55 protein-coding genes are annotated in these 54512 nt (G+C 62.7%); 27 read left to right on the top strand and 28 right to left on the bottom strand.

The annotated features are described in order from the left end of the window. Window positions 1-688: 688 nt before the first annotated feature. Window positions 689-1195: an N-acetyltransferase family protein gene (locus ACCD05_RS26270; RefSeq protein ID WP_413396412.1), complete on the bottom strand. Its 507-nt coding sequence runs from the start codon at window positions 1193-1195 to the stop codon at window positions 689-691. Between the two features lie 26 nt (window positions 1196-1221). Here ACCD05_RS26270 and ACCD05_RS26265 point away from each other — a divergent pair, with 26 nt between their 5' ends. Further along, window positions 1222-1788: a helix-turn-helix domain-containing protein gene (locus tag ACCD05_RS26265; protein WP_413396410.1), complete on the top strand. Its 567-nt coding sequence runs from the start codon at window positions 1222-1224 to the stop codon at window positions 1786-1788. Window positions 1789-1791: 3 nt separating this feature from the next. Here ACCD05_RS26265 and trhA read toward each other — a convergent pair whose 3' ends face one another. Together trhA and ACCD05_RS26255 are read right to left on the bottom strand one after the other, a co-directional pair. Further along, the gene (gene trhA / locus ACCD05_RS26260) at window positions 1792-2454 is read right to left on the bottom strand and encodes a PAQR family membrane homeostasis protein TrhA (RefSeq protein WP_113200403.1); all 663 of its coding nucleotides are present in this window, start codon (window positions 2452-2454) and stop codon (window positions 1792-1794) included. 156 nt (window positions 2455-2610) lie between these two features. Next, window positions 2611-3030, bottom strand: coding sequence for a universal stress protein (locus ACCD05_RS26255; protein ID WP_413396408.1), 420 nt, complete (start codon window positions 3028-3030; stop codon window positions 2611-2613). 267 nt (window positions 3031-3297) lie between these two features. On the opposite strand from ACCD05_RS26255, the gene ACCD05_RS26250 reads away from it, so the two are divergent. Then, the gene (locus ACCD05_RS26250) at window positions 3298-4275 is read left to right on the top strand and encodes a VOC family protein (protein ID WP_413396406.1); all 978 of its coding nucleotides are present in this window, start codon (window positions 3298-3300) and stop codon (window positions 4273-4275) included. Window positions 4276-4454: 179 nt separating this feature from the next. On the opposite strand, the gene ACCD05_RS26245 is transcribed toward ACCD05_RS26250, so the two are convergent. After that, a complete protein-coding gene (locus tag ACCD05_RS26245) occupies window positions 4455-5381 on the bottom strand; it encodes a LysR family transcriptional regulator (RefSeq protein ID WP_413396404.1) in 927 nt (308 codons plus the stop codon). Between the two features lie 159 nt (window positions 5382-5540). Here ACCD05_RS26245 and ACCD05_RS26240 point away from each other — a divergent pair, with 159 nt between their 5' ends. The 3 genes from ACCD05_RS26240 to ACCD05_RS26230 all read left to right on the top strand — a co-directional run bounded on the left by ACCD05_RS26240 (window position 5541) and on the right by ACCD05_RS26230 (window position 9783). Next, window positions 5541-7118, top strand: coding sequence for an MFS transporter (locus ACCD05_RS26240; RefSeq protein WP_413396402.1), 1578 nt, complete (start codon window positions 5541-5543; stop codon window positions 7116-7118). A gap of 201 nt (window positions 7119-7319) precedes the next feature. Next, window positions 7320-8486 (top strand): AI-2E family transporter, encoded by a 1167-nt coding sequence (locus ACCD05_RS26235; RefSeq protein ID WP_413396400.1) that lies wholly within the window; start codon window positions 7320-7322, stop codon window positions 8484-8486. 7 nt (window positions 8487-8493) lie between these two features. Beyond that, window positions 8494-9783: an NAD(P)/FAD-dependent oxidoreductase gene (locus ACCD05_RS26230; RefSeq protein ID WP_413396398.1), complete on the top strand. Its 1290-nt coding sequence runs from the start codon at window positions 8494-8496 to the stop codon at window positions 9781-9783. Between the two features lie 306 nt (window positions 9784-10089). Here ACCD05_RS26230 and ACCD05_RS26225 read toward each other — a convergent pair whose 3' ends face one another. Beyond that, window positions 10090-10989: a polysaccharide deacetylase family protein gene (locus tag ACCD05_RS26225; protein ID WP_413396396.1), complete on the bottom strand. Its 900-nt coding sequence runs from the start codon at window positions 10987-10989 to the stop codon at window positions 10090-10092. A gap of 147 nt (window positions 10990-11136) precedes the next feature. Beyond that, entirely contained in the window at window positions 11137-11496 is a 360-nt protein-coding gene (locus tag ACCD05_RS26220) for a winged helix-turn-helix transcriptional regulator (RefSeq protein ID WP_037112476.1), read from the bottom strand. A 164-nt stretch (window positions 11497-11660) separates the two neighbouring features. On the opposite strand from ACCD05_RS26220, the gene ACCD05_RS26215 reads away from it, so the two are divergent. Beyond that, a complete protein-coding gene (locus ACCD05_RS26215; RefSeq protein ID WP_209232989.1) occupies window positions 11661-12779 on the top strand; it encodes an NADH:flavin oxidoreductase in 1119 nt (372 codons plus the stop codon). Window positions 12780-12865: 86 nt separating this feature from the next. On the opposite strand, the gene ACCD05_RS26210 is transcribed toward ACCD05_RS26215, so the two are convergent. Continuing rightward, window positions 12866-13270 (bottom strand): DUF930 domain-containing protein, encoded by a 405-nt coding sequence (locus ACCD05_RS26210; protein WP_018902520.1) that lies wholly within the window; start codon window positions 13268-13270, stop codon window positions 12866-12868. A 282-nt stretch (window positions 13271-13552) separates the two neighbouring features. Here ACCD05_RS26210 and ACCD05_RS26205 point away from each other — a divergent pair, with 282 nt between their 5' ends. The 3 genes from ACCD05_RS26205 (at window position 13553) to ACCD05_RS26195 (ending at window position 17428) form a co-directional block, all read left to right on the top strand. Continuing rightward, entirely contained in the window at window positions 13553-15661 is a 2109-nt protein-coding gene (locus tag ACCD05_RS26205) for a S9 family peptidase (RefSeq protein ID WP_413396394.1), read from the top strand. 210 nt (window positions 15662-15871) lie between these two features. After that, window positions 15872-16393, top strand: a complete 522-nt coding sequence (locus tag ACCD05_RS26200) for a DUF1697 domain-containing protein (protein WP_413396392.1) — start codon at window positions 15872-15874, stop codon at window positions 16391-16393. A 90-nt stretch (window positions 16394-16483) separates the two neighbouring features. Then, window positions 16484-17428, top strand: a complete 945-nt coding sequence (locus tag ACCD05_RS26195) for a homocysteine S-methyltransferase family protein (RefSeq protein WP_413396390.1) — start codon at window positions 16484-16486, stop codon at window positions 17426-17428. Window positions 17429-17430: 2 nt separating this feature from the next. Here ACCD05_RS26195 and ACCD05_RS26190 read toward each other — a convergent pair whose 3' ends face one another. The 4 genes from ACCD05_RS26190 to ACCD05_RS26175 form a co-directional block, all read right to left on the bottom strand. Next, window positions 17431-18885, bottom strand: coding sequence for a DHA2 family efflux MFS transporter permease subunit (locus ACCD05_RS26190; protein WP_413396414.1), 1455 nt, complete (start codon window positions 18883-18885; stop codon window positions 17431-17433). 163 nt (window positions 18886-19048) lie between these two features. Then, window positions 19049-19363, bottom strand: coding sequence for a type II toxin-antitoxin system RelE/ParE family toxin (locus ACCD05_RS26185; protein WP_413396388.1), 315 nt, complete (start codon window positions 19361-19363; stop codon window positions 19049-19051). 3 nt (window positions 19364-19366) lie between these two features. Continuing rightward, window positions 19367-19624 (bottom strand): type II toxin-antitoxin system ParD family antitoxin, encoded by a 258-nt coding sequence (locus ACCD05_RS26180; RefSeq protein WP_112820190.1) that lies wholly within the window; start codon window positions 19622-19624, stop codon window positions 19367-19369. Window positions 19625-19744: 120 nt separating this feature from the next. Continuing rightward, complete coding sequence (locus tag ACCD05_RS26175; RefSeq protein WP_413396386.1) at window positions 19745-20818, bottom strand: phosphatase PAP2 family protein; 1074 nt, start codon at window positions 20816-20818, stop codon at window positions 19745-19747. Window positions 20819-20953: 135 nt separating this feature from the next. Here ACCD05_RS26175 and ACCD05_RS26170 point away from each other — a divergent pair, with 135 nt between their 5' ends. The 4 genes from ACCD05_RS26170 (at window position 20954) to ACCD05_RS26155 (ending at window position 26276) form a co-directional block, all read left to right on the top strand. Further along, window positions 20954-21442, top strand: a complete 489-nt coding sequence (locus tag ACCD05_RS26170; protein ID WP_413396384.1) for a hypothetical protein — start codon at window positions 20954-20956, stop codon at window positions 21440-21442. Window positions 21443-21507: 65 nt separating this feature from the next. Beyond that, a complete protein-coding gene (locus ACCD05_RS26165; RefSeq protein WP_413396382.1) occupies window positions 21508-23022 on the top strand; it encodes a protein adenylyltransferase SelO in 1515 nt (504 codons plus the stop codon). A 312-nt stretch (window positions 23023-23334) separates the two neighbouring features. Further along, window positions 23335-25671, top strand: coding sequence for a glucose/quinate/shikimate family membrane-bound PQQ-dependent dehydrogenase (locus ACCD05_RS26160; RefSeq protein WP_413396380.1), 2337 nt, complete (start codon window positions 23335-23337; stop codon window positions 25669-25671). Between the two features lie 146 nt (window positions 25672-25817). After that, complete coding sequence (locus tag ACCD05_RS26155; RefSeq protein ID WP_413396378.1) at window positions 25818-26276, top strand: hypothetical protein; 459 nt, start codon at window positions 25818-25820, stop codon at window positions 26274-26276. Window positions 26277-26641: 365 nt separating this feature from the next. Here ACCD05_RS26155 and bla read toward each other — a convergent pair whose 3' ends face one another. The 3 genes from bla to dmeR form a co-directional block, all read right to left on the bottom strand. After that, a complete protein-coding gene (gene bla, locus ACCD05_RS26150) occupies window positions 26642-27529 on the bottom strand; it encodes a class A beta-lactamase (RefSeq protein ID WP_413396376.1) in 888 nt (295 codons plus the stop codon). A gap of 156 nt (window positions 27530-27685) precedes the next feature. Then, window positions 27686-28732, bottom strand: a complete 1047-nt coding sequence (gene dmeF / locus ACCD05_RS26145) for a CDF family Co(II)/Ni(II) efflux transporter DmeF (RefSeq protein WP_413396374.1) — start codon at window positions 28730-28732, stop codon at window positions 27686-27688. Window positions 28733-28783: 51 nt separating this feature from the next. Further along, complete coding sequence (gene dmeR / locus ACCD05_RS26140) at window positions 28784-29056, bottom strand: Ni(II)/Co(II)-sensing transcriptional repressor DmeR (RefSeq protein ID WP_112535409.1); 273 nt, start codon at window positions 29054-29056, stop codon at window positions 28784-28786. A gap of 267 nt (window positions 29057-29323) precedes the next feature. Between dmeR and ACCD05_RS26135 the strand changes: the two genes are divergently transcribed. Beyond that, window positions 29324-29818, top strand: coding sequence for an N-acetyltransferase family protein (locus ACCD05_RS26135; RefSeq protein ID WP_413396372.1), 495 nt, complete (start codon window positions 29324-29326; stop codon window positions 29816-29818). Between the two features lie 53 nt (window positions 29819-29871). On the opposite strand, the gene ACCD05_RS26130 is transcribed toward ACCD05_RS26135, so the two are convergent. The 4 genes from ACCD05_RS26130 to ACCD05_RS26115 form a co-directional block, all read right to left on the bottom strand. After that, window positions 29872-30864 carry a phytanoyl-CoA dioxygenase family protein gene (locus ACCD05_RS26130; protein ID WP_413396370.1) on the bottom strand — a complete coding sequence of 331 codons (993 nt, stop codon included), beginning with the start codon at window positions 30862-30864 and terminating at the stop codon, window positions 29872-29874. 124 nt (window positions 30865-30988) lie between these two features. After that, the gene (locus tag ACCD05_RS26125) at window positions 30989-31903 is read right to left on the bottom strand and encodes a c-type cytochrome (RefSeq protein WP_413396368.1); all 915 of its coding nucleotides are present in this window, start codon (window positions 31901-31903) and stop codon (window positions 30989-30991) included. Between the two features lie 128 nt (window positions 31904-32031). After that, entirely contained in the window at window positions 32032-32484 is a 453-nt protein-coding gene (locus tag ACCD05_RS26120) for a c-type cytochrome (RefSeq protein ID WP_413396366.1), read from the bottom strand. 141 nt (window positions 32485-32625) lie between these two features. After that, on the bottom strand, window positions 32626-33264 hold the full coding sequence (locus ACCD05_RS26115) for a LysE family translocator (RefSeq protein ID WP_413396364.1): 639 nt from the start codon (window positions 33262-33264) through the stop codon (window positions 32626-32628). Between the two features lie 128 nt (window positions 33265-33392). Here ACCD05_RS26115 and ACCD05_RS26110 point away from each other — a divergent pair, with 128 nt between their 5' ends. Further along, entirely contained in the window at window positions 33393-34097 is a 705-nt protein-coding gene (locus ACCD05_RS26110; RefSeq protein ID WP_413396362.1) for a helix-turn-helix transcriptional regulator, read from the top strand. A gap of 43 nt (window positions 34098-34140) precedes the next feature. On the opposite strand, the gene ACCD05_RS26105 is transcribed toward ACCD05_RS26110, so the two are convergent. Continuing rightward, entirely contained in the window at window positions 34141-34920 is a 780-nt protein-coding gene (locus tag ACCD05_RS26105) for an SDR family NAD(P)-dependent oxidoreductase (protein WP_413396360.1), read from the bottom strand. A gap of 160 nt (window positions 34921-35080) precedes the next feature. Between ACCD05_RS26105 and ACCD05_RS26100 the strand changes: the two genes are divergently transcribed. The 3 genes from ACCD05_RS26100 (at window position 35081) to ACCD05_RS26090 (ending at window position 37338) form a co-directional block, all read left to right on the top strand. Beyond that, window positions 35081-35995 (top strand): AraC family transcriptional regulator N-terminal domain-containing protein, encoded by a 915-nt coding sequence (locus tag ACCD05_RS26100; RefSeq protein ID WP_413396358.1) that lies wholly within the window; start codon window positions 35081-35083, stop codon window positions 35993-35995. 78 nt (window positions 35996-36073) lie between these two features. Beyond that, complete coding sequence (locus tag ACCD05_RS26095; RefSeq protein ID WP_413396356.1) at window positions 36074-36544, top strand: hypothetical protein; 471 nt, start codon at window positions 36074-36076, stop codon at window positions 36542-36544. Next, window positions 36541-37338, top strand: a complete 798-nt coding sequence (locus ACCD05_RS26090; RefSeq protein ID WP_413396354.1) for a DUF1828 domain-containing protein — start codon at window positions 36541-36543, stop codon at window positions 37336-37338. The genes ACCD05_RS26095 and ACCD05_RS26090 overlap by 4 nt, the downstream gene beginning before the upstream one ends. On the opposite strand, the gene ACCD05_RS26085 is transcribed toward ACCD05_RS26090, so the two are convergent. Then, window positions 37335-38183 carry a metallophosphoesterase gene (locus tag ACCD05_RS26085; protein ID WP_413396352.1) on the bottom strand — a complete coding sequence of 283 codons (849 nt, stop codon included), beginning with the start codon at window positions 38181-38183 and terminating at the stop codon, window positions 37335-37337. The genes ACCD05_RS26090 and ACCD05_RS26085 overlap by 4 nt on opposite strands. Window positions 38184-38281: 98 nt before the next feature. Then, window positions 38282-38884 carry a superoxide dismutase gene (locus tag ACCD05_RS26080; protein ID WP_018902494.1) on the bottom strand — a complete coding sequence of 201 codons (603 nt, stop codon included), beginning with the start codon at window positions 38882-38884 and terminating at the stop codon, window positions 38282-38284. 254 nt (window positions 38885-39138) lie between these two features. On the opposite strand from ACCD05_RS26080, the gene ACCD05_RS26075 reads away from it, so the two are divergent. The 4 genes from ACCD05_RS26075 to ACCD05_RS26060 all read left to right on the top strand — a co-directional run bounded on the left by ACCD05_RS26075 (window position 39139) and on the right by ACCD05_RS26060 (window position 41371). Beyond that, window positions 39139-39471: a hypothetical protein gene (locus ACCD05_RS26075; protein WP_413396350.1), complete on the top strand. Its 333-nt coding sequence runs from the start codon at window positions 39139-39141 to the stop codon at window positions 39469-39471. A gap of 136 nt (window positions 39472-39607) precedes the next feature. Next, the gene (locus ACCD05_RS26070; protein ID WP_413396348.1) at window positions 39608-40057 is read left to right on the top strand and encodes a hypothetical protein; all 450 of its coding nucleotides are present in this window, start codon (window positions 39608-39610) and stop codon (window positions 40055-40057) included. Between the two features lie 137 nt (window positions 40058-40194). After that, on the top strand, window positions 40195-40785 hold the full coding sequence (locus ACCD05_RS26065) for a TetR/AcrR family transcriptional regulator (RefSeq protein ID WP_413396346.1): 591 nt from the start codon (window positions 40195-40197) through the stop codon (window positions 40783-40785). Between the two features lie 82 nt (window positions 40786-40867). Beyond that, entirely contained in the window at window positions 40868-41371 is a 504-nt protein-coding gene (locus ACCD05_RS26060; protein WP_413396344.1) for a hypothetical protein, read from the top strand. Window positions 41372-41375: 4 nt separating this feature from the next. On the opposite strand, the gene ACCD05_RS26055 is transcribed toward ACCD05_RS26060, so the two are convergent. Further along, window positions 41376-41723 carry a nuclear transport factor 2 family protein gene (locus ACCD05_RS26055; RefSeq protein ID WP_413396342.1) on the bottom strand — a complete coding sequence of 116 codons (348 nt, stop codon included), beginning with the start codon at window positions 41721-41723 and terminating at the stop codon, window positions 41376-41378. A 280-nt stretch (window positions 41724-42003) separates the two neighbouring features. Between ACCD05_RS26055 and ACCD05_RS26050 the strand changes: the two genes are divergently transcribed. Then, window positions 42004-43239 (top strand): multidrug efflux MFS transporter, encoded by a 1236-nt coding sequence (locus tag ACCD05_RS26050; protein ID WP_413396340.1) that lies wholly within the window; start codon window positions 42004-42006, stop codon window positions 43237-43239. A 131-nt stretch (window positions 43240-43370) separates the two neighbouring features. Here the strand turns inward: ACCD05_RS26050 and tam are convergent, their stop codons facing one another. The 5 genes from tam to ACCD05_RS26025 all read right to left on the bottom strand — a co-directional run bounded on the left by tam (window position 43371) and on the right by ACCD05_RS26025 (window position 48894). Then, window positions 43371-44141: a trans-aconitate 2-methyltransferase gene (gene tam, locus ACCD05_RS26045; protein ID WP_413396338.1), complete on the bottom strand. Its 771-nt coding sequence runs from the start codon at window positions 44139-44141 to the stop codon at window positions 43371-43373. A gap of 17 nt (window positions 44142-44158) precedes the next feature. Next, a complete protein-coding gene (locus ACCD05_RS26040) occupies window positions 44159-45718 on the bottom strand; it encodes a TerC family protein (protein WP_413396336.1) in 1560 nt (519 codons plus the stop codon). A gap of 393 nt (window positions 45719-46111) precedes the next feature. Beyond that, on the bottom strand, window positions 46112-46546 hold the full coding sequence (locus ACCD05_RS26035; protein WP_413396334.1) for a cupin domain-containing protein: 435 nt from the start codon (window positions 46544-46546) through the stop codon (window positions 46112-46114). Window positions 46547-46701: 155 nt separating this feature from the next. Beyond that, window positions 46702-47751, bottom strand: a complete 1050-nt coding sequence (locus ACCD05_RS26030; protein WP_413396332.1) for a patatin-like phospholipase family protein — start codon at window positions 47749-47751, stop codon at window positions 46702-46704. Window positions 47752-47853: 102 nt separating this feature from the next. Then, on the bottom strand, window positions 47854-48894 hold the full coding sequence (locus tag ACCD05_RS26025; RefSeq protein ID WP_413396330.1) for a zinc-dependent alcohol dehydrogenase family protein: 1041 nt from the start codon (window positions 48892-48894) through the stop codon (window positions 47854-47856). A 268-nt stretch (window positions 48895-49162) separates the two neighbouring features. Between ACCD05_RS26025 and ACCD05_RS26020 the strand changes: the two genes are divergently transcribed. From ACCD05_RS26020 to zwf, 3 genes are all read left to right on the top strand, one after another. Further along, on the top strand, window positions 49163-50050 hold the full coding sequence (locus tag ACCD05_RS26020) for a branched-chain amino acid aminotransferase (protein WP_112979789.1): 888 nt from the start codon (window positions 49163-49165) through the stop codon (window positions 50048-50050). 250 nt (window positions 50051-50300) lie between these two features. Then, a complete protein-coding gene (locus ACCD05_RS26015) occupies window positions 50301-51227 on the top strand; it encodes a bestrophin family protein (RefSeq protein ID WP_413396329.1) in 927 nt (308 codons plus the stop codon). Window positions 51228-51641: 414 nt separating this feature from the next. Next, a complete protein-coding gene (gene zwf / locus ACCD05_RS26010; protein WP_413396327.1) occupies window positions 51642-53165 on the top strand; it encodes a glucose-6-phosphate dehydrogenase in 1524 nt (507 codons plus the stop codon). A gap of 399 nt (window positions 53166-53564) precedes the next feature. Here zwf and ACCD05_RS26005 read toward each other — a convergent pair whose 3' ends face one another. Further along, on the bottom strand, window positions 53565-53732 hold the full coding sequence (locus ACCD05_RS26005) for a hypothetical protein (protein ID WP_413396325.1): 168 nt from the start codon (window positions 53730-53732) through the stop codon (window positions 53565-53567). A 182-nt stretch (window positions 53733-53914) separates the two neighbouring features. Between ACCD05_RS26005 and ACCD05_RS26000 the strand changes: the two genes are divergently transcribed. Then, window positions 53915-54343: a hypothetical protein gene (locus tag ACCD05_RS26000; protein WP_413396323.1), complete on the top strand. Its 429-nt coding sequence runs from the start codon at window positions 53915-53917 to the stop codon at window positions 54341-54343. Window positions 54344-54512 lie beyond the last annotated feature (169 nt).

Below are 54512 nucleotides of genomic sequence, written 5' to 3'. Positions count from 1 at the left end.
GTCGGCACGCGCACTGGGTGGTCCATTCACGTCCAACCCGTTGCACCGTGGTTAGATCCTCGGGACGAGCCCGAGGACGACGTCGCGAGGGAGGAAGTGTTGGTATTTCAATGGGTTGCCGGGTCGAGGCTCCGCCGTTTTGATCATTTACTGACGCCGGCCACATACTCAGCCGTCATGCTCGGCCTTGTGCCGAGCATCTAAGCACGTCTCCCGGAATGCAACGGTGATGGTGCTTTCGACGGGCGCCTATGCGATGCGGGCACGCGCGCCGGGTGATCCACTCACGTCCAGCCCGTTGCGGCGTGCTTAGATCCTCGGGACGAGCCCGAGGATGACGTCGCGAGGGAGGAAGTATTGGTGTTTCAATGGGTTGCCGGGTCGAGGCTCCGCCGTTTCGATCATTTACTGACGCCGGCCACACACTCCACCGTCATCCTCGGGCTCGTCCCGAGGATCTAAGCACGTCTCCCGGAATGCAACGGTGATGGTGCTTTCGACGGGCGCCCATGCGATGTCGGCACGCGCACTGGGTGGTCCATTCACGTCCAACCCGTTGCACCGTGGTTAGATCCTCGGGACGAGCCCGAGGATGACGTCGCGAGGGAGGAAACGCTTGCGTTTCAATGGGTTGCTGAATTCACTCTCACCCTTTAAATGGCTTTTCGTCGCCCTTCGCACGCCACCGTCAGCCGGGCACCCGCAATTCCATGAACGTCAGGTCCAGCCAGCGGCCGAACTTGATGCCGACTTCGTGGAAGGTGCCGCCGTTGCGGAAGCCGAGTTTTTCGTGCAGCGCGATGGAGGCCTGGTTGCCGGCTTCGATGCCGGCGATCATGACGTGGATGCCGTTTTCGCCGGCGCGTTTGATCAGCGCCGTCATCAGTTGCTTGCCGATGCCCGCACCCTGGTGGTCCTTTTCGACATAGACGGAATGCTCGACCGTGTGGCGGAAGCCCTCGAAGGCGCGCCAGTCGCCATAGGAGGCGTAGCCGGCGATCCTCCCTTCCCGCTCGGCGACCAGAACGGGGAAGCCGCGGGCGCGGCGCATGGCGAACCATTCGCGGCGGTTGTCGAGATCGACGACCGTTTCGTTCCAGATGGCCGTCGTGTGCTCCACCGCGTGGTTGTAGATATCGCGGATCGCGGCCAGATCGGCCTCGGTGGCGTCGCGGATGAGGGTGGCTTGCGTCATGATGGTCTATCCACTATAAATTCACTATGTCCACTATATCAGACAATTTCGATCGCTGTCTAGGCGATCGCGTCCGCGCCGAGCGGGAATTGCGGGGATGGTCGCTGAGCGACCTTTCGGACCACTCCGGCGTATCGCGGGCGATGATCCACAAGGTGGAGCGCGGTGAGAGCAGCCCGACGGCCTCGCTTTTGGGCAAGCTCTGCGGTGCCTTCGGGCTGACGGTGTCATCGCTGATTGCCCGCGCCGAGGCGGGAAGCCAGCGGCTGAGCCGGCGCGAAGACCAGCCGCTTTGGACCGATCCTGAGACCGGATATACGCGGCGGCATGTTTCGCCGGATGGCAGCCCGTTCGATATCGTCGAGGTCGAGCTGCCATCAGGCGCCCGCGTCGCCTACCCGGCCGCCTCCTTCGTGTTTCTGCGGCAATGCATCTGGGTGACCGAGGGGGCGCTCACCTTCGTCGAGGGCGAGATGGTGCATGCGCTTGAGACAGGCGACTGCCTGCTGCTCGGGCCGGCGGTGGATTGCGAATTCCGCAACGATAGCGACGAGACATGCCGCTATGTGGTGACGCTGACCAAGACTGGATGAGGCTCACGCCGGGCTCATGCTGAAGCAGGTGAGCACCGCGGTGTAGTGGACGGCCGCAGCCGCGACGACGAAGCCGTGCCAGATGGCGTTCTGGAAGCGCAGCTTTTCCCATACGTGGAAGATCACGCCGAGCGAATAGATAATGCCGCCGATGACGATGAGGAGCATCGAGGCATAGGGGATGCGCTCGGCGACCGGGCCCGCGACCATGACGCCGCTCCAGCCCATGGCGAGATAGAGCAGGATCGCCAGACGGTCATAGCGGCCGGGGAAGACGCACTTCAGGAACACGCCCATGAAGGCCACCGCCCATATGCCAATGAGCATGCCGAGTAGAAGCGGATTGTCGGCGCCGCGCTCGAGGAAGGGGGTGTAGGTGGCGGCGATCAGGATGAAGATCGAGGAATGGTCGAGCCGGCGCAGGAACCACTTGGTGCGCGAGACCGGCCAGGCGTTGTAGGAGAACGAGATGCCGAGCGTCAGCACCAGGCCGAGGCTGTAAATCCATGCGGCGGCGAGTTCGCCATGCGAGGACCAGACGGTGGCGTAGAAGATCAGCACGGTGGCGCCGATGAGCGCGAGCGCCAGCCCGATGCCGTGGACGATGCCATCGGCGATCAGCTCATATTTGTCATAAGCCCAGCGGATGCCGTTGAACTCGCCCATGCAGACTATGCCCCATTCGTTAGACCGGGATCGTCGCATCGAAATGGTTTGCGCGCAACACAAGCGCTGTCTCGGGAGAATAAATCTTCGTGAAGCGGATGAGACGGGAGGCCGTGGCAGCCTCCCGCATCTCCGCCTCCCTTTTATAGCTTGCGCTCACGCCTTGCGACGGTCGACCAGCACCGAGCATTTGGCGTGGCGCACGACGCGGTCGGCGGTGGCGCCGATGAAGTAGTTGCTGAAATCGGGCATGTGCGAGGAGAGGATGATGAGGTCGGCCTGGTTGGCCTCGGCCGAGGCGATGATGCCGCTTGCCGGCCGGCCATGGCTGATTTCGACCTTGGCGGGAATGCCGGTGCTGACGATCAGCCCCTGGAGCTTCTCCTCAGCATCCTTGGCGGCGTTTTCGATCAGGTCGACGGGGATATCGACGCCGAGATAGGTCGGGATGTCCTCGACGACGTTGAGCAGAATGATCTCACCACCGCTATCGAGCAGCGAGGCGGCCTTGCGGAAGGTCATGTCCCCGTTTGCGAGCGCGCCGATTTCGACCGCGACGATGATCTTCCTGTACATGATGCAACTCCTCTATGACTGCATTTAATGGTGACAATATCCTCCTGAAATACATATGGCGCTTTGATCGAGATCAAGCTGACGCATTGATCGGATCAAGCTGGCCGCTCGATCGGGATCAAGCTGACAGCTCGATCTGGATCAAGCCGAAACGCGGAAGTCGTCAATGGATATCGAACGCTTCATCGTCAAAAACGGGGCTTCTGTGAACAATCGCGATGCGCCATATAGGATGCAAGTACAGCGGCCAGAGGACCCATCACACGCATGCACCGGCGAACCTTCCTTGGCATCGCTATGGGCAGCAGTTTGCTGCCCGAGGGCAGCATCTTTGCTGCCGGCGCCGGTACGCCCTCCTTATCCCGGGCAGGAGACCCAAAGATGACCACAGCACAGACTTCCTACGCGCTGACGCGCCCTGCCTATGTCGATCACTCGCACCTCGTCGTGACCGACCTCCCCACCGTTTCGGCCTTCTACCAGTCGATGCTCGGGCTGAAGGTTATCGAGAAGACGGCCAGCGGCGAAGTGCTTGGCGTCGGCGAAACGCCGCTTCTGACGCTGACGACGGGCAAGGATGTGCGCACCGCACCGCGCAATGCCGCCGGCTTGTTTCACACCGCTTTCCTGATGCCATCACGCGTCGAGCTGGCGCGCTGGCTGCGCCATGCCGCGCATAACAATGTGGTTCTCGACGGCGCGTCCGACCATCTGGTCAGCGAGGCGATCTATCTCTCCGATCCCGAGGGTAACGGTATCGAGATCTATTCCGACCGCTCGCCGATGCAATGGAAATTCCACCAGGACGGCCAGGTGGAGATGGCGACCCACCGGCTCGATTTGCAGGCGCTCTATGAAAGCGCGCCACAGGACACCTGGACCGGCATGGCCGATGGCTCGGCGATCGGCCACATCCATCTGCAGGTCGGCAACATTCCCGAGGCAGACCAGTTCTATCGCGACGTTCTCGGCTTGAAGATCATGGCGCGCTATCCCGGCGCCAGCTTCTTTGCCACCGGCGACTACCACCACCATGTCGCCGCCAACATCTGGAACAGCCGCGGCGCCGGCGCCCGCACCGAGGCGATGACCGGGCTTTCCGACTACGCGCTGCGCTTCAACGATACCACAGCCCTCGACAAGGCCGTCGCCAAGCTCGACGAACTCGAGATCAAGAGCGAGAAGCGCGACGGCGGCGTGTTCCTGCGCGATCCCTGGGGAATCGGGCTGACGCTGTCGGCTTGATCGGGGCGTTACGACACGCCTGGGGAATGAGGCCACACACTCCACCCTCATCCCGGCCTTGAGCCGGGATCCAGCAGCGTCGCGTCCGCGACGCGGAAAAGTCTTTTCAACCCAAGGACTTGGGTTGGCTGGATTCCTGTGACAAGCACAGGAATTGAGGGAGAGAGGATGACAACCCCTCACGTCGGCCATGCCGGCGCCGCCGGGCTTTCGAAGTGGTCGGCGAAGAGGGTTTCGGTGAGGTAATCGACCAGCACGCGAACCTTGGGCGACAGATGACGGTTCGAGGGCCAGAGCATGTGGAACTGGCCTGGGCCGTCGATATGATCGTCGAGCACGGTGCGCAGCCGGCCTTCCGCCAGCCGGCGGCGGGCCAGGAAATCCGGCATGCAGCCGATGCCGAGGCCGGCCTCCACCGCGCCGCCCAACGCTTCCATGTTGTTGCAGACGAGCAGGCTGCGGATCGCCAGTTCCGGCGCGCCTGATGGCATGGCAAGCGGCCAATCCTGCAGCTTGCCGCTGTTGGGAAAGCGAAATCGGATGGCGGCGTGGCCGGCGAGATCCTGCGGGGTCTTCGGGGTGCCGTGCGCCTCTAGATAATCCGGTGCGGCGCAGAGCAACATGCGGAACGGCCGCAGCGCCCGCGACATCAGACGGGAATCCTGCAGATGACCGCTGCGGATCGCCACATCCACGCCCTCATCGATCAGATCGACGATGCGGTCGTTGAAATCGAGATCGAGCTCCACCTCCGGATAGAGGCGAACGAAGCCGGGCACGACGGGCAGAAGAAGATGATAGCTGACCAGCGGCAGGCTGAGGCGCAGCCGGCCGCGCGGGGTGGCGACGGCAGCCGCCAGCGAGGCCTGCGCATCCTCGAGATCGTCAAGCACGCGGCGGCAGCGCTCGTGGAACAGCCGCCCCTCCTCCGTCAGTCTTATGCTGCGCGTCGAGCGTTGGAAGAGCCGCACGCCGACCTGCCGCTCCAGCGTCGTCACCGCCTTGCCGACGGCGGACGCCGACAGGCCGAGCACGCGTCCGGCGGCGACGAAGCTGCCGAGATCGGCGGTTTTCACGAAGGCCGACAAGCCGCTGAGCTGATCCATGTTGCGTTTTCCACTCTTTCTATTCGAGCGAATTTTTCCATGATGAACGGCATCATAGGCCGCTTATCGCGATATTGAAGCGAATTTATCTTGTCTGTGCTTTCGGCGATAGGCCTCCCGCTATCGCCGCGCTTCACCTTTCACACAGGCGGATTTCTCATGACACGACAACTCTCCACACCGCTTGGCGCCGCCGGCGCAAGCCAAGCCGGCAGCATCAGGAAGATCATGGCGTTGATCGGCATTTGCGCGGCCGCGGCCGCCATGCCGCTGACCTTCACCGGACCGGCGGTGGCGCTGCCGGCGATCAGCCGCGATCTCGGCGGCAGCCCGATCGCGCTCAACTGGGTGACCAATGCCTTCATGCTGACCTTCGGCAGCAGCCTGATGGCATCAGGAGCGCTCGCCGACACATACGGCCGCAAGCGCATCTTTCTCACAGGGCTCGTGGCCTTCCTCATGTTTTCGGCGAGCCTCGCCTTCGCCCCCGATATCGTCTGGTTCGACGTGCTGAGAGCGTTGCAGGGCATGGGTGCCGCGGCCGCCTTTTCCGGCGGCATGGCGGCGCTGGCGCAGGAGTTCGAGGGCAATGCGCGGATGCGCGCCTTCAGCATCGTCGGCTCCAGCTTCGGCATCGGCCTCGCCTTCGGACCGATCGCCTCCGGCCTGATGGTCGACAGCTTCGGCTGGCCGGCGATCTTCGCGCTCGTCGTGGGGCTGGGCACGATCGCCTTTGTTCTCGGCTCCATCTTCCTGCACGAGACGCGCGACCCGGAGGCCAAGGGGCTCGACTGGGCGGGTGCCACAAGTTTCACTCTGGCATTGGCGCTGTTCACCTATGGCGTGCTGCTGGCGCCGGAGAATGGCTGGGGCAGCGTGTCGGTCGTGGCGCTGCTCGTCGCCTCGGCCGCACTTTTGGCCGGCTTCTGGCTGAAAGAGCGGAGAACGGCACGGCCGATGCTCGACCTGACGCTGTTTCGCTACCCGCGCTTTGTCGGCGTGCAGCTTTTGGCCGCCGCACCGGCTTACGCCTTCGTGGTGCTGCTCATCCTGCTTCCCGTGCGCTTCGTCGGTATCGACGGCATGAGCGAGGTGGGCGCCGGGCAGATGATGATCGCGCTATCCGGGCCGCTGCTGGTGCTGCCCGTCGTCGCCGGGCTGTTGACGCGCTGGTTTACGGCCGCCGTCATCTGCGGCGTCGGGCTGCTGATCGCGGCCGGTGGGCTGTTCTGGCTGTCGACCATTCCGGCAGGCGTGCCGGCCTCGCAGCCGCTGCTTCTGATCGGGCCGCTTCTGACAATCGGCATCGGCATCAGCCTGCCCTGGGGCCTGATGGACGGGCTTGCCGTCAGCGTCGTGCCGAAGGAGCGGGCCGGCATGGCGACGGGGATTTTCAGCACGACGCGTGTTGCCGGCGAAGGCGTGGCGCTCGCCATCGTCAGCGCCGTGCTTTCGGCGCTGGTTGGCGCCCGGCTTGTTAACGCAGGTGGATTAGGCGAAGAGGCGGCGCGGGCGGCGCAGCGGCTGGTGACCGGCGATCTTGGCGCCGCGGCGGCCGTCATGCCTCAGATGGGTCGCGAGGCGCTGGCGCTGAACTACGCGCAGGCCTTCAGCACGCTGCTGATCCTGCTCGCGAGCATCACCATTTTCACGGCGGTCGTGGTGGTGGCGTTTCTCGGCCGCAAGGAGCCGGAGACGGCCTCGGAAGCGGCCGTATGTGACAGTCCGGCAGGCTGACATATCGGATCTGGCAGGGCCGCGGCGGTGCTCCGATCGGGCACGAAACGCAGCGGCCCTGCCTCCCCGCCGTTGCGTTCCTGATGATGCGCCTCAGATGAGGCGAGAATTCGGCATTCCCGCTTTGACACACGCGGAACCGGAATGAGTTTCGCGGCGTTCTAGGTGCGAAGCACAGGGGCTTCCGGGGAATGACTATTCATGGGTATTGCCAACGGCATTCGCAAACAGGCGAGCAAGATCGCGATCGGAGAGCGGCGGGTCAGTTCATGGGCGAAAAACATGACTGACGCAGAGGAAGCCATAATACAGGCGCCGGTGCGGCGGCTGGAGAAGGATGGCCTAGACATTTCAATGGCCTGGGCGATCATCGGCATCTTCGTGATCCTCGCTCTTTCGGCCGTCTACATGATGTCGCTGGTTCTGATCCCGCTGACGCTTGCCATTGTCGTCGGCATGATCCTCGGGATGCTGGCGGAGAAGCTGACGAAGCTCGGCGTGCCCCGCATCACCAACGCGGTCATCCTGTCGTCGGCCGTGGCGCTCATCATCTTCCTCGTCGCCAATTCGCTTGCAGGCCCGCTGACGACGCTTGCCAACGAGGGACCGGACTTTGCCGAGAAGACGGCGAACCGGCTGATGCCCTATCTCGAGCGCATCAAGTGGCTGCATATCACGCCCGAGACCTTCCAGAGCGGGCCGATGTCGGCAGAGAAGCTGCTGGAGAATACCGGCAACGTCCTTCATCTCGTGACAGCGAACCTGACGCCGGCCCTGGTGCAGGCGCTGATCTTCTTCGCCGCACTTCTGCTCTTCCTGATGGGCCGCGTCAGCCTGCGCAAGTCGATCATCATGGTCTTTCGCGAGCGCTCGCAGCGCCTCGCCGCCATCCGCGTCATCAGCAGCGTCGAACAGGTGCTGGGCTTCTACTTCGCCACCGCCTCGGTGATCTATGCCTGCCTGGGCGTCGTCATGACCATCATCGCCTATGCCGGCGGTTTGCCGTCGCCGGTGCTCTGGGGCTTCTTCGCGTTTCTCTCGAGCTTCATCCCCTATCTCGGGATCACCATGATGACGCTGGCGATCGCGATTGCCGGCATCATCACGCATGATGCTCTCTTCGTCGGGCTGATCCCGGCAGCGGCCTTCTTCACCGTCCACCTTCTGATGGAGAACCTGATCTTCCCGGCGGTGATGGGACGGCGGCTGGAGATCAACGCCTTCGTGGTGTTCCTCGCCATTCTGTTCTGGACTTGGATGTGGGGCGCCGTCGGCGCTATGCTGGCGCTGCCTCTGTCGCTGATCGCCATGACCATCATCGACGAGCTGTTCATCGAAGAAAAGCAGCAGCCGCAACTGCCGAAGTGAGGCCGCCATGTCCGAGATAGAGCTGAAAAGCCTGAGCCAGGATCGATTGACGAGCGGCCGTTCGCCCTGGGGGAACGGGGTCAGCCGCCCGGTATTCGCACCGCTCACCGATCATCTCCAGGTCGATGCCCTCGTCATCGGCGGCGGAGTGACTGGGGCGCTGATGGGCCAGCACCTGGCCGAGCGTGGCCTGTCGGTTGCGATTGTCGACCGCGAGCATCCGGGGCTGGGAAGCACGGCCGCCAGCACCGCGATGCTGCAATGGGAGATCGACAAGACGCTGACGGAACTCGAGCAATTCTACGGCTTCGAGCGCGCCGTCGGCATCTACAGGCGCAGTGCGGCGGCCGTTTCCGGTCTCGCCAAGCTGATTGCCGCCTACCGCATCGACTGCGCCTTCCAGCCGCGCCGATCGCTTTATCTTACTGGAAATCACGAGGGCGCGCGCGATCTCGCGGTCGAGGCCGAGCTCAGGCAGCGCGCCGGGCTTCCGAGCCGTTATCTCGAACATTGCGATCTCTTCACCGAATTCGAGATCGACCGCGACGCCGGCATCCTGTCGCGCGGCTCGGCAGAGGCCGATCCGTTGCTGCTAACATGGGCACTGCTGCGGATGGCGGCGAAGGATGGCGCGCGGCTCATCGATGCGTCCGTGACGAGGCTGCACAGCGAGGGCAACCGCGTGACGGCGGAAACCGACGGCGGCTTCGTGATCGAGGCCAAGACGGCGGTGCTGGCCACCGGCTACAGCCTGCCAGATATCGCGATGCCGAAACTGCACCGCACGACGTCGAGCTGGGCGATGGCGACGGTGCCGCAGGAGCCGGGCACGCTGTGGCGCGACCAGGCGCTGATCTGGGAGGACAGCCACCCCTATCTCTACATGCGCACGACTGGTGACGGCCGGATCGTGGTCGGCGGCGAGGATGACGACACGGTCGATCCGGCGGCGCGCGACGCCAAGGCGCCGGAGAAGATCATGACGATCCGCGAAAAGATGAAACTGATCTGGCCCCGCGCCGACACCCGCGTCGCCACCGCCTGGTGCGGCACCTTCGGCGAAACGGTCGATGGGTTGCCGCTGATCGGGCCGGTGCCATCGCTGCCGCATGTTTATGGTGCCTATGGTTATGGCGGGAACGGGATTACGTTCTCGTATCTCGCGACGCAGGTGATCGGGGCGATGATGTCGGGGACGTATCGCGATTGGTTCGATGATTTTGCGATGGATCGGGATGGGCCGGGCGGTGGCTCGCGGCGTGATGAGGCGGCGCGGGTGGAGATGGTGGTGCGGTAGAGTGGGGTTGGTGGGGCTTAGGTTATGCCGTGGGGCGCTGGCTCGCTGATCCAGGTGTTTGATATCCGCTCGCTAGGTTGTGCCGTGTGATACCCCCCTCTGTCCTGCCGGACATCTCCCCCACAGGTGGGGAGATTGGCTGGGCGTGGCCGCTCGCTCCGACATCAACGTTCGGATGGGAAGCATGTCACGAGTCGATCTCCCCCCTTGTGGGGGAGATGTCCGGCAGGACAGAGGGGGGTAACACGGGTTCGGATCTGGCGAGCAGTGCTCCCGCGCCAAAGCTAACGCCAGTAGAGAGCCACCCTACTCCGTCGTATCATCATCCCCACGATCCTCGACATCCTGCAGCCGCACGAACTCCGTGCCCTTGGCCTTCAGGTCGAGGATCGCCTTCGCCACCCCCTCGCCGGCGGCGTGTGTCGGCTGGTTGATGTGGGAGATGACGACGTCGCCGTCCTTGGCGGAGGAGATGCGTTTTTCCGTGATCGCAGCACCAAGAAGCGAGCCGCCGTCGCCGTTTACCGAGTAGCCGGCGATGCGGTAACCCATGGCGCGGATTTGGGCGATCGAAGAGAGGTCGTATTTGGCGGTCGAGCCGCGGAACCAGCGGGGGGCCGGGATGCCGGAGGCGAGCATGGCGTCGGCGCCGCCCTGGACCTCGATGCGCACGGCCTCGGGCGAACCGGCGGATGCGATGCCGTAGATCGATACCGGCTTGTCGACGGCGGGAATGTGGTTCTGGCCGTGATTTTCCAGTTCGAACAGATCGGGATTGGCAAGCATGACCTGCAGCGCTTGCGGGTTGTGCTTCAGCCAGCGGGCGGTGACGAAGATCGTTGCCGGAATGCGTTCGGACACCAGCACCGAGAGGATACGCTCGTCGGCCTTGCCCATGCAGGCGTCGAAGGTGAGTGCCACGCGGGGTCGGCCCTTGATATCGGAGCGGGCGACGCGCAGGTGCGGCTCGACGAGCTTCGTGGATGATGTCTGCTTGGGCGGCGTCTGCCTGGGCGCAGGAGTCTTGGGCGCGGCCTTCGGGGTGGACTTCGGCGCCGTGTTCGCGGTCCCCGGGTCCGACGATAGCGGGACAACGGGCGCAGGCATGGTGGCCGCAACAACGGGCTGGATGGTCGCGGTTTGCCCGGCAGCGGCAATTGCGACCGGGCCAAGGAGCAGCGCCGAGGTGAGGACGAGATTTTTCATTGTGCCGGGACCGTGGAGTTCAAACCGAGTTCAGATGGCAGCAGCCGTATAATGATCGCATCGGCCGCTTCCACGGCAAATTTACGGCCGGTTCGGCGCATTGCTGTTTCAGTCGATAAATAAGTCGTGGCTTAACGGCAAGCGCGATCAGCCGGCCGAACGTTCGTCGAAGGCGGTGCGGGCTTTTTCCACATCCGGCAAGTAGTCGACGGTCCACGCATAAAGCGCCTTGAACGGCGTCTGCAGCGAACGGCCAAGCGGGCTGATGCGGTATTCGACCGCAACAGGCGAGACGGGAATGACCTCGCGCGTCACCAGCCCGTTGCGCTCCAGGCGGCGCAGCGTCTGGGTCAGCGCCTTCTGGGTGATGCCGCCGAGCTGGCGCTTGATGGCGTTGAAGCGCAGCGGGCCGCGATCGAGCACGGTCAGGATCATCATCGACCATTTGTCGGCGATCTGCTCGAACAAGAGCCGGCTCGGGCAATCGACGACGAAGCTCTGCTCGATCGCGTCGGGGCGGTCCGCCCGGCAATTGACGGGGGCTGAGATCGGCCGATGTTCGTTCATGGCGGTTTCCTCGATGCTACCTAGGCGCTCCGCAGTGCCTCATTGACACTAGGTATATAGAATATACTTAAGGCGCGCCACCTTTCTACAGGAGTTTGCCCGTAATGAATGCAGCTGACGTCAACGCGCTGTTTGCGCCGTTCAAGATCAAATCGCTCGACCTCAAGAACCGTATCGTCATGGCGCCGATGACGCGGACCTTTGCGCCGGAGGGCGTTCCGGGGGCCGATGTCGAGGCCTATTATCGCCGCCGCGCCGAAGACGGCGTCGGCCTGATCCTTTCGGAAGGCACCGTCATCGACCGGCCGGCGGCCAGCAACCATGAGCGCATCCCCTTCTTCCACGGCGAGAAGTCGCTTGCCGGCTGGAGCAAGGTAATCAAGACGGTTCACGACAAGGGCGGCAAGATGGGGCCGCAGATCTGGCATGTCGGCTCGGTCGCGCATCCGGCCGGCGACTGGCCGGCGAGCGGCGTCGAAAGCCCGTCCGGCCTGCTTGCGCCGGAAACGCCGCGCGGCGAAGCGATGAGCGAGGAAGACATTGCCGACACGATATCAGCCTATGCGCGGGCTGCTGCCGACGCCAAGCGGCTCGGCTTCGACACTTTCGAGATTCACGGCGCGCACGGCTATCTCATCGACCAGTTCTTCTGGGCCGGCACCAACAAGCGCACCGACCGCTATGGCGGCGCGACGCTGAAGGAGCGCGCCCGCTTCGCCGCCGATGTGGTCAAGGCGATGCGCGAAGCTGTCGGTCCCGATTATCCGATCATCCTGCGTCTCAGCCAGTGGAAGCAGCAGGACTACAAGGCGCGGCTCGCCGAAACGCCTGACGCGATGACCGACTGGCTGATGCCGCTGGTCGAGGCGGGCGTGGATGTACTGCACTGCTCGCAGCGCCGCTTCTGGGAGCCCGAATTCCCCGAGATCGATGGCGAACAGGGGCTGAATTTTGCCGGCTGGGCGAAGAAGCTCACGGGTGCCGCGACCATCAGCGTCGGCTCGGTCGGCCTTTCCGGCGATTTCATGGCGGCATTCGGTGGCGAGAGCTCGAGCGTCGTCGGGCTCGACAATCTGGTGCGGCGCATGGAGCGCGAGGAGTTCGACCTGATCGCCGTCGGCCGCGCGATCCTGAGCGACCCGCAATGGGTGACCAAGGTGCGCACCGGCGACAACGAGAACATGCGCCCGTTCACGGCAGCCGCCTTCGGCGAGCTGGTGTAAGGCGTCACCTGCAATATGAATGCGAAACGGCGGCTCCATCAGGGCCGCCGTTTTGCTTTGGTCTGGACGAGAGGCTCTCAGGCTGCTCAGTCGTAGAGGTAATATTTGGTCCACTTATCGCGCGGAACCTTGTCGCCGATCTGGTAGCTCAGCTCACGCACATTGATGTGCTGCGGACCGGTGATGCAGCTGTAGGACAGGTGATACCAATCGCCCTTGCTGCGGAAGACCGCGCCCGGGGCTTCCAGGCGATCGTCGCTCGGGACCGGGTCCTTGAAGGTGTAGGCGATCACCTTGTCCGGCTTGTAGCCGGTGGCGTCCTTGTTGATGCGGCTCATCGCCTCGGTGTCGCAGCTCTGTTCGAGGCGCGTCGCGGGATCGAGCTTTTCGAGCTGCTTCTTGATTGCGGGGTCTACGGCGAATGCGGTGGGTGCAAAGGCGGAGGCGGCAAGGCTGAGAGCGGTCAGAACAAGGGCGATACGTTTCGGCATTACTGAAGAAATCCTTTGCAAGCTCATTCCGGAATGCTGCGCGGCCGGTTCAGCAAGGGCAGCTTTGGGGGCCGCCCGGCCATGGCAGAATTCCGCACGATGGGAGCGGACTTTCTTAAATATTGTGGTCACATCAAGGCAAGGTGAGGATTGCTTGGGTTTTGCACAGTCACCATTTAGCGAGCGTCGCACGGCACTCTTGCGCGTGGCTTTTGCCGCTTGATCGACAGCGCTTGCGTCTCTATCTCTTCACAACCTGAAATGCCGACCCCGGAGCTCCCCTTGTCCGTCTTCAAGAACCTGCCGAACCCGCCCGTTGCGCCGAAGAAGCCGCATGCCGACACGCGCCATGGCATCACCCGCACGGACGATTACGCCTGGCTGCGCGCCGACAACTGGCAGGCGATGTTCAAGGATCCCTCGATCCTCGACCCCGAGATCCGCAAGCATCTGGAGGCGGAAAACGCCTATATGAACGCGGCGATGGAAGACACCAAGCCGCTGCAGAAGACGCTGTTTGCCGAGATGCGCGGGCGTATCAAGGAAGACGACAGCTCGATCCCGATGAAGGACGGGCCGTTTGCCTACGGCACCTTCTTCGTGACCGGCGGCGAGCAGCCGCGCTATTTCCGCATCCCGCGCGACGCCGATATCAAGGACGAGAGCCAGCGCACCGTGCTGCTCGACGGCGACAAGGAAGCCGAGGGCAAGGCCTATTTCCGGCTGGCCGGCATCGACCACTCCGCCGATCACGATCGCGGCATCTGGGGTTATGACGACAAGGGCTCGGAATTCTACACGCTGAAGGTTCGCGACCTCAAGACCGGTGAGGACCTGCCCGACCTCATCGAGAACACCGGCGGCGGCGGCGCCTGGGCGCCCGACGGCAAGAGCTTCTTCTACTCGGCGCTCGACGAGAACCACCGCCCCTCGAAGGTGTTCCACCACATCATCGGCACGCCGCAATCGGAAGACCGGCTGGTCTACGAGGAAGAGGATGCGGGCTTCTTCATGGGCGTCGGCGGCTCGCTGCTCGACGACTTCATCTTCATCGACATTCACGACCACGAGACCTCGGAATATCTCTTGATCCCGACCAGCGACCTCACCGCCAAGCCAAAGATGGTGGCGGAGCGCGAGGAGGGTATCGAGTACACGCTGACCGAAGGCGGCGACGTGTTCTACATCCTGACCAACGACGGCGACGCCAAGGATTTCAAGATCATGGAAGCGCCGGTCGATAATCCAGGCAAGGAGAACTGGCGCGAGGTGGTTCCGCATAAGCCGGGCACGCTGATCATCAGCCACATGGCCTATGCCCGCCACCTGCTCTGGCTGGAGCGCAAGGACGGCCTGCCGCAGATCATGATCCGGGACCGGGCGACCGGCGAGGAGCACGCAATCGGCTTTGCGGAAGAGGCCTATTCGCTCGGCCTGCAGGGTGCCGCCGAGTACGACAGCGACGTGATCCGCTTTTCATACTCCTCGATGACGACGCCATCGCAGCTCTACGACTACAACATGGTGACGCGCGAGCGCACGCTTTTGAAGACGCAGGAAGTGCCCTCGGGCCACACTATCGACGACTATGTCACCCGCCGCGTCTTCGCGCCTGGTTGGGATGGCGTCGAGGTGCCGGTGACGCTGCTCTATCGCAAGGACACCCCGCTCGACGGCTCCGCCCCTTGCCTGCTCTACGGCTACGGCGCCTATGGCGTGACCATTCCGGCGAGCTTCAACACCAACTGCCTGTCGCTCGTCGACCGCGGCTTCGTCTATGCCATCGCCCATATCCGCGGCGGCAAGGACAAGGGTTTCGCCTGGTACGAAGACGGCAAGATGGAGAAGAAGACCAACACCTTCAAGGACTTCATCGCGGCGGCCGACTATCTGAATCAACAGAAGTTCACCTCTTACGCAAACATCATCGCCGAGGGCGGCTCCGCCGGCGGCATGCTGATGGGGGCGATCTCCAACATGGCGCCGGAGAAATTCGCCGGCGTCATCGCCGCCGTTCCCTTCGTCGACGTGTTGAACACCATGCTCGACGACACGCTGCCGCTCACCCCTCCGGAATGGCCCGAATGGGGCAACCCGATCGACAGCGAGGAGGAATATGCGCAGATCGCCGCCTATTCGCCCTATGACAATGTGGAAGCCAAACCCTACCCGCCGATCCTGGCACTGAGCGGCCTCACCGACCCGCGCGTGACCTATTGGGAACCGACCAAGTGGGTGGCGAAGCTGCGCGACAAGTCGACCAGCGGCGCGCCGGTGTTGCTGAAGACCAACATGGACGCCGGCCATGGCGGGGCTTCCGGGCGTTTTCAGCGGCTGGAAGAGGTTGCATTCGAGTATGCGTTTGCGGTGAAGGTGGCGGGGAAGATGTAATCCGCCTGCGGGGTGCCGAGGGGTACCCCCCTCTGCCCTGCCGGGCATCTCCCCCACAAGGGGGGAGATCGGCCAGCGGTTAAGGTCTACGCAAGACAATCAAGGTTGGAGCGAGCGGGCGCCCCCAGCCAATCTCCCCACCTGTGGGGGAGATGTCCGGCAGGACAGAGGGGGTAATTCTTGCTCCTCCGCCAACGGAAGGAGCCCCCAATGCCCGTCTACATCGCCCTCCTCCGCGCCATCAATGTCGGCGGCACCGGCAAGCTCGCCATGACCGAGCTGAAGGCGATCTGCGAACAGCTCGGCTTCATCGACGTCAAGACCTATATCCAGAGCGGCAACGTGCTGTTTCGCGCCGACGCCAAGGAGGCCGATGTCGCGCGCGTGTTGGATGACGCACTCGGCGAGCTGCTGGGCAAGAAGCCGGGCGTGATGGTGCGCAGCCGCAAGGAGCTGGAGGCGATCGTCGCCAGAGCGCCCTTCCCCGATGCCAGGCCGAGTTTTCTGCTCATAAGCTTCCTGCCCGAGAATGCGCCGAAGAATGCGCTCGACAGGATGGTGGCGCCGGACGGAGAGGAGGCTGAGGTCGATGGGCGGGAGATTTATGTGCACTATCCCATCGGTTCCGGCAAATCGAAGCTGAAGCTGCCCGCGCTCAATGCCGGCACCTCGCGCAACATCAATACCGTTCGCAAGCTCGCCGAAATCGCGGCCGCGATGGAGGATGGCTGAGACCCGCTTTACGGCGGCAGCGCATTATTTTAGTCTTCCCTAAATCAATATGGCATCGCATCTGTTTCCTGCTTGCCGGGAGGGACCGATATGGCGAAGTACAGAGCGCATCTGCCGCAGATCGACGGCGGGTTTTATGCGAGTGACGGGGGCATGGAGACGACCTTCATCTTCCACGACGGGATGGAGCTGCCGCATTTTGCCTCCTTCGTGATGGTTGACGACGAGGAAGGGCGAGACCGGTTGCTGGTCTACTATCGCCGCTATCTCGACATTGCCCGCAAGCACCGGACCGGCTTCATCCTGGACACGCCGACATGGCGCGCCAATCCCGACTGGGGCGCGAAGCTCGGCTATGACGCCGCGGCGCTGCACCGGGTGAACCTGGCCTCGATCGAGCTGCTGTTGCCGCTTCGCGACAAATACGAGGAGCCGGGGCGGCCGATCGTGATCTCAGGGGCGATCGGGCCGCGTGGCGATGGCTACAAGGCGGGCAACATGAATGCCGCCGAGGCCGAGGATTATCACGGCGCGCAGATCAGAAGCTTTGCGACAAGCGAGGCCGACATGGTGGCCGCCTATACGCTGACCAATATCGACGAGGCGATCGGGGTGGCGCGCGCGGCGGCGGCCAGCAATATGCCCTGCGCGATCTCGTTTACGGTGGAGACCGACGGGCGGCTGGTGACAGGGCGGAGCCTGCAGGATGCGATCGAGACCACCGATGCGGCGACCGGCGGCTCACCCGCCTACTACATGATCAACTGCGCGCACCCGACGCATTTTGCCGGCGCGCTTGACGCGAACAGCGGCTGGACGCGCCGCATCGGTGGCCTGCGCGCCAATGCTTCGCGGATGAGCCACGCGGAACTCGACGAAAGCGAGACGCTCGATGCCGGCGATCCCTTAGATCTCGGGGAGCGGTATCGGGTGCTGTTGCGGGATATGCCCGAGATCAGGATCGTCGGCGGTTGTTGCGGCACCGATCACCGCCATGTGGCGGCGATCTGTGAGGCTTGTGTGCCGGCGGCCTGAGCTCAATGCTCGGCGTGCGCCGCAGCCTTGTTGCCGCCGTGGCCGCTGATATCGGCGCCGGCGGTGCGCGAAAAGCGCAGGTTCCAGAAGGTGGCGGTGAGCGAGACCGCGGTCACGAACAGGAAGGCGGCCGAGAAGTCGTGCAGTTGCGGCGTGTCGCCGCTACCGGTTGCCGACATCGAGACATGCAGCACGAAGGCGCCGACGCAGATGCCGAGCGACAGCATCAGCTGCTGGAAGGTTACGTAGAAGCTGGTAGCGGCGCTCATGCGGTCGCGCTCGATCGCGTCATAGGCGACCGTGTTGTAGGCGGTGAACTGGAACGACATGAAGAAGCCGCACATGACGAGCACCGCGAAGATCAGGCCGAGCGGCCAATCGGGGCGGAAGAAGGCGCAGAGCGCGTAGCCGAAAGTAGCGGTGAAGCCGTTGAACACCAGCGCGTTGCGGAAGCCGAAGCGGCGCAGGATCCTCGGCGCGAAGGCCTTCATCGCCATGGAGCCGATGGCCGCTGCCGTCACCAGCTGGCCGGCCTTGGCGGCGGAGAGGCCGAAGCCGAGCTGGAAATAGAGCGGCAGTAGGAAGGGTTGCGCGCCCTGCGTGATGCGGGTGAGCGAACCGGCGATGACGGACGTGCCGAAGCTCGGCACCTTCATCAGCGAGAAATCCATGATCGGCGCGGGATGCTTGCGCGCGTGCCTGAGATAGGCGATGCCGAAGAGCAGGCCGATTGCGATCAGGAACAGCGCAAACATCCCCTCGCCCGGACGGCTGGAGCTTTCGAAGCCGAAGAGCAGCGAACCGAGCGCGATGCCCGAGAGGATGAAACCGATGGTGTCGAAGCGCTTCTTCGTCTCGCCCTTGAAATTCTCGATGAAAATCGAGACCAGGACGAAGCCGAGGATGCCGATCGGGACGTTGATGTAGAAGATCCAGCGCCAGTCGAGGTAGGTGACGATCATGCCGCCAACGGGTGGGCCGAGGATAGGGCCGATCAGCGCCGGCACCAGCAGCCACGACATGGCGTTGACCATATCCTTGCGGGCGACGCTGCGCAGAAGCACGAGACGGCCGACCGGCATCATCATGGCGCCGCCGAGACCCTGCAACAGGCGGGCAAACACCAGACACCAGAGATTGGGCGAGAGCGCGCAGCAGATCGAGCCGAGAACGAAGACGGCGATGGCCCACCGGAAGACCGTGCGCGAGCCGAAGCGGTCGGCAATCAGGCCGCTTGCCGGAATGAAGATGGCGAGGCTGAGCAGATAAGACGTCAGCGCGATGCTCATCGACGGCGCGGTGACGCCGAAATCGCGCGCCATGGTGGGAAGCGCGGTGGCCAGAACCGTGGCGTCCAGCTGCTCCATGAACATGGCGCTGGCAACGATCATCGCAATCAAGCGGAAATTGAGCGGCGGACGTCCAACGACAGCCGCCTGGTAGATCTGATCCGACATCGTCAGGGATCGCTCGCGAATACGCGGCTCAAGCGCGAAGGCAATCGCCGCGGGCATGAAATGGCAAGGCGCCAAGGGTGAATGAAGTTTTTATATACGCCCGCAAATGTGGCGGGGTTATGCTGAAATGGCAAGGCTGATGTGAGCTCAGCGTATGGGTGTATTAGCGATGATCGCGCATCAGCGTTTCGTAGTCGCGACCGCCGGAGAAGATGTTGGTGATGAGGATGGTGTCGGCCTCGACGCGGTAGAGTATGATCACCTTGCGCTCGAAAACCGCCATCCTGAGATCGGGGCCCAGGTCGGCGCGCGAGACGCCGCCGAAAGGCACGTCGGCGATATTGTCGCAGCGCTCATAGATACGGTCGATATATCGTTCTGCCGTCACATGGTTCTGGCTACCATCCAATACATATCTGAAAATATCCTCGATACCGGTGAACGCCGCTGGCAGATATTCCACCCGGTAGCCGCTCATCGCTCACCGGTGCTTTTCATAGAGTGCGTCGATTGCGGCCCGCATCTCCTGGCTGCTCAATCTGGGCCGGGGATCATCGAGCGATTCCTGCACGCGCGCCCTTATGGCGGCGATGCGTTCCTTGTGCTCTTCCTCCTGGCGCATCCAGGCGCGCATGGCGGCGCGGATGACTTCGCTGGTCGAGGCGAAGGCGCCGGCATCGATCTCGGCATTGATCACATCGACCATTTCCGTTGGCAGCGTGATGCTGAGCTTTTCCATGTGTGGCTCCCGCGTTTGCGTCTGGAGGTGCGATTTAATCCTACCACTGCGGCCAGGCGGCAGCAATCGGCGCGCGGGGTCGGTCGCGGCAACAAGATTGCGGGCATTATAGTGGCGGAATCATCCCTCCGCCGCGCTTCGCGGATAAAGCGCTTGCGGGCCATCAAGAGGTGTCGCGCCTTGCCGGAGCGGCGCGCATTTAACCGCGGCCGGTGTACGACCGAGGCGGCTTGCCCAGACGATGAAAGCAATCGAGACCATTGCCACCGCGCAACCGGCGACGACGTCAACCGCGTAATGACTGCCGGAAGTTACCGCGGAGCATGCCATCGCGACGTTCAAGGCGATCACCGGGTATCTTACTGGCGCAAGCGACCACGCGGCCCATGCACACAGGAAAGCCACAGCTGCATGGACGGAGGGAAAGGTCAAAATACCTTTGCTGGCCTCAACGCTCCAGACAAAATTGGCGTCTTCGCGAACAGCGTTAAACTGGTCGAGGAAATCGTAGCCGTAAAGCGGGTTGAGGTTTTTTAACAGGGAGCCATCGAAGCCATAGTAGGAGTAGGTGCCGACCGCAGGTGCCCAAACGGAGATGAGGCTGGATAGGAAACAGATGACCGCAAAACTGGCGACCATCACATGCGCCCGCTTTGCGTGGCCGGCGATCGCCAGCAACAGCGGCCAAAGCAGCAACTGTAATGCGAATGTGCCGTATGCGGCGTTCAAGATGATGACGAGTACCGGATGGCCATCGACGATGCCAATCACATAGTGCCAATCAAAGCCAATTGCCGCATCCAGGGCCGCGAGGTTGTGATCCTGCAGGGGCAGGTTCAGCCGAATAGCAAGATACGTTGCTAGTGCAATTGGTGTCGTGAGCAGGAATCCATAGGCGACACATGTCGTGCCCTCTCGCACACGCGGCATGTCAAATCGTGTGCAAAGAGCAGCAATCAGCAAGAACGCGGCAGCACAAGCGAGAATAGGAGCGATACCGGCGAGGTCGATGGCCAATCCGCTGACGGCAGCCAGGCCAAAGGTTGAGATGTAGGCCGCCAGAACGACCATCTCCGTCACGCGCTTCGCATTATCAACGCCCATTGCAACCTCGAATACCCATATCGGATATTTGAAACCACTAGCAAATAACCATAAGGGGAAAGTTAATCGGAAATCGCTAATTGGTTGCATATCACACTCGATCGACGGTCTTGGCGCGGCATTACCTCCTATTTCCGAATTGCTTTCTCAGCCAACGCGCTCAAGCTCTCACCCGAGGAGCGCCGGGGCGCCTTGGCTATCGGCGAAAATGGGAGAGAGGGGCAGATGCGTCTACATCTCATCGCGGCGGCAGCGGCCGTTCTCGTGTCGGGGAGCGCCGAGGCCTATCAGAAATGCGGCGGCAGTCCCTCGGTCGATGTCTACTGGGAAAAATCGGTCCTCAGCGTCAACGGCACCTTCTACCAGATGAAGAGCCAAAAGCTTGGAAAGAAGAGCGCCCGGCTCGTCGGCCACGATATGACGTTCGTCAAAAGCAAGGGCGGCAACGACGTCCTGATCCGCAATGGCGGCAGCACCCATTATACGTGCCAGAAGACCGAGGGTGAATTGGGCGCGGTCAGCATCGTTCCCTACCGGGCGAACACGGTCGTCAAGTCCACGGCGGAGGTCGAATACCCTGACGACACCGGCAATGGCGCGCAGGCCTCTTCCCGCGGTGGCCGTGGCAAGGGCGGCGGCGGTGGAGGTGGCGGCGGCCATGGCGGTGGCGGTCACGGCGGCGGTGGTGGAGGTGGCGGCGGGCGCAACCGGTGAAGTTTGGGCCGACACCCGGCGCTTGAGCGCTTGCGCCGGCAGGGCCTGAGCCCTACCTAAAGCCTATGACCATTGCATCCGCACAGACGTCGCGCCCCTTCCCCTTCGACAACAGCTATGCGCGGTTGCCGCAGAATTTCTTCGCCCGGCAGGCGCCGTCCGCCGCCGCCGAGCCGTGGCTGATCAAGCTCAACGAACCGCTGGCGGAAGAGCTCGGGCTCGACATCGAGCTTCTGAAGCGCGATGGGGCCGCGATCTTTTCCGGCAATCTCGTGCCTGAGGGCGCCGATCCGCTGGCCATGGCCTATGCGGGACATCAGTTCGGCAGCTTCGTGCCGCAGCTCGGCGACGGGCGGGCGATCCTGCTTGGCGAGGTAATCGACATTAAAGGCCGGCGCCGCGATATCCAGCTGAAGGGCGCGGGCGCGACACCGTTTTCGCGGCGGGGTGACGGGCGTGCGGCGCTCGGGCCGGTGCTGCGCGAATATATCGTCAGCGAAGCGATGCATGCGCTTGGCGTGCCGGCGACGCGGGCGCTGGCGGCGGTCTCGACGGGGCAGCCTGTCTATCGCGAGCAGATTCTGCCGGGTGCCGTCTTCACCCGCGTGGCGGCAAGCCATATCCGGGTCGGCACCTTCCAGTTCTTTGCGGCGCGTGGCGATACCGATGGCGTTCGGGCGCTCGCCGATTACGTCATTGACCGGCACTATCCGGAGCTGAAGGACGGGGCCGAGCTGAAGGACGGGGCCAATCCCTATATCGCGCTGTTCGAGGCTATCGCTGAGCGGCAGGCGGCGCTGATCGCGAAATGGCTGCATGTCGGCTTCATCCATGGGGTGATGAACACCGACAACATGACCGTCTCCGGCGAGACGATCGATTTCGGCCCCTGCGCCTTCATGGATGCCTATGATCCCGGCACGGTGTTTTCCTCCATCGACCAGAACGGCCGATACGCCTATGCCAGCCAGCCCGGTATCGGGCAGTGGAACCTGGCGCGGCTCGGCGAAACGCTGCTGCCGCTGATCGACGCCGATCAGGACAAGGCCGTGGAGATCGCCAATGTCGTCATCAAGGATTATGGCGAGCGCTTTCAGTTGCACTGGATGCGGGGGATGCGCGCGAAGATCGGTCTTGCTGATGTGGAGGACGACGATCTCTCGCTGATCCAGTCGCTGCTTTCGACAATGCAGGCGGGACAGGCGGATTTCACGCTGAGCTTCCGGCGCCTGGCGCATCTGGCGGCCGACGACAGCGCCGAAGACGCGTTCCTCGAGACGTTCAGCGACAGCATGGCGGCGAAGGAATGGCTGGTGCGCTGGCGGGAGCGTCTGGCGCGCGAGACGACAACTCCGAACGAACGCAGCGCGGCGATGCTTGCCGTCAACCCCGCCTTCATCCCGCGCAATCACCGCATCGAGCAGGCGATCGCAGCCGCCGTCGAGGATGCGGATTTCTCGCTGTTCGAAGCACTGCTCGACGTTCTCGCCAAGCCCTATGAGGATCACGCGGAGTTTACCGCCTATATGCAGCCGCCCAAGCCGGAGGAGCGCGTGCTGCAGACATTCTGCGGGACGTGACCGGCCGCACTCCACTACCAGGACGCTAGCGTCCGTCGTGACGTTTCGACGCGGCCAAACGTCTGGCTTTCATGGCTTTTTCGTGACCGCGGCCGAAACCCAGATTCAACGGCCACCCGTAAATCCGGATTCTGTCGCATATTTTAGCCACTTCTGAGCCCCCCATATTGTGGCGGTTGAAAGGCAGATCGGGCCGCTCTATTTCCGCTGATGACGCTTGCGGCAAAATGTCTTGTTCGCCGTTTGCGTGCATTCCTGACCACTCCCGATCCCCCTCGGGAGCTTTATGCATTTCAGTTGGAGACCGGCCTGATGGCGATCGTCTTAACATCCATCCTCTTCATTCTGATAGGATTGGCACTCGGCGGAGGCGGGCTCTGGCTCGTGCTGCTCGGTGGTAACTTCTTCTATCTCTTCGCAGGCATCATGTTCCTGCTGACCGCTGCGCTGCTTCTGAAGCGCAAGGCGTCGGCCCTTTGGGTCTATGCCGTGCTCGTCGTCGTTTCGCTCGTCTGGGCGATCAACGAAGTCGGCTTCGACTGGTGGCAGCTCGGGCCGCGCGGCGGCCTGATCATCCTGCTCGGCCTGTGGCTGCTGACGCCCTGGATCCGCCGTCCGCTCGGCTTTTCCGGCACGACCGGCGCGCCTTACGCGGCCAGCCCTTGGCCGCTCGCCATTCCGGTTCTGATCGCGATCGTGGTCGCCGGCTATTCGATGACGACGGACCCGCATGACCAGAACGGCAGTCTGCCGACGGCCATGACCGGCACCACGACATTTGGCGGCACGGTGACCGACGGCGAGTGGCACCAGTATGGCCGCACGCCCTTCGGCCAGCGCTATTCGCCGCTGGAGCAGGTCAATGTCAGCAACGTCAAGGACCTGAAAGAGGTTTGGCGCTACCAGACAGGCGACGTGAAGCGGCCGGATGACGTCGGCGAGACGACCTACCAGGTCACGCCGCTCAAGGTTGGCGATACGCTGTACATCTGCACGCCGCACAACCTTGCCATCGCGCTCGATGCCAAGACCGGCAAGGAAAAGTGGAAGTTCGACGCCAATTCCGGCATGAACCCGGACCGACAGCACCAGACGTGCCGTGGCGTGACCTACTACCACGATACGGCAGCGGCTGCCGGCGCTCCCTGCGTCGACCGCGTCTACCTGCCGACCGCCGATGCCCGCCTGATCGCGCTCGACGCGCTCGACGGCAAGGTCTGCACCGATTTCGCCGACCAGGGTACGCTGCACCTCGAAAAGGGCATGAAGTACAACCCCGCCGGCTACTACTATTCGACCTCGCCGCCGGTGGCGATCGACGGCAAGCTGATCATCGGCGGCGCCGTCAACGACAACTACTCCACCCAGGAGCAGTCCGGCGTCATCCGCGCCTTCGACATCCACACCGGCGCGCTGGTCTGGAACTGGGATTCGGGCAACCCCGACGTCACGACGCCGCTGCCCGAGGGCCAGACCTACACGACGAACTCGCCCAACAGCTGGTCGGTTCTGTCGGCTGACGAAGGTCTCGGCCTGATCTATGTGCCGCTCGGCAACCAGGTGCCCGACCAGCTCGGCATGAACAGAAGCGCCAATGTCGAGAAATTCTCGTCGTCGGTCGTGGCTCTGGACATGAAGACCGGCCAGTTGCGCTGGGTCCAGCAGTTCGTGCATCACGACCTGTGGGACATGGACGTTCCGGCACAGCCCGTGCTCTTCGACATGAAGAAGGCGGACGGCACGGTCGTTCCGGCACTCGTGGCACCCACCAAGCAGGGCGACCTCTACGTGCTCGACCGCCGCACCGGCGAGGCGATCATCCCGTTCAAGGAAATCCCCGCGCCGCAGGGCACGATCCCCGAGGATCATGCTTCCCCGACGCAGCCGATCTCCGACCTGACCTTCTCGCCGCCACCGCTGCAGGAGAAGAACATGTGGGGCGTGTCGCTGTTCGATCAGCTTGCGTGCCGCATCGAGTTCCACCGTTACAAGTACCAAGGCCGCTATACGCCGCCGTCGCTGGAAGGCACGATCGTCTATCCCGGCAATTTCGGCACCTTCAACTGGGGCTCGGTCGCGGTCGATCCGGAACGGCAGATCATGTTCGGCATGCCGACCTATCTGGCCTTCACCTCGCGCCTGGTGCCCGCCGCCGACATCCCGCCGAAGGGCGCAGGCGAAAAGGGCAGCGAACAGGGCCTGAACCGCAATGACGGCGCGCCTTATGGTGTGGTCATGGGTCCGTTCCTTGGCCCGCTCGGCATCCCCTGCCAGGCACCGCCATGGGGTTATGTCGCCGGCGCCGATCTCACCACGGGCAAGACCGCCTACAAGCTGGTGAACGGCACGGTCCAGGACATGAGCCCGCTGCCGATGCCCTTCAAGCTCGGCGTTCCCGGTATCGGCGGCCCTATTATCACCAAGGGCGGCGTTGCCTTCCTCGGTGCCGCGGTCGACGACTACCTTCGCGCCTATGACGTGACCAACGGCAAGCAGCTGTGGCAGGCCCGCCTGCCGGCCGGCGGCCAGTCGACGCCGATGACCTACACGACCTCGGACAACAAGCAGTATGTCGTGATGGTGGCCGGCGGACACGGATCGATCGGCACCAAGCCGGGCGACTATGTCATCGCCTACACGCTGCCCTAAGCAGTTTCACTGACCACCGAAATGGCCGCCTCCGGGCGGCCATTTTGCGTTTGAGCCTCCATGGCACGCCCGCGATTATGACACCGAAAGGCTGGCGCAGGCTTATCGAAGCAATTCTTCCGTGCATTGTCTCAGGGGGAATTTTCATGAAGATCGGCGACGGCATCTCGAGCGCTTATGGCTTGAGCAATCTTTTCCAGCAATCCGGCCAGCGCAACAAGCAGCAGCCGATGACGATCGAAGACAGCGTTCGCCAGAGCGGCGCATCGCTTGCGCCCAGCACGACGCCGACATCCATCTCCGGCACCATGTGGGCGCTGCAGGCGACCGACGAAAGCCAGACGATGTCAGGCGTGGAAGACGACGCCAAGGCCCGCCACGACGCCATCGTCAGCGAATTCAGCGACCTCGCCAACATGACGCTCGCCGAACGCATCCGCAAGCAGGTGCTCGACAGTCTCGGGATGACCGAAGACAGCCTGAAGGGCATGTCGATGGACGACCGCGCGGCGATCGAAAAGCAGATCGCCGACGAGGTGAAGCGGCAGCTGACTGGTAATGACGACAAGGGCGAGAGTGCTGCGGCGGATATCGGCGCGGTGTGAGTCTTGCCGTGTAGCTTGGTGGGACGCGAGATCGCGACCCATGCTCGCTGCCGCTGCGATAGGGCTTTCCCGGCGCCACAAACTCCGCCTCATTCCTGTCCTTGTGACAGGAATCCAGCCACGGCGCGTCTGCGTCGTGAATGACCTGCTCCCAGCATTTGGCCAAAGAAGAGTTTCCTCGCCGCGCGGACGCGCGTCGGCTGGATTCCTGCCACAAGGGCGAGAATGAGGGGGAGGATGGGGGCGCTTCGGCTAATGGTCAGCGGTGGTGCTTGGGATTGAGAGATTGATTCAAGCAGATGCGAGCGAGATTCACTTTTCTACTGCATCTTATTGATCTTTAATCTCGATTTCCACCCGCCCCCTCACACCATCTCCGCCACGATCCGCCCAACCTCGCCGAACACCGGGTTGATCTCGGCGGTCGTGACCGTGGCGTTGGTGACGTAGACGGCGATCAGGATGGGGCCGTGGCCGGGGGGCCAGCAGATGGCGATGTCGGCGGCGGAGCCGTTCTTGCCGGTGCCGGTCTTGTCGCCGATCTTCCAGGTTTCCGGCAGGCCGGTGCGCAGGCGTTCGTTGCCCGTGGTGTTGGCGACCAGCCACTCGATCAGGGTCTTCTGCGAGGGCTCCGACAGGACCGAGCCGAGCGTGATGTTGCCGAGCGTGTCGAGCATGGCATCGGGCGTCGTGGTGTCGCGCGGGTCGTCCTTGGCGATGTCGTTGAGATCGGGCTCGATGCGGTCGAGGCGGGTGGAGCCGTCGCCGAGCGTGCGCAGCCAGTTGGTCAGTTCCTTCGGGCCACCAAGGCTTTCAAGGATGAGATTGGCCGCGGTGTTGTCGCTCAGCGTGATCGCCGCCTTGCAGAGATCGCCGACGCTCATGCCCTCGCCGCCGACATGCTTCTCGGTTTCGGGCGAATAGGCGATGAGCTGCTCCTTCTCGTAGACAACGCGGCGTTCGAGATTTTCCTCGCCCTTGTCGACGCGCGACAGCACCATGGCGGCTGCGAGCACCTTGAAGGTGCTGAACATCGGGAAGGTCTCGGTCTCGCGATAGCCGAAGGAGATGTTGGTCTCGGTATCGATGACCGATACGCCGATGCGTCCGCCTATCTGCTTTTCCAGCGCGCCGATGCGGCGGTCGATCTCGTCGTCGTTCTCTTCTGCCCGAGAGGTGACCGGCAGGAACAGCGCCGGGGCGAGCAATGCGGAGCCGAGCAGCATGCGGCGGCGGATCGAAAAGGGATGCATGAAAAGACCTCTGCCAGAATCGATGAAGGCATCAATGAGTACGGGGTTAAAGCGGGATTGTGGCCCGCTTGCGTCGCCCGCGCCTTCGCCATCGGAAAGCATTGATCTTTCAGATTCGCATTCCCGGCATCAAGCCCTTCTCTGGCATGAACTATCTCAGGCGGCCTTTTTGGCCGCCATCTGCGTGACCTCGACCGTGACATGCGACAATTGGCCGAGCGTCGCGAGCTTCTCCTTGTAGAAGGATGGCGCGCGGGGGGCCGATGTGGCGACCGCGACGATGGCCGCATGGTGGCCGGGGCCGACCTGCCAGACATGCAGATCTGTGATCTCGTCGCCATCGGTCTCGACCACCTTGCGGATCGCCTTGGGCAGATCGCCCGCCGCAGGAAGGGTGTCGAGCAGGACGGCGCCGGATGCCTTCATCAAGCCCCAGGCCCATTGCGCGATGATGATGCCGCCGACGATGCCCATCAGCGGATCGAGCCAGAGCCAGCCATAGAGACTACCGAGCAGAAGTGCGGCGATGGCGAGCACCGAGGTCAGCGCGTCGGCGATGACGTGGACATAGGCGGCGCGCATGTTGTTGTCGGTGGCGCGCGGGGCGTGGCTGATGTGATCGCCGTGATGGGCGTGGGAGCCATGGTGCGCATGGTCGCCATGGTGGGCGTGGGAGCCGTGATGTGCGTGATCGCCATGGGGCGCGTGGCTCCCATGGCTGTGGCCATGCGTGTGGCCATGGTGATGGTGGTCGTCCTTCAGCAGCCAGGCGCTCAGCACATTGACGGCGAGGCCGAGGACGGCGACGCCGATCGCTTGCGAGAAGCTGATCGGAACCGGGTTGGCGATGCGCAACACGCTTTCATAGGCCATCAGCAGCGCGATCAGCGCCAGGATGATGGCGCTGGCGAAACCGGCGAGATCGCCGAGTTTGCCGGTGCCGAAGGTGAAGCGCGGATTGTGGGCCTGGCGGCGGGCGTAGAGATAGGCCAGCGCCGAGATCAGCATGGCGCTCGCATGGGTCGACATGTGCCAGCCATCGGCGACCAGCGCCATCGAGCCATACCATGTGCCGGCGGCGATCTCGGCCACCATCATCGATGCGGTCAGCGCGATGACGAGCCAGATGCGGCGGGTGTTGCGGTCGTGGTCCTCGCCGAGGAAGACGTGCTCGTGCTGCAGGTTGTTTGTCTGTGCGCTCATCGCACGCTCCTTGTCGGTGGTCTCGTCAGTGGTCTCGCGCCCTCAGGTGCGTCAGCGGATGTAGGTTCTCAGAACCTCGGAAATTTCCTCGACGGCCTCGCTGCGCGCCTTCTCGTCCGAAGCGTGCAGCACATGCTCGTGCAGGTGATCATCCAGCACCTCGCCGGTCAGCCCATTCAACGCGCCGCGGATGGAGGAGAGCAGTTGCAGGATCTCGCCGCAGGGCTTTTCGGCCTCGAGCGCCCGCTCCACCGCATCCATCTGGCCCTTCAGCCGGTTGATGCGGGCGATCAGCTTTTTCTTGTTGTGCTGGGTATGGGACATGATCTTCTCGATATAGGATAGGGGGGTACCCTATCTCAAATGAAGACGGAAGGAAAGTCCGCGCACGGCTTGACAAGACGAAGAATTGGGAAGATGTATTGCGCCATGATCAAGAACGCGCACATCAACCGCTCGTATTTTTGGCTGTACCTGTAAAGGGCGGCTGGACAGATCTTATTGTCAACAAGCCGCCGTCAGGCGGCTTTGTTGTATCTCAAGCGTCCTGACGGCAGAACACCACGAAACGCCAGACTGGGACGCAAAGACATGACCGACATCGAAGACAGCGAAATCTCATTGACCCGCCCGCCGGTGATCAATATCCGCGCCGCCAAGCCGCGCGACCTTCCCGAACTCAACGACATGATCGCGCTGCTCGCCAAGCACCATGGCGATGCCGCCGGCTCGACGCCGGAGCAGCTGGAGCGCGACCTGTTCGGGCCCCTGCCCTGGATCACCGCGCTGGTCGCGGAAACCGACGAAGGCCTGATCGGCTACGCCATTCTCGTGCCGCTCTACCGCGCACAGGAAGGCGCGCGCGGCATGGATCTGCACCATCTCTTCGTGCGCGACGGCCACCGCGGCCACGGCGTCGGCCAGCATCTCGTCAACCGCGCCCGCGACACCGCCCGCAACGCCGGCTGCGGCTACCTCTCGGTCAGCGCCGCGACCGGCAATATCCAGGCGCACCGCTTCTACGAACACATGGACTTCATCCCGCGCCCGGTTACCGGCATGCGCTATCTGCAGGCGCTGGCTTAGGCGCCACCCGCTCCCTTTATGGTGGCCCCTGATCGCATCGGTGGCTGCGCTCGCTAGCGCAGCACCGGTTCGCCGTGGAAGCGGCGGCGGGAGGGTTTGGAGACGCCGAAGCCGATCTCCATCATCAGGCGTGGCTTTTCGGTGGCGACGGTTCCCATGTGGAAGCCGAAGGGGTCTTCCACGAAGCCCGAGCCAGCCTTGCCGGTCAGCGTGAGCGGGCTGTCCTTGCCGTAGTAATCGATGATCTCGTCGGCGGGGTGGCCGACCAGCAGGGTTAGCTGGTGCTTCATGCGGCGCTTGTTGTGGCTGCCACGGACGAAGACGTGCGGGCCGGTGCCCTGATCCACATCCACGAGATAGAAGAAGAACTTCAGCATCCGCCAGTCGTCGAGATCGAAGTGATACTTGTCGAGCGAGGCAAGGCTGCGGTCGGCTTCGCTGGCCTTGGTGGGGAAACTCCACCATGTGCGGGTGGTGATCAGTTGCGCCTGGGCGCCGAGATAGCGGCGGGCGATCTCCGACAATAGCGGATCGCGCTGCACGGTCAGAACCGCCGGGCAATCGAGCGCCCGCTCGAAATGATGGCCGGAGAGGATGGGGCGGCCGAGCCGGTCTTCGGTGGCGCGGTGGTCCGATGCGGTGAATTCTATCTTGCGGTCGAAATTGCCGAAGCACGCGGTGGCGTGGCCGAAGGCGGATATCTCCTGCGTGATATCAGCCGGCAGCTGCAAATCGGGGAAGATGCCGTCTCGGTTCAGCGCATCGACGGCGGTTTCGGCGTTCACGCCCTGGAAGATCGTCGGGAGGTTGTCGATCGCGCCGTTGCTCTTCTTGGCCGTCAGCCAGTGGGCGCGCCGGCCGGGAATGGTGCGGGCAAGCAGGAACATCGGCAGCCAGGCCGGGTTCTCGCGGATATCGGCCATGTAGGTGGGGATGCGGACCGCCATGCGCTTGAGCTTGCCGCCCTTGCGCGCGACCGCTTCGAGATCATTTGCGGAAGCGTTCGAGGCGGCACCACGGGCGGGAGATACTGATGAGCTGTGCATTTCAGCTGGCCTTTCGCAAGACGTTTGAGGATCGTCATTCGGCAGCGGCATGTGCCACTGCGGGGCATTCAGTCGAATTTGCTAATAAATGCTGCAATGCGGCGATTTTGGGGTATTTCTACCCTCAATGGCCAGGCACCGCCTTCAGGTAGGCGGCAATCGCCTCCAGATCAGCCTTGGGTAGGTGAGCGACGTTCTGCTGCACCTCGGTCATCGATCCGCCGGCCGAATCGAAATCGGGCGTGAAGCCGGTTTCGAGGTAATTGGCGATGTCGCCCTCGCTCCATTCGCCGATGGCTTTCGAGCCTGGCGTGATGTTGGGGATGGTGCCCTCACCCTCGGGATTGGGAGCGCCGGCGAGCCACAGATCGGGCTTCAGGCCACCCAGCGCATCGCGCGGGGTGTGACATTCGCCGCAATGGCCGAGGCCCTCGACCAGATACTGGCCGCGCTTGACTTTGTCGTCGGCATTGGCAAGGACGACGCGCGGGCTGTCGTTGAAATAGAGGAACTTCCAGCCGCCGAGCGCCAGCCGGATGTTGAACGGGAATGGTAGCTCATGCGGCGGCGCGACGTTGCTGCTCTTCGGCAGCGTCTTCATGTAGGCGTAGAGGTCGTTGACGTCCTTGTCGCTCATGCGGCTGTAGGAGGCATAGGGGAAGGACGGATAGAGATGTGCGCCATTGGGCGCCACGCCGCGCTTCATGGCATTGCCGAATTGCGCAAGCGTCCAGTTGCCGATGCCGGCCTGTTCGTCACTGGAGATATTGGGGACGTGGAAGGTGCCGAAGGGGCTCTTCAGCGCCAGCCCGCCAGACAGCGTCAGCTTGGCATCGCCTTCGGCACCGGGGGCCGCATGACAGCTGACACAGCCGCCGGCCCAGAAGACCATTTCGCCGTTCTTAACATCGGGCGCGCCGAGATTTGCCCAATGGCTCTCAGGCAGCGGATTGGGCGCGGTTACCAGGTAGAAGACGGCGCCACCCAAGACGGCGACGCCGACGAGACAGAGAACGAACCTGATAAACCTGCGAAACATGCACTGCTCTCCCATCGTCCTTGACGCTTACTGGACATAAAGCGATCCGCCCGGCGGGCAAGGCCGGACGGATCGCAGAAGACGGATCGCCCTAGGGAAGATCCCCCAGACGAACAGAAAGGGGAGACCTATTCCTTCTTCACGCGGTAGTTCTGATGACAGCCGCCGCAGTTCGCGCCAAGCGTCTTCAGGCCGGCGCCGACGCCTGCGGCATCTGCCGGAAGCTGGGCGAGCAGCGTATCGGCATCCGTGCCGAGCTTTACCGAGCGGGCCTTGAAGTCATCCATGTTTTCCCAGATCTTCGGGCTCGCCTCGGAATCGGCGGATGCGTTTTCCGTGCCGGGGCCGAACTGATCCGGGAAGGCCTTGGCAGTCTCCGAGATCGTCGTCAGCGCCGCCTTCACGGCTTCGGCGTCGTAGGGCTTGTCGCCCTTGGCGATGCCCGAGAGCGCGCCGGTGGCGCCGCCGATCTTCTTCATCATGGCAACGCGTGCGTCATGCGTGCCCTCTCCGGCCGCCAACACCGACGTAACCCCCATGCCGGCGACCATGATGGCCGCGACGATTGCTTTTACTCTCATGTCTCCACTCCTCTTCGATACCGAGATTTTCGAAGCCCGGCGCTTCGTTTTACGCGGGCATGATGGCAAATTAATCTCAGCTAAAAAGTAACAAGTGGGTGAGAGCGTAATAAATTCAGGAATTTGCGGCTCTCTCGCTTTTCACGCCGGCGCCCGCCAGCCATGCCAGGCGGTGAGGATCGCGATCGCCACCAAAAGGCCGCCGGCGATGCGGCCAACGAGGATGGTGGCGCTCGGGTTGGAGATCAGCAGCGTGCGGCTGCGCGAGGCGGTGACGGCGACGGTGCCGTAGATCGCCGCCTGCGTTGCCATGGTCATCAGCCCCATGACGATGCCCTGCAGCCAGATCGGCCCATAGACGGGCTTCAGGAACTGCGGATAGACCGCCAGCATGAAGAGATAGGCCTTGGGATTGATGAGGCAGGTAATGGCGCCCTGGCGAAAGGTGCGCCAGCCCGAACCGCTCGTGCCGCCTTCGACTGATGAGACCGTGATCGAGCTTGCGATCAGCGTGTAGCCGATCCAGGCCATGTAGGCGGCGCCGATGAAGAGCAGCGGGTTGAAAAGCGCCGGGAGCAGCGTCGCCAGGAGGCCGACGCCGATGGCGCCATAGAGCGAATGCACCGCCCCGCCCGCCATGATGCCCGCCGTCGCCGCCATGCCGGCGCGCCGGCCAGAGGTCAGCGAATTGGCGAGCACGAAGAGCATGTCCATGCCCGGGACGATGATGATGCCGAAGAGAAGGGTGAAATAGAGCCAGAGGTTTTCGCTGTAGGTCATGTCAGTTGCCTATCGTCGATCCGCGATGCAGAGCTTGCGGATAGCGTTGAATTTCAATTCGATAGGGTGATCTGTACGACGGCCCAACTGACAGTGTAGTGTCAGGAGCGTTTGGCGGAGGAGAGGATATGCGCAAGGCGTCCCGGCTTTTCGAGATCATCCAGCTGCTGCGGCTGGCGAAGCGGCCGGTGACGGCCGCCGTCATGGCCGAGGCGCTGGAGGTGACCGTTCGCTCGATCTACCGCGACATCGCGGCGCTGCAGGCGATGCGCGTGCCGATCGAGGGCGGGCGCGGAATCGGCTATATACTGAGGCCCGGTTTCGACCTGCCGCCGCTGATGTTTTCGGTCGAAGAGATGGAGGCGATCGTGCTGTCGCTGGCGCTGGTGGAGCGCACCGGCGACGCGGCGCTGAAGCAGGCCGCCAAGAGAGTGAACCAGAAGATTTCAGGCGCCGTGCCGGCACCGCTGCGGGAGGCCATGGAGGGAAAGGCGCTCTACGCCTGGGGCACGATCGCGCCTTCGCCGGAGGGGCTGGACCTCTCGCTGGTGCGCGGCGCCATCCGCGACGAGCGGAAGCTGAGGCTCGACTATCGCGACGAGCTCGGCCGGGGCAGCCAGCGCACGATCCGGCCGATCGCGCTGATCTATTATTCGCAGAGCTCGAACATCGTTGCCTGGTGCGAACTGCGCGAGGCGATCCGCAATTTCCGCAGCGACCGGGTCGAGCGCTGCGTGGAGGCCGATGGTTTCTTCAAGGGCGAAGGCGACGGTTTGCGGACGCTCTGGACCTCGGGGTGGACACAGACGCCGGCCGCCGTTTCGGCGATCTGACGCCGTCCCGCGAGTGGGCTCGCGGGACGGCCGTTTCTCATCCTCAGAGGGCGGCGCCGCCGGAGACTTCGATGCGCTGGCCGTTGACCCAGCGGTTATCATCAGAGAGCAGCGAGGCGATCATCGGGCCGATATCGTCGGCGACGCCGGGGCGGCCGAGGGCTGTCATGTCTGACACCATCTTGTTGACGACAGGATTGTCCCGGACGATGCCGCCGCTGAAATCGGTCATGACAGCTCCTGGCGCGACCGTGTTGGCGGTGATGCCGCGGGCGCCGAGCTCCTTGGCCAAATAGCGGGTGAAGACCTCGATGGCGCCCTTCATGGCCGCGTAAGCCGAGCTGCCGGGAACGCTGAAGCGGGCAAGGCCGCTGGAGATGTTGATGATGCGACCGCCATCAGCCATCAACGGCAGGAGCTTCTGGGTCAGGAAGAACACACCCTTCAGGTGGACATTGACGAGGCCGTCGAAGGCTTCCTCGGTCGTTTCGGCGATCGAGGCGTGGTAGCTGGTGCCGGCATTGTTGACGAGATAGTCGAAATCCTTGGCTCCGAAGGCTTCCAGCGCCTGGCGGACGCTTGCGACGAAAGCGTCGAAGGAGGCTGAATTGCCGGTGTCGAGCTGGAGGGCGACGGCCTTGGCGCCTGCGGCCTCGATCTCGGCGACGGCGCTTTCGGCTTCTGCCTTATTCGTGTTGTAGGTCAGGATGACATTGACGCCGCGCCTGGCGAGGCTGACCACCGTGTTGCGGCCGAGGCCGCGACCGCCGCCAGTGACGATGGCGATCTTGTTCCTTGAATTTGCTTGGTTTTCACTCGGCATGACAGGCTCCTTGGGGCTCATTCGATGGCCTGATGCTACGCCTGCACACCCTCTATGCTGAATGCCGAAACTCTCGAATTTCTTGCCTATTCCTCCAATCGGCTTGCGGCCTGAAGCCGGTGATCTAAGATCACTCCCAGTGGTTTTGATGGAGAGCAGGATGGCGGAAGCGCTGAAGGACATGGTGTCGCGCTATATCGATGCGGTCGGCGGCGGCGATGGGTCGTTTGCCATGCCGGTGCCCGTGCCGGGGCTGGCGATCTCGCGCGTCAGCCAGCCGGTGATACCGCATCACCGCATCTACCGGCCGACCATATGCGTGGTACTGCAGGGCGCCAAGCGGATCCTGAGCGGCGACCGTGTGCTCGACTATGGCGAGAACCAGTTGCTCATTGTCACCGTCGAACTCCCGGCCTCCGGCCAGATCGTCGAGGCCAGCCCCGAGCAGCCCTATCTCGGGCTCAACATCGATTTCGATCCGGCCCTGATGCGCGAGGTGATGGATGACCTCGAAAACCCGCCCAAGCCATCCGGCGACGGCATCGCCTGCGTCTTCGTGCAGGATTTCGACGAGGCGCTGCAGGACTGCGTGCGCCGGCTGCTCAATCTCATGGAGACGCCGAAGGCCATCCCCGTGCTGGCGCGCTCGATCATGCGGGAGATCTGCTACTGGCTGCTGACAGGGCCGAACGGCCGCGAGATCTGCAAGCTGGCGCTTCCCGGCAGCCATGCGCGGCGGATGAGCGATGCGATCTACCGGCTGCGTGACAATTTCGCCGAACCGGTCAGGATCGAGGAACTGGCGGCCGTGGCGCGCATGAGCCCCTCCTCCTTCCACCAGCACTTCAAGACGCTGACCTCGATGACGCCGCTGCAATATCAGAAACACATGCGCCTGCTCGAAGCCCGCCGGCTGATGGTGACCGACGGCGCCAACGTGGCAAGCGCCGCCTATCAGGTGGGCTATGAAAGCGCCTCGCAGTTCAGCCGCGAATACACCCGCATGTTCGGCACGCCGCCGAAGCGGGATGTGAGCGAGATGAGAGCGTCGCCGATGGAGACGGCAGCGGCTTAACCCTCAAGCGTTCAGCTAGGCAACGGCTTCCTGTTCGGATAGAATGAGATCATATTCCTAAAGTAATAGGTTGGCGACATGCGCGTCAGGCATCTTATATTGCGCAGGAAGACCATTACCACCGACACTGATTGGCGCGATGATGCCTTGCCGCCAAGGTTTTCGGGCATTTACCCGAAGACGCGACCGGCGAAACCCGGTTGGAAATGGCGCAGCGCGCAAGCACACTGCTCACAGCATGATTATATTCTTCTGTGCGAGATCAACGAGATGAAGGATAACTGGCGGGCGTGGCTTATCAGGAAGAATGACGAGGAAGGCTCCCTTGTCGCACGTTACGAGTTCCATGGCAGTCATCCGGGCATCCATGTCCATACGGACTGTGAACGCGGCGGCGTCGAAATCGGCCCGACGAGCATTAAGGTTCCATTACGCATTCCGGCCGTAGGCTCGGAGCGAATGCGGCCGCCGCCGACACGACCGGGTCTGTTTTGGGAAACGGCACGCCGATACTTTAGAATGGACTACGCCAAAGGGAGTTTGCTGTGAGCGATCTGGCAGCAGTTCAGGAATCGTTACATCGTTCGTTCGGCGAGGCGATCTCGGTTCGCCCTGTCGCGGCGGGGCTGGCCATCCGCTCTCCCTTTTTCGACGGAAGTGGCGATCACATCGCCTTCTATGCGCGCGACACCGAAAACGGCGTAGTGCTGGAAGACGATGGAGATTACCTTCCGCATCTGATCGCATCCGGTATCGATATCGAAACAGGACAGAGACGACAGTTGCTGGACAGTCTGCTCGCTGAGTCCGGCGCCTATTGGGATGCCGACACATTCGAGATCCGCTCGCGGGAAGTGCCGACCGAACGGATCGGGAGCGCAAGTGTGCGTTTTCTCTCCGGGCTGCTCAGAATTAGAACGCTTGAGTCGCTGACGAAGGAAACAGTTCGCTCGACATTTAAGGAGGATGCGGCGTCCGCTGTGGTGAAATCGCTTGCCGACATGTTCGACATTTCGGAGCGCAAGCCATTGACGAAAGAGCTGTCGGAGTTTCCCGCTGATATCGTGCTGACACCACGCGATCCGGGCTTGCGCACGATCGGCCTCTTCCTGGTCAATGGTCCGACGCAGTTTCTCGAGGCCGAGCTACTGCACACCGAGATCGAGCGGCGCCAACAAGAGAAAGATCTCCAGGCCGTCGCCCTTATCGAAGACAACAGGAAGATGGCGTTGATAACCGAGCGCCGGTATCAACGGGCGGTCAATCGCGGCCTGCAGACGCGCTTCTTCCGCGAAGATGAGACCCAAGCGATCACCGGTCTACGCAAGCTTGCAACGGTCTAGCCCCTCACCGCCAGCACCCTGCTCTCCTCGCGGCCGAAGCCGCGGATCTCGATGCGGTCGGCGTGAACGTCGACGATGGCGAAGGTGTTTTCGGTCTCGGTGTCGACCATGCCCTTGAAGTTGACGAAGTGGCAGCCGTCGACCGCGCCGTAGTTGCCGACGTGGTTGTGGCCGTTGAAATAGGCCACGACGTTCTGGCTTTTGGTCAGCAGCTCGATCATGCGCTCGCGGTCCCAGCAGTCGTGCTGGTTGGGCGGGTAGACCGGGTAGTGGTTCATGACGATGACGCGTTCGCCGCGCTCGGCGGCGTCGGCGATCTCCGACTTCAGCCAGTCGAACTGGCGGTCGCTGATCATGGCGTTCCAGGCTTCGGCGTTGATGGCGCCGGCGGCGCGGAGTTCGGCAAGCTTCTCGGCGGCGATCTCGCGGTAGGGGTGGCCCTCCGGCGGGGCGAAGGTGCTGACTTCGTTTCCATCGAGCATGATGAAGCGCCAGCCGTGATTGGCGAGACTGTAATAAGGCGCCGGCATGCCGAGGCGGGCGGCGACGTCTTCAAGGTGCTCGGGTGCGACGGCGAAATCGTGGTTGCCGAGCAGGAAGAGATTGTCGTGCTTCAGGGCGTCGTAGACGGGCAAGATGGTGTCGAAGCTTTTGAAATCGCGGTCGATGATGTCGCCCAGCGTGATGACGAAGCTGAGATCCTCCGCATTGAAGACCTCGATCGCGGCTTTCAGCTTGGCCGGGCTGTTTTCGTAATAGCGATCCATGCCGGCATGCGGCTCGCGGGCGGCGTATTGCGGGTCGGCGACGACGCCGAAGCGGATCAGGGGGAGCGGTTGGGTCATGGTGCCGGATTAGGTGGGGTGGGTGACAGGGATGTGACACAAAACAAAAACACCCGGCGTCTCCACCGGGTGTTCTCATCACTCTCTAAAAAGCCGGCTTACTTGGTTGCTGCTTCGTAGCGTTCCAGGACGTAGTCCCAGTTGATCAGGCTGTCGACGAAGGCTTCGAGGTACTTCGGACGGGCGTTGCGGTAGTCGATGTAGTAGGAGTGTTCCCAGACGTCGACGCCGAGGATCGGGGTGGCGCCGTGGACGAGCGGGTTTTCGCCGTTCGGGGTCTTGGAGATTTCGAGCTTGCCGTTCTTGACGGAAACCCAGGCCCAGCCGGAGCCGAACTGGGTGGTGCCGGCAGCGACGAAATCAGCCTTGAACTTGTCATAGCCGCCGAGATCGGAGTTGATGGCCGCTTCGAGCTTGGAAGGCAGCTTGTTTCCGCCGCCGCCCTTCTTCATCCACTTCCAGAAATGGACGTGGTTGTAGTGCTGGGCAGCGTTGTTGAAGAGGCCGGCATTGGTGCCGAAGGACTTCTTGACGACGTCTTCGAGCGAGAGGTCGGCGAGACCGGCTTCCGCCGCAAGCTTGTTGCCGTTGTCGACATAAGCCTTGTGGTGCTTGTCGTGGTGGAACTCCAGGGTTTCCTTCGACATGAAAGGCTGCAGCGCTTCGTAATCGTAGGGAAGTTCAGGCAATTCAAAAGCCATGGTCGTCTCCTTTTGGCAATAGTTTGCGTAATCGGCAGGTGTGCGGGAACATAGGAGCGCAAGCTTGGTGAGGCAACCTGCGAAATGTCAAAAAAGACCGCTGCGGAAGAAAATTTAACCGCGCTAAGGGCTTGGCATGCAAGGCGCAAATCAATCATGATGACAGTGCTTTATGGCATGGCCTTCCAAGCTTGGGCGCGAAGGCCAAAAATGTGCGAGGGCTCAATATGAGGCTTGGCGTTACCGGGCACCCTATGCTCCATCCGATCGGCTTTGCGGCCGTCTTCATCGCGGCTTTTCTCATCGCGGGCGGTACAAGCTCGGCCTCCTCGGGTGACGCCTGGCAGGACTTCGCCGCCGAGGTGCAGGGAAAATGCGAGATGGCGGCGCGCGCGCAGGTGGAACTGCCGCATGCGGTCGTCGATCCCTTCGGCAGCGAGAATTTCGGCATGGCGCTGGTGACGGGCAAGCCGAAGGGCGCCAACGGCTTCGTCAGCTACTTCTGCATCTACGACAAGAAGACCAAGGCGGTGGAGCTCGGGACGGAACTCGAGACCGAGCGGATGGGCATCTTGCCGGACGAATGAGGCGGCGCCCCCCTGTCTTCAGCCACACAGCCGCCCTGTACGCAATCAAGGATTGCATTCGATTTGTGTACGCGCAACCTGAATTTCGATAGCCTTCCCACGCCGGCCCATAGATGGCGCGGCATGGGAGGATGTCATGTTTCATTTCAGCAGCGCATCGCTTGCCGCCCTTGCGAAATGCCATCCGCATCTGCAGGCCATCGCCCAGGCGGCGATCCGCGAGATCGATTTCAAGGTGCTCGATTCGACGCGCGGGCGCGATGCGCAGGAGCGGGCGTTCAATGGCGGTTTTGCGAAGGTGCATTTTGGCGATTCGGCCCATAACTATGTGCCGGCCATAGCCTTCGATCTGTTCCCGGCGCCGTATGACTGGAAGAATAAGCAGGCTTTCATCCAGCTCTCCAAAGTCATCCTGCCGCTGCCCGAGAAGCTTGGGCTCGAAGGTCTTGACGGAAAGGCGCTGAAGCTGCGCTGGGGCGGCGATTGGGACATGAACGGCGATATCAGGGACGGCTGGGACATGCCGCACTACGAGCTGCACCCCTGGCGCAAATGGTCGAAGAAATCGAAGCTCTACGAGGATTGACGTCCGCGCGTGGGAGCGGGCCGTAACGACGTGCGGGTGCCCTGCTCCGCGCTGCCGGCAATGCCAGTTTCAGCTCGCCAGTCACGTTTCCGTGCGCCCCGTTGACGGTCGACCAACTAGTCGGTAGATTCCCATTCATGGCATCGGACACATACACACGCATTCTCGACACCGCGCAGTCGCTGATCATCAACCGCGGCTACAACGCCTTCAGCTATGCGGATATCTCCGCGGTGCTGGGCATTGGCAAGGCGACGATCCACCATCACTTCCCCGGCAAGGCCGATCTCGTGGTCGCGGTGATCGCCCGCTACCGGCAGGCAACCGAGGATGGGTTGGGGGCAATGGCGGCGCATGAGCCGCGCGCCGGCCGGCGGCTTGCCGGCTATGTCGGCTTCTGGGAACAATGCATCCGCGACAGCAACGCGCCGTTTTGCATCGCAGCCCTTCTCGCCGCCGAGCTGCCGAGCCTGCCGGCCGAGGTCGCCGAACAAGTGAAGGCGCATTTCGACGAGCTCACCGCCCGGCTCACCAGCTTCATCGACGAGGGGCTGAGAAAGGGTGAGCTGACGAGTACCGAGGATGCGGAGCGTAGCGCCCGCATCCTCGTCGCCACGGTGCACGGCGCCATGCTCGCGGCACGGGTCGCCGGTGGCGACGCGGAACTTTATGCAAGCATTACAGCGCCGGCGCTGCAGAGGCTGACCCGCCAGATCGCTTCGACCTGATACGTGACGTGCATGCGCATTTCCTACCCCTCTTCTCGTTCTTCAAGCCGACCGACTGGTTGGTTCGCAAAAGGAAACAGACATGGCCAATCCGCTTTCGCTTCTCGGTGAGATCCACACCGCCATCAGCATCATCCCTGCCGTTGCCGGGCTCTACAGCTTCGCCAAATACCGGACCATCCGCCCGGAAACGACGGTCGGCAAGGTCTACCTCGCGACGCTGGCTCTATCAGCCATCAGCGCCTTCGGCCTGTCTTCCACCGGCGGCTTCAATCCCGGCCATGCGCTGGCGATTGTCGTGCTTGTCGTCTCCGCCATCTGTCTGGTGTTGCCGAAGCTTGGCTTCTTAGGGCGACTGATCCCCTATCTCAGGAACCTCGGCTTCTCCTTCACCTATTTCCTGCTCTGGGTGCCCGGGATCAACGAGACCCTGTCGCGCCTGCCGCCCTCGCACCCGATCGGCAACGGCCCGGATTCGCCGCCGGTGCAGACGGCGCTTTTGATCTGGGTGGTGCTGTTTGCGGCCGGCAGCCTGGCGCAGGCTTTCCTCGTCTCGCGCGGACAGGCGCGGCGGGTGATTGCGTGAGGTCTCAGGCATCGCGGCCGAAATAGACCTCGACGGCGGCAAGCCTGTCATCTCTGAAGCGGAGCGTTTCGATGTTGCGGAACGCTCCGCCGTCGTGTTTGACGGCACGATAGCGCACCACGGCCTCATCACCTGACAGGCCGAGATATTCGATCTCCATGCGCGTAAATGGCGGCGGCGTCGGCCAGCACCTCTCGAAATAGGCATCGCGGTCGATGTGGTCGTCGCGCGGGCTGGAGAAGGTGAAATCCTCCGTCAGCATCGCCGCGACGATATCCTTGCGGCCGTCGATATAGGCGGCGTAGAGGGCGCGGACCGTTTTCTCGCGCCTTGTGTCGGTTTCATCAGTCATAGTGTTTCTCCTCCTCCTTCAAAAACTGCGGCCGCACGGGCAAAAGGCCAGCCCCACGAGGCGAAATCCGACATCGGGCGAACCGAATGGCCCCGTATCCGTCCTTGATGGGCTGTCTGCGGAAGGGCTATACCGATGGCGTGCCACCGGAAACGGAGGCTCTCCTGTCTTTCCTCACCCGCTCCGCCCGGCCCTCGCCCGGGCCTGACCGGTTTGCGATCGACATCAGCGCCGCCTTTCTCTTGCGATGTGGACGATCGATGATGCAGAAGGCCCTGACATGAGTGACAAGACAGAGGATGCCGGCGCGGCCGCGCCAGGCTCGATCCATTGGAAACGCAATCTGGCGGTTTCGCTTGTCGGCTCGTTCACGACCATCGTGGCCATGACGCTGCTCCTTCCCTTCCTGCCGCTCTATGTCGAGGAACTCGGCGTCAGCGACCATGCCGCGATCGTGCAGTGGTCGGGGATCGCCTATGGCGCCACCTTCTTCGCCGCCGCCTTCGTGGCGCCGCTGTGGGGACGGCTGGGCGATATCTACGGGCGCAAGCTGATGCTGGTGCGCGCGAGCCTCGGCATGACCGTTGCAATCTCGCTGATGGGCATGGCCGGAAACGTCTGGCAGCTGGTGGCGCTCCGGCTCTTCGTCGGGCTCGCGGGCGGCTACTCGTCCGGCTCGATGGTGCTGGTGGCGACGCAGACGCCGAAGGACCGCTCGGCCTGGGCGCTGGGGACGTTGGCTTCGGGCATCATGGCCGGCAATCTCGTCGGGCCGCTGATCGGCGGCGTGCTGCCGCCCCTGATCGGCATTCGCGGCACGTTTCTCGCCGCCGGCGCGATGATCTTCCTCGCCTTTCTGGCGACGCTCTTCCTGATCAAGGAGGAGAAGTCCCCTGCCCGCAAGAAGGCCGCCAAGCAGAGCGGCGGCTGGGCCTCGATACCGGACAAGCGGCCCGTCATCGCCATGCTCTTCACCGGCATGCTGCTGATGCTTGCCAACATGTCGATCGAGCCGATCATCACCGTCTATGTCGCGCAGCTGGTGGACGACGCGGCGCGAGTAACCATTGTCGCCGGTATCGTCATGTCGGCGGCCGCACTCGGCAGCATCCTGTCGGCCTCGCGGCTCGGCAAGCTCGCGGACCGGATCGGCCACTGGCCCGTGATAGCTGGCGCGCTCGGCATTGCCGGCCTTCTACTCATCCCGCAGGCCTTCGTCACCTCGTCGTGGCAGCTGATCGTGCTGCGCTTCCTGATGGGCGTCGCACTCGGCGGCCTGCTCCCCTGCATCTCCGCCGTCATCCGCCACAACGTCCCCGACAGCGCCGCCGGCAGCATCCTCGGCTGGTCGGTCTCCTCGCAATATGTCGGCCAGGTCGCGGGGCCTCTGCTTGGCGGCTTCGTCGGCGGGCATATCGGTATGCGGGCGGTGTTTTTGGGCACCTGCGTGCTGCTGATCGCCGGGGCGGCGTATTCGTGGATGGTGCGGCCGCGGGGGGATGCGATGCGTTCGTAAGCCGTTAGAGTTGCTCGGCTTCCACGCGCTCGACGTCTTCCTCGGGCTTGTCCCGAGGATCTAAGCACGGAGCAGCGTGCTCGACGTGGATGGATCGACTGGTGAGTGGGCTGGCGACACCTAGCCCCCGTCTACCCCTTCACCGCCACCATGAATATCCGCGGAAACCTCAGCAGCACCCGCCCGTCGGACATCTTGGGATAAGCCTTCTCCACCCGCCCGAGATAATCCGCCAGAAACGCGTCGCGATGCTGGTCACCGGCATGGTCGAGATAGGGCCTCAGCCCGGTACCCTTGACCCATTCGACGATCGCTGCCGCGTCCGCCATCGGGTGGTTGTAGGCGGTGTGCCAGATGTCGACGCGCTTGGCCTTGCCGATCAGGCGGGAGTAGTAAGTGGAGGGTGGTGGCAGCGGGTTGCGGCGCACACTCTTCTGTTCGAAGGCGGCCTTCCAGGGGCCGGCATGGGCGGTCTCTTCCATCAAGAGATGCGTCGGCTCGGTCAGATTGTCGGGCATCTGGACGGCAAGCGCGCCACCGGGCTTCAGGCCATCCATCAGCCGGTCGAAGATATCGAGATGATTGGGCAGCCACTGGAAGACGGCATTGGCGAAGAGCAGATCGACCGGCTCCTTCGGCTGCCATGTCGACAGATCAGCCTCGAGGAAATCGGTGCCGGGCAGGCGCTTGCGGGCGGCTTCCAGCATGTTGAGATCGCTGTCGAGGCCGCTGACACCTGAAGCGCCGTAGCGGTCGATGATCAGCTCCGTCGAGTTGCCGGGGCCGCAGCCGAGGTCGATGGCGCGCTCGATGCGCTCCATCGGTACCTGCGCCAGAAGATCACGCGCCGGGCGCGTCCGTTCGTCCTCGAATTTCACATACTGGCTTGCCGACCATGCCATGGCGTCTTTCTCCCTTTTTAATCCGCGTCTTCGATACGCTTGATCCTGATCTTGTCGATGTTGCGGCCATCGAGCGATACCACTTCGAATGTCAGTTCCTCGAAGCGAATCGTCTCGCCCTGATGCGGCAGATGCCCGAGCCGCCACAAAATGAAGCCCGCCAGCGTCGAGAAACGGTCGCCTTCGTCCACAAGGTCGACATCAACAAGCTTCGAGGCGTGGCGGATGTCGATCCAGCCGTCAACCGTCAGCGAGCCGTCCTCGCCACGCTCGATCGAGAGCTTCTCCTCGTCTTCGTCGGGAAACTCGCCGGCGATGGCCTCGAGCAGGTCGGTGGGCGTCACCATGCCTTCCAGATCGCCGTACTCGTCGAGCACGATGGCGACTGCTTCGCTGGAATGGCGCAGCTGCTCCATCAGCTTCAGCGCGCTGATGCTCTCATGCACCACGAAGGGCTCGCGGATCGAGCGCTCGACATTGATCGATCCATCGACGATCAGGTCGCGCAGCAGGTCGCGGGCGCTCGCCACACCGATGAAATTGTCGAGGCTCCCCCGCGCCACGGGAAAGCGCGAGTGGCCGAGATCGACGATGCGGCGCTGCAGCTCGGCCTCAGGCGCGTCGAGATCCAGCCAGTCGATATCGATGCGCGGCGTCATGATCGATTTGGCCGAGCGGTCGGCGAGCGTCAGCACGCCCTGGATCATGTCCTTCTCCTCGTTGGAGAACACTTCCTCTTCGGCCGCCTGTTCGGCGATATGTTCCGCCGTCGGGCCGAGCGTCACCTGCGGCCGTCTGCCGCCCAGCAGGCCGAGCACGGCGTCTGCGGTGCGTTCGCGGATGTTGGTGGGCGTGATCAGCCGCTCGCGATTGTGTCGCGCCAGCTGGTTCAGCGATTCGATGATCACCGAGAAGCCGATCGCTGCGTAGAGATAGCCCTTGGGCAGGTGCACGCCGAAGCCTTCGATGATCAGCGAGAAACCGATCATCATCAGGAAGCCCAGGCAGAGGATCACGACCGTCGGATGCTTGTTGACGAAGCTCGTCAGCGGCTTCGACAAAAGCAGCATGACGCCGATGGCGATGACGACCGCGATCATCATGACCGGCAGGTGCTGGACCATGCCGACGGCGGTGATCACGCTGTCGAGCGAGAAGATCGCGTCGAGCACGACGATCTGCACGATCACCTGCCAGAAGACGGCATGCACCACCTTCTTCTCGGATGTCTCGACATGGCCTTCGAGCCGCTCGTGCAGCTCCATCGTGCCCTTGAAGAGCAGGAAGACGCCGCCGATCAATAGAATGATGTCACGGCCGGAGAAGCTGAACTCCATGACCGAGAAGATCGGCGTCGTCAGCGTTACGATCCAGGCGATCGAGGCGAGCAAGCCGAGACGGATGAACAGTGCGAGCCCCAAGCCGACGAGGCGCGCGCGGTCACGCTGGTGCGGCGGCAGCTTGTCGGCGAGAATGGCGATAAAGACGAGATTGTCGATGCCGAGAACGATCTCGAGCACGATCAGGGTTGCGAGACCCACCCAGGCGGAGGGGTCGGACATCCAGTCGAAGAACATCAATGGTGTAACGCGGCCACGTTGACGGGACCGCTCCTTTTGCGATGAAAATATGAAAGGCGGATGACGGCGGCCGCAAGCAGCCGGCGATAAAATTCCGCGATGGATAGAAAAAGAGCCGCTCTGAAAGCGGCTATGCCTGAGCTAAGGCCGGCGCGGCGAAGCGCACGCCATCTACAGCCATCCCCATCGCCATCAGCAGACATGTCGCTGGAAGACGGGGTGGAGCTGGTACTGGAAGGGTCGCTGTCGGGCATTCTTCAATTTTGAAGGGTAACGTGGCCAAGCGCAAGAGGGGCGTGGCAGAATTCGTTCGCATGCTTGCGATCGACGCCGTTGTGAACGGCCGGGGAGAATGGCCGCCCGGTGATCCGGACGGCTCCAAGACGGCGATCAGGCCGCCAGAATGCGCGTGCTGTCGCTGTTGGCGACGACGGTCAGCAAATCGCGGGTGCGCGATTCGGCGGCTTCGAAGAAGTCCGACATGTCGCTGTCGATCGTTGCCGAAAACCGTGCGACGTCGGGGCCGCGGTTGGAATAGCCATGCGCCTGATCGGCCTCGATCCGGACGATATCGCCGGCGGTGGCTTCGAATTCTTCCAGTCCCTGGTCCGTCATCCGGCGGATGATCAGACAGCCTTCGATGATGCGCAGGATCTCGGGGCTTTCGTGGCGATGAAGCGGCGTACGGCCGCCCGCGGGCACCGTGACGTCGAAGATATTCAGCCAGGTTCCTTCAAGCCGCGTGTGCCGCTCGAGCTGGCTTTCCGGCGCAAAGCCGGCCTGTACGCCCTCGGGCGCATGTGTGTTCACAAATGAGTTGGACATGATGTCTCGCTTTTTCTTTTTCTTAGCGGCGAGCGCGATAGACCTTTAGCCGGGCAATGGCAACCCGCGAAAACGCAAGGCTCCGATGCACAGATCGGCACCCCCACGCTATCGGCGGGTTTTCAGCCCGCCGATCACCGCATCGTGTTTGGCCGTTATTGGTTGGCCAGGATGCGTTTGGCGATTTCGTCGAGCGCCGGCGCGTTATCCTTGATGATTTGCGCGGCGATTTTTTCGAGCTCCGGGATGTTGTCGACCGAAGCGTCGTCCAGCGCATCGTTCTGTGCGTTCGTCAGCTGTTGATCGAGCCGAAAGTAATTGAGCGTCGCCACGTTTTGGTTGTTCACGACCGTCGAGAACTTGAGCTTCGTTCCAGGCGGATTGAGCAGCTTGTTGGCCTGGTAGGATGCCGTGCTCGCCTGTCCCTGCATGAGGATCGAGATGAGCGGCGTATGATGCGAGACCTGCATCCAGCCGACGATGCCCCACTCCTTGGCTTCCTGATATTGGACGGGTCGATTCTGCTGACCTGTGCCGAGCGACAGGAAGACGAGTTCGTCATCCTGCCACGCCTGCTTGCGCGCCTCGACATAAGCAGCGAGGATCGGATCGTTGGCGAAGACACCGCCATCGATGAGGGCGATGTGGCGCTTCTGAGGATCTGTTTCTCCAATGCGTTCAATCAGTGCAGGTGGAAAATAGGTAGGGGCCGCCGAGGTCGCGCGCGCGGCTTCCCAGAAGCGGAAATTGCTGTTCTCGGGGTCGGCGTTCGACATGAAGAGAGCGGCGCGGTTCTCGATGTCGTAGGCCGTGATCACCACTTTCGACAGACCCTGGTCGAGCGTGGCGTTGCCGAGCCGTTTGCGCAGCTTCTCTTCCAGCGCCAATGGATTGTAGCGCGGATCGTTTATCCCGAACGGATTGAGCACCGCCGCTCCCAAGGGTTTCTTGAAGATATCGGCGCCTTCATCCGTATAGAGTTTTAGAAGCTCGGCCGGCGTGCACGCCGCCTTCTTCTTGTCATTAGGATGCGGGCATGTCAGCCCGGCGGCGATGATGCCGCCGGTGGAGGTGCCGACGATCATGTCGAAAGCCTGATGCAGCGGCAGTCCCTTCAACCGCTTCGCCAAAGCGACGAGAACAGCCGCCGGGATGATCCCGCGAATGCCGCCGCCATCGATCGAAAGAATAAAACGCTTTGCCATGCTCCCCTCCATGCCGGTTCATCCGGTTGAAGGGAGTATGCAATCTAAACCAAAGATTGCAACAAACTGAAAAGCTCGCCTTGGTTGAAGGCGGTTGTACGCCTAGAAGCTGGTGATGACGCTGATCCCCGTCGTCTTCGCCTTGTCGAGCGTCATCAGCGCCGGGATGCCTTCTTCCAGGCTTATGCGTCGCGAAATCAGCTTCTGCGGCGCGATCTTGCCGGCGGCGAGCATCGACAGCATCGCGTCATAGCGCCAGGCCTGCATGCCGTGGCTGCCGTAGATCTCCAGCTCGTGGCCGATCACCTGCGCCATCGGGATCGAGGGCGTCGAATGCTTACCCAGCATCAAGCCCACCTGCACGTGGCGCCCACGGCGGCGCAGGTTCTTGATCGAGTTGAAGCAGGTTTGGGGGTGGCCGAGCGCGTCGATCGAGACATGCGCGCCACCCTTGGTGATTTCGCGGACCGCCTCGGGCACATCGGCAACCGTTGTCGCGTTGATCGTCGCGACAGCCCCGCATTCCCGCGCGAAGGCCAGCTTCTCGTCCGACACGTCGATGGCGATCGCATTGGCGCCGAGCGCGGTGGCGATCATGATCGCCGAGAGCCCGACCCCGCCGCAGCCATGCACGGCGATCCATTCGCCCGGGCCGGTGCGCGCCTGGTCGGCGACGGCGCGAAACGAGGTGGCGAAGCGGCAGCCGAGACTGGCGGCCGTCGCATCGTCGACGGTCTCGGGGAGGTGCACGAGATTGGTGTCGGCATAATCGATCGCGACATATTCGGCGAACGAGCCCCAATGGGTGAAGCCCGGCTGGAACTGGTCGGGGCAGACCTGCTGGTTGCCGGAATGGCACTCGCTGCAGCGGCCGCAGCCGGAAACGAAGGGCACCGTCACCCGGTCGCCGACCTTGTAGCGCATCACGCCCTTGCCTGTCGCCACCACCTTCCCGGCGAGTTCATGGCCCGGCACATGTGGCAGCTTGATATCGGGATCGTGGCCCATCCAGCCATGCCAGTCGCTGCGGCAAAGCCCGGTGGCGCCGACAGCAATCACAACGCCGTCTTCGGTGGGCGTCGGATCGGGCAGGGTGGCGATCTCGGGAGCCTTTTCGAAGGCGTCGTAGAACATGGCTTTCATCGGTCTTCACTCCTGCAGGGCGCGCTCAGTGCGCGGGCATCCTCGTTGCCATACATAATGACACGCGGTCACGACCGGCTTCAAACGGATTACCCATGATTTTCACTGATGCATCCATCGCGCATGTTTCATCAAGCACGCATGAATATTGCCCTTGGCTCCGTCACCGCATGCCGTTTCTTGCTTAGCGTTCACCGCGCCATATTTCTCCTTGACCCGGTCTGCGCGCGGGGTTTTGTCTCCCTGCAATTTCTTGAAGGAGAGTCTCATGGCCGTCGATACATCGCCCCGTTCCAACACCTGGACCTATGTCGAGGGAGAGTGGCTGACCGGCAATCCGCCGCTGATCGGGCCGACCTCGCATGCCATGTGGCTGGCCTCCACCGTCTTTGACGGCGCCCGCTGGTTCGACGGCATCGCGCCGGATCTCGACCTGCATTGCCAGCGTATCAACCGCTCGGCCGTCAACATGGGCCTGAAGCCGGTCAAGACCGCCGAAGAGATCGAAGCGCTCGCCTGGGAAGGGATCAAGAAGTTCGACGGCAAGACGCCGATCTACATCAAGCCGATGTACTGGGGCGAGCATGGCTCTGCCGGCAGCGTCGTCACCGTCGATGGCGACAGCACCCGCTTCGCGCTCTGCCTGTTCGAAGCCCCGCTCGGCAACAACAAGCCGAACTCGCTCACCGTCTCGCCCTTCCGCCGCCCGTCGCCGGAGACCGCGATGACCGACGCCAAGGCCGGCTCGCTCTATCCGAACAGCGGGCGCGCGATCGCGGAAGCGAGAAGCCGCGGCTTCGACAACGCCCTGATGCGCGACATGAACGGCAATGTCGCCGAAACCGCGTCCTCCAATGTGTTCCTCGTCAAGGACGGCGTCGTCAAGACGCCCGTCGCCAACCGCACCTTCCTCGCCGGCATCACCCGCGCCCGCGTCATCGGCCTTTTGCGCCAGGCCGGCTTCGAGGTTCGCGAGGAGACGCTTTCGGTCGACGATTTCATGGCGGCCGACGAAATCTTCACCTCCGGCAATTACTCCAAGGTCGTCGGCGTCAACCGCCTCGACGGCCGCGAATTGCAGGAAGGCCCCGTCACCCGCAAGGCGCTCGAAATCTACATGAACTGGGCATTTGGTCGCAGCGCAAGCGACAGCTGATTGGGTGTAGAGGTGGCCAAGTCCGGGCGCGTGGCCCCCTCATCCCCGGCGCAACTTGTTGTGCCTGACCTGCCGGCACCTTCTCCCCGTCGGGGAGAAGGGGAGATGCCGCAGCGTAACCGTTTCTCCTCTCCCCTCGGGGAGAGGGTGGCCGAGCGTAGCGGAGGCCGGGTGAGGGGGTCACACGCACCGCGTTAAACATCGTCCTCCGTTAACTCATCACTCCCACTCCAGCCTGGTCCCTCGCATCATGATTGTGCGCCCCCGTCCAACCCTCTTCAAGCTCTTCTTCATCCTCCGTGGCTCGATCATCAAGCGCGTCCTGCCGCAGATCATCCTCACCGCCGTGCTCTCCTCGCTGGTCGTGCTCTGTCACACGCTGCGGCCCGGTATGCTGCCTGTTTTCAACGGCGCCCCCTTCGCGCTGCTCGGCATCGCATTGTCGATCTTCCTCGGCTTCCGCAACAACGCCTGCTACGACCGCTGGTGGGAAGCGCGCCGGCAATGGGGCGTGATCGTCTTCTCCGCCCGCCATTTCGCCCGCCAGACGCTGATCCTCGAAACGATGTCTGGCGAAGCCGGAAAAGACGCCCGCAAGCGCGTGCTGACGCTCGTCATCGCCTTCGTCCAGTCGCTCGTTCCGCACCTGCGCACCGGCATCTCCCGCCACAAGGTTGAACGCCTGCTGCCTGACGATATCAACGCCCACTACGCCGCCAGCCGCAACCCGCCCGAAGCGCTGTCGCTGGAAATCGCCCGCGAACTCGCCGATCTCCGCGCCAAGGGCTTGCTCACCGACATCAACTACCAGATGCTCGACCGAACGCTCGCCGATCTCACGCTCGCTCAGGCCTCCTGCGAGCGCATCCGCTGGACGCCGGTTCCCTTCGGCTACACGCTGCTATTGCACCGCACAGCCCATCTCTTCTGCCTGATGCTGCCCTTCGGCTTCGACGACGTGCTCGGCTGGTTCATGCCCTTCGGCACCGCACTCGTCGCCTACACTTTCTTCGGCCTCGACGCGCTGGGCGACGAACTGGAAGAACCCTTCGGCAAGCAACCCAACGCACTCCCCATCGAGGCGATCGCCGACACGGTCGAGATCAACATCCGCGAAGCGTTGGGAGAGAAGTATCTGCCGGCGCTGCCGGTGGCGGTGGATTATTTGTTGATGTAGGGGGCAGGCTGGCCACGGCGATTGTTACGTTCGGAAACGGTTTAGGCCGCGCCGTTCGAGATGTTCGCCGGTGCCTCCTCCTACTCGACGTCATCCTCAGCCGTCGTGCCGAGGATCTAAGCACGCTGCCACGAATGCAACGGCGCGGCTGCAGGGGCAATTGCGGCCGCAAACAATGGCTTGTGCCCCGGTCGATCCATTGAAGTCGAGCGGGTTGCTGCGAAGTTAAATCCTCGGGACAAGCCCAAGGACGACGTCGAAGCTGGATTTTATCCTTATCGTTGCAATAGCTTACAACAAGCGACTCCGCTCTTCGACGGCATCCTCGCCTTCTCTCACGTATCATTGCCCCTCCCCCGCTTGGCACCCCATCCACCCGCTCTATCTTCCCCCTCCCATATCAAGGAGATCATCATGGACGCAGCTCCCAGCCCGCCGGTCACGCTTGTCATCTTCGGGGCGACCGGAGACCTCACGCGGCGGCTGCTTGTTCCCGCGATCATCAACCTCACCCAGAGCGGGCTCACCGGTGAGGATCTCCGTATTCTCGGCGTCGGCATCGACCCTGGTGACGATGCGATGCTGGTGGCGCGGCTCGATGACTTCCTGAAGACGCTCGATGATGGCGGGGCGCATGCTGAAAGCGATGGCTGGAAGAGCCTCAGCAAGCGGATCGCCTATACGTCGGGCGATTTCACCAAGGACGAGATCTATCTCGACATCAAGGCGCGGCTCGATAAGGCGCCAAGCGGCAATGCCGCCTTCTATCTCGCCGTGCCGCCGCAATTCTTCGGGACGATCGTGGAGAAGCTGGCCCAGCACGGTCTGACCCAGGAGACCGACAGCGCGTTTCGGCGGATCGCCATCGAAAAGCCTTTCGGGACCGATCTTGCCTCGGCCAAGGCGCTCAATGCGCGCATCCTCTCCAAGGTCTCGGAAAGCCAGGTTTACCGGCTCGATCACTTCCTCGGCAAGGAGACGGTGCAGAACATCCTCACCACTCGCTTCGCCAACATGATGATCGAGGCGCTGTGGAACAACAACTATATCGACCACGTGCAGATCACCGCCGCCGAGACGGTCGATGTCGGCAGCCGCGGCAAGTTCTACGATGCCACCGGCGCGCTGCGCGATATGGTGCCGAACCATCTGTTCCAGCTGCTCGCCATGATCGCCATGGAGGCGCCGAATGGGTTCGGGGCCGAGGCGATCCGCAGCGAAAAGAGCAAGGCGCTCAGCGCGCTCAGGATCTATACGCCCGAGGAGGCGGCCGAGCATGGGGTCCGCGGCGTCTATACAAGCGGGCCGCTTAACGGCAACCCGGTCACCGCCTTCCGCGAGACCAAGGACGTCTCGCCCGACACGAGGACGGAGACCTTTGTGGCGCTGAAGCTTTATGTCGACACATGGCGCTGGGCGGGCGTGCCGTTCTATCTCCGGACCGGCAAGGCGATGAAGGCGCGCGATACCGAGATCGTCGTCACCTTCCGGCAGGTGCCCTTCGCGCAGTTTCGCGAGACCGACATCAAACGCAGCCTGCCGCCGAACCGGCTGGTCATCCAGGTGCAGCCGGATGAGGGCTTGAGCGTCGAGCTCTCCATCAAGTCGCCGGGGCTTTCCGTCGATACCGTGCCCGTGTCACTCGACTTCCGCTATGCCGACAAGTTCGATATCGGCAAGATGACCGGCTACGAGTCTCTGCTCTACGATCTCTTCATCGGCGACCAGACGCTGTTTCAGCGCGCCGACGGCATCGAGGCCGGCTGGGCCGCGGTGCAGCCCTTCCTCGACCTCTGGGGCAAGAGCGACAACCAGCCGGAGCCCTACCTGCCGGGAAGCATGGGGCCGACCTGCGCCGACGAGCTGATCCGAAAAGATGGCCGGCAATGGCACGAGCTGGGCGTTATTCTACACAACCCCAAAAGCGCACATGAATAAAAATACACTCTTATGTTAGTATATCCGGAACAACCATGCTCACGCGCTAGCCTTCCGAAATAAACCCATAATATTTACGGGAAACGGCTCGCTTCGCCGCTGAAAGGCGGTACCAAGTACAAAAAAGGTAGAAGTTGACCGGTTACTTCCTGGGATCCAAGCTTTTACTGCTGACAGAGTTGCTTTTCCAGTGCGACAAAGAAGGCGGGGGCCCGTCTCACCCCGACGGGCCCTTCTTGGGTTCCTAGTTGTTTTTTTGCTTATGTCAGGCAAAAAAATCGAATTGTTAATGACCGATTAACATATTTACTTGCGCTCTTCAGCGGCCTTGCTAAATCTACCCTCTAATCTGGGGTATTGATGATGACGGATATTCAGTCTTCCAAGAATCGATCCAATTCAGACCAGCGAATGGAGACCTGCCGGTCCGAATTCGAACCCATGCTCTTCGAACTGATCCGTGACGGAGAGAAGAGAGGGTGGAAAGCCGCCGAAATCGCCATGGCTCTCGCCGACGCGGCTGACGACGTCATCCTGAAGCTTGCCCGCGAGACAAAAAGCAAGCACTGACACCCCATCCGGCAGCTAATGCCAGGATCGATTTTCCGGGCCGAAACCCACTTTCGGCGAGCGGCGATAACACATACACTCACGACTGATTTGGCATTCATCACTGATTTGGCCTGTCGTGAGCCATCGTCCGATGTCTCCCAGCAAGCAGTGTGGTCGCGCAACGGCGGGAGACGATATTGCAGTGGTTTGCGGCAGCACTTCTGGCTTGCGGATGCGTCAACCTGGCCGAATTCCCCGACTTCCCGCCGGCGAAGGATTATGTCGCCACGACATCGTGTGACCTCAGCGCTGACCCGGCCGGATGCCGGGATACGCGTGCCGGGTGGGCGGTGACTTATGCGCGTGCGGTTGGTGGGGGTTACGAGAGCCAGAACAGGGTCGCGCTGTGCTTCAGTACCGGGTGCGATACGGCGATCGTCGAAGACAAGGTTTTGGGCTGCGCGTGGCGGCATGTGATCGTTGGGGCGAAGCATGTGGCGACGGCCGAGAGTGACCGCGCGGCGGTGGAGCGGTTTTGTGGCGGGAGCGCGCTGGATGAGGCCGATCGACAGACGGCGCGGGATCAGGCGGCTGTTTGGATGCAGTTGGTTGGGCTGACGCAGTAGGGTTTGTTGGTGTGGGTGGTGGATATCGCCGGGCCGTGAAGGTCGGCGTGCGCGGCCCCCTCATCCGACCCTTCGGGCCACCTTCTCCCCGTTGGGAGCCGTTGCAAAATACGCGACCGCGGCAGCTCTATGGCGAACCGACCTGCCCTTTTCCCCGCTCAATGCCTTG

The sequence above is a fragment of the Rhizobium sp. Rhizsp42 genome (assembly GCF_047304155.1).
In the GTDB taxonomy this organism is placed as follows: domain Bacteria; phylum Pseudomonadota; class Alphaproteobacteria; order Rhizobiales; family Rhizobiaceae; genus Rhizobium.
The sequence above is the reverse complement of the archived record's forward strand: the minus strand, read 5'-3'. Positions and strand labels throughout refer to the sequence as shown.

Excerpts from the sequence above, each read along its gene's own strand:
- ACCD05_RS26030 (WP_413396332.1), bottom strand. The coding sequence starts at position 47,751 with ATGGCAAAGCGTTTTATTCTTTCGATCGATGGCGGCGGCATTCGCGGG.
- ACCD05_RS26195 (WP_413396390.1), top strand. The coding sequence starts at position 16,484 with ATGGCGAAGTACAGAGCGCATCTGCCGCAGATCGACGGCGGGTTTTAT.
- ACCD05_RS26020 (WP_112979789.1), top strand. The coding sequence starts at position 49,163 with ATGGCCGTCGATACATCGCCCCGTTCCAACACCTGGACCTATGTCGAG.
- ACCD05_RS26210 (WP_018902520.1), bottom strand. The coding sequence starts at position 13,270 with ATGCCGAAACGTATCGCCCTTGTTCTGACCGCTCTCAGCCTTGCCGCC.
- ACCD05_RS26255 (WP_413396408.1), bottom strand. The coding sequence starts at position 3,030 with ATGTACAGGAAGATCATCGTCGCGGTCGAAATCGGCGCGCTCGCAAAC.
- ACCD05_RS26115 (WP_413396364.1), bottom strand. The coding sequence starts at position 33,264 with ATGACCTACAGCGAAAACCTCTGGCTCTATTTCACCCTTCTCTTCGGC.
- ACCD05_RS26240 (WP_413396402.1), top strand. The coding sequence starts at position 5,541 with ATGACACGACAACTCTCCACACCGCTTGGCGCCGCCGGCGCAAGCCAA.
- ACCD05_RS26070 (WP_413396348.1), top strand. The coding sequence starts at position 39,608 with ATGTTTCATTTCAGCAGCGCATCGCTTGCCGCCCTTGCGAAATGCCAT.
- ACCD05_RS26035 (WP_413396334.1), bottom strand. The coding sequence starts at position 46,546 with ATGTCCAACTCATTTGTGAACACACATGCGCCCGAGGGCGTACAGGCC.
- ACCD05_RS26170 (WP_413396384.1), top strand. The coding sequence starts at position 20,954 with ATGCGTCTACATCTCATCGCGGCGGCAGCGGCCGTTCTCGTGTCGGGG.
- ACCD05_RS26135 (WP_413396372.1), top strand. The coding sequence starts at position 29,324 with ATGACCGACATCGAAGACAGCGAAATCTCATTGACCCGCCCGCCGGTG.
- bla (WP_413396376.1), bottom strand. The coding sequence starts at position 27,529 with ATGCATCCCTTTTCGATCCGCCGCCGCATGCTGCTCGGCTCCGCATTG.
- ACCD05_RS26160 (WP_413396380.1), top strand. The coding sequence starts at position 23,335 with ATGGCGATCGTCTTAACATCCATCCTCTTCATTCTGATAGGATTGGCA.
- ACCD05_RS26175 (WP_413396386.1), bottom strand. The coding sequence starts at position 20,818 with ATGCAACCAATTAGCGATTTCCGATTAACTTTCCCCTTATGGTTATTT.
- ACCD05_RS26065 (WP_413396346.1), top strand. The coding sequence starts at position 40,195 with ATGGCATCGGACACATACACACGCATTCTCGACACCGCGCAGTCGCTG.
- ACCD05_RS26270 (WP_413396412.1), bottom strand. The coding sequence starts at position 1,195 with ATGACGCAAGCCACCCTCATCCGCGACGCCACCGAGGCCGATCTGGCC.
- dmeR (WP_112535409.1), bottom strand. The coding sequence starts at position 29,056 with ATGTCCCATACCCAGCACAACAAGAAAAAGCTGATCGCCCGCATCAAC.
- ACCD05_RS26165 (WP_413396382.1), top strand. The coding sequence starts at position 21,508 with ATGACCATTGCATCCGCACAGACGTCGCGCCCCTTCCCCTTCGACAAC.
- ACCD05_RS26015 (WP_413396329.1), top strand. The coding sequence starts at position 50,301 with ATGATTGTGCGCCCCCGTCCAACCCTCTTCAAGCTCTTCTTCATCCTC.
- ACCD05_RS26025 (WP_413396330.1), bottom strand. The coding sequence starts at position 48,894 with ATGAAAGCCATGTTCTACGACGCCTTCGAAAAGGCTCCCGAGATCGCC.
- ACCD05_RS26190 (WP_413396414.1), bottom strand. The coding sequence starts at position 18,885 with ATGTCGGATCAGATCTACCAGGCGGCTGTCGTTGGACGTCCGCCGCTC.
- ACCD05_RS26125 (WP_413396368.1), bottom strand. The coding sequence starts at position 31,903 with ATGTTTCGCAGGTTTATCAGGTTCGTTCTCTGTCTCGTCGGCGTCGCC.
- ACCD05_RS26120 (WP_413396366.1), bottom strand. The coding sequence starts at position 32,484 with ATGAGAGTAAAAGCAATCGTCGCGGCCATCATGGTCGCCGGCATGGGG.
- ACCD05_RS26055 (WP_413396342.1), bottom strand. The coding sequence starts at position 41,723 with ATGACTGATGAAACCGACACAAGGCGCGAGAAAACGGTCCGCGCCCTC.
- ACCD05_RS26130 (WP_413396370.1), bottom strand. The coding sequence starts at position 30,864 with ATGCACAGCTCATCAGTATCTCCCGCCCGTGGTGCCGCCTCGAACGCT.
- ACCD05_RS26250 (WP_413396406.1), top strand. The coding sequence starts at position 3,298 with ATGCACCGGCGAACCTTCCTTGGCATCGCTATGGGCAGCAGTTTGCTG.
- ACCD05_RS26095 (WP_413396356.1), top strand. The coding sequence starts at position 36,074 with ATGCGCGTCAGGCATCTTATATTGCGCAGGAAGACCATTACCACCGAC.
- tam (WP_413396338.1), bottom strand. The coding sequence starts at position 44,141 with ATGGCATGGTCGGCAAGCCAGTATGTGAAATTCGAGGACGAACGGACG.
- ACCD05_RS26085 (WP_413396352.1), bottom strand. The coding sequence starts at position 38,183 with ATGACCCAACCGCTCCCCCTGATCCGCTTCGGCGTCGTCGCCGACCCG.
- ACCD05_RS26230 (WP_413396398.1), top strand. The coding sequence starts at position 8,494 with ATGTCCGAGATAGAGCTGAAAAGCCTGAGCCAGGATCGATTGACGAGC.
- ACCD05_RS26180 (WP_112820190.1), bottom strand. The coding sequence starts at position 19,624 with ATGGAAAAGCTCAGCATCACGCTGCCAACGGAAATGGTCGATGTGATC.
- dmeF (WP_413396374.1), bottom strand. The coding sequence starts at position 28,732 with ATGAGCGCACAGACAAACAACCTGCAGCACGAGCACGTCTTCCTCGGC.
- ACCD05_RS26155 (WP_413396378.1), top strand. The coding sequence starts at position 25,818 with ATGAAGATCGGCGACGGCATCTCGAGCGCTTATGGCTTGAGCAATCTT.
- ACCD05_RS26185 (WP_413396388.1), bottom strand. The coding sequence starts at position 19,363 with ATGAGCGGCTACCGGGTGGAATATCTGCCAGCGGCGTTCACCGGTATC.
- ACCD05_RS26265 (WP_413396410.1), top strand. The coding sequence starts at position 1,222 with ATGTCCACTATATCAGACAATTTCGATCGCTGTCTAGGCGATCGCGTC.
- ACCD05_RS26080 (WP_018902494.1), bottom strand. The coding sequence starts at position 38,884 with ATGGCTTTTGAATTGCCTGAACTTCCCTACGATTACGAAGCGCTGCAG.
- ACCD05_RS26235 (WP_413396400.1), top strand. The coding sequence starts at position 7,320 with ATGGGTATTGCCAACGGCATTCGCAAACAGGCGAGCAAGATCGCGATC.
- zwf (WP_413396327.1), top strand. The coding sequence starts at position 51,642 with ATGGACGCAGCTCCCAGCCCGCCGGTCACGCTTGTCATCTTCGGGGCG.
- ACCD05_RS26060 (WP_413396344.1), top strand. The coding sequence starts at position 40,868 with ATGGCCAATCCGCTTTCGCTTCTCGGTGAGATCCACACCGCCATCAGC.
- ACCD05_RS26110 (WP_413396362.1), top strand. The coding sequence starts at position 33,393 with ATGCGCAAGGCGTCCCGGCTTTTCGAGATCATCCAGCTGCTGCGGCTG.
- ACCD05_RS26215 (WP_209232989.1), top strand. The coding sequence starts at position 11,661 with ATGAATGCAGCTGACGTCAACGCGCTGTTTGCGCCGTTCAAGATCAAA.
- ACCD05_RS26050 (WP_413396340.1), top strand. The coding sequence starts at position 42,004 with ATGAGTGACAAGACAGAGGATGCCGGCGCGGCCGCGCCAGGCTCGATC.
- ACCD05_RS26075 (WP_413396350.1), top strand. The coding sequence starts at position 39,139 with ATGCTCCATCCGATCGGCTTTGCGGCCGTCTTCATCGCGGCTTTTCTC.
- ACCD05_RS26225 (WP_413396396.1), bottom strand. The coding sequence starts at position 10,989 with ATGAAAAATCTCGTCCTCACCTCGGCGCTGCTCCTTGGCCCGGTCGCA.
- ACCD05_RS26040 (WP_413396336.1), bottom strand. The coding sequence starts at position 45,718 with ATGTTCTTCGACTGGATGTCCGACCCCTCCGCCTGGGTGGGTCTCGCA.
- ACCD05_RS26105 (WP_413396360.1), bottom strand. The coding sequence starts at position 34,920 with ATGCCGAGTGAAAACCAAGCAAATTCAAGGAACAAGATCGCCATCGTC.
- trhA (WP_113200403.1), bottom strand. The coding sequence starts at position 2,454 with ATGGGCGAGTTCAACGGCATCCGCTGGGCTTATGACAAATATGAGCTG.
- ACCD05_RS26245 (WP_413396404.1), bottom strand. The coding sequence starts at position 5,381 with ATGGATCAGCTCAGCGGCTTGTCGGCCTTCGTGAAAACCGCCGATCTC.
- ACCD05_RS26100 (WP_413396358.1), top strand. The coding sequence starts at position 35,081 with ATGGCGGAAGCGCTGAAGGACATGGTGTCGCGCTATATCGATGCGGTC.
- ACCD05_RS26200 (WP_413396392.1), top strand. The coding sequence starts at position 15,872 with ATGCCCGTCTACATCGCCCTCCTCCGCGCCATCAATGTCGGCGGCACC.